Origin of the sequence: Martinezella paranaensis (genome assembly GCF_014200235.1) — a bacterium.
GTDB classification, from domain to species: domain Bacteria; phylum Pseudomonadota; class Alphaproteobacteria; order Rhizobiales; family Rhizobiaceae; genus Rhizobium; species Rhizobium paranaense.
This window is the reverse complement of record NZ_JACHBI010000024.1, coordinates 1-51,248: the sequence shown is the minus strand read 5'-3', so window position 1 is coordinate 51,248 and position 51,248 is coordinate 1. Positions and strand designations below refer to the sequence as shown.

The following is a 51,248-nucleotide window of genomic DNA, read 5'->3' as shown; positions in this document are numbered from 1 at the left end:
GCTACGCGCTACGACAAGCTCGCCACAAACTTCGCCGCAACATGCTATATCGCCGCAATCATCATTTGGTGGATCTGATTGCGTCTCGACCCTAGTGCGGGTTACACGCCTTACATTCACAGTTTATATTATGTGACCGAAAACGTTTTCGGTCCGGCGTTTTTGCCTTTGTCAAATCGCTAATGAGGGGCTATGTCTTGCATCAGGATGCCGACAGGAGAGTTGAGCGGCTATTTCTCAAAGCGCTTTGGATCGGCCAACCTATTCAATCGAGTGTGTTTTAGAGGAGCACCGAAATGACCATTCGCACCGTCGTTTGGGGGGAGAATATTCATGAGCAAACCAATAAGGTCGTAGCCGAAATCTATCCGGAAGGCATGCATACGACGATTGCCAAAGCGCTGAATACCGATGCCGGCATAGAGGCGACGACTGCGACGCTGCAGGAGCCGGAGCATGGTCTGAGCGAGGCACGGCTGAAGGACACGGATGTCCTCGTCTGGTGGGGTCATAAGGACCACGGTGCCGTGAAGGACGAAATTGTCGAGCGGGTCGCCAAGCGCGTCTGGGAAGGCATGGGCTTGCTCGTGCTGCATTCCGGCCATTTCTCGAAAATCTTCAAGCGGCTGATGGGCACGCCCTGCGCGTTGAAGTGGCGCGAAGCGGGCGAACGCGAGCGCCTTTGGGTCATCAATCCCCGCCATCCGATCGCCGCCGGTCTTGGCGAGCATTTCGAGCTGGAAAACGAGGAAATGTATGGCGAACAGTTCTCCGTTCCCGAGCCGCTGGAAACGGTGTTCATTTCCTGGTTCCAGGGCGGTGAAGTTTTCCGCTCCGGCATGACCTGGCGTCGCGGCGCGGGCAATATCTTCTATTTTCGTCCCGGCCACGAGACCTATCCGACCTATCACAATGAGACCGTGCAGAAGGTGCTGATCAACGCCGTCAAGTGGGCGCACAATCCGCTCGGCACGCAGACAAGCATTCATGATGCGCCGAATGTCCCGGTCGAAAAGGCGCTGGAGCCGATCGTCGAGCGTGGCCCAAGACTCCACCAGGCCGGCGAAGCCGGTTATCGCTGAGGTACGATATGCGTCTCATAGTTGTTGGCACGGGCGGCATGGCGAAGAACCATGTAGAGCATTTTGCCCGTATTCCAGGAGTCGAGATCGTGGGCGCCGTCGATACGGATGCGACGAGGCTCACGGCCTTCACCGATATGTTCGATATCAAGAAGCGCTTTTCGTCGCTGGACGAAGCGCTGGCCTGGGGCGAGTTCGACGCGGCGACCAATGTCACGCCGGACCGGGCGCATCATCCGACCACCTTGCCGCTGCTTGCTGCCGGCAAGCATGTTCTCTGCGAAAAGCCGCTTGCGGAGAATTACGAAAAGGCACTGGAAATGACGGAGGCGGCGGAGCGCGCCGGCGTCGTCAATATGGTCAACCTCACCTATCGCAATGTCGCGCCGCTGCAGAGGGCACGCGAGATGGTGATATCGGGTGAGATCGGCACAGTGAAGCATGTGGAGGCGTCCTATCTGCAGAGCTGGCTCGTCTCACGGGCTTGGGGCGATTGGCGCAGTGAATCCAAGTGGTTGTGGCGGCTATCGACCGGTCACGGTTCGAACGGCGTGCTCGGCGATATCGGAATCCATATCCTCGATTTCGCTGCCTATGGCGCGGCGACGGATATCGACCATGTCTTTGCCCGGCTGAAGACCTTCAACAAGGCGCCGGACGAGCGCATCGGCGAATATACGCTTGATGCGAACGACAGCTTCTCGATGACGGTCGATTTCGCCAACGGCGCGCTCGGTGTGGTGCATGCGAGCCGCTGGGCAACGGGGCATCTCAACGAGCTGAAGTTGCGCATCTATGGCGAGCGCGGCGGGCTGGAGATCTCCCATAGCCCGTCCGGCTCCGAATTGCGGGCTTGCCTCGGCGACGATACGGAAACGGCGACATGGAAGGTTCTCGAGGTTCCGCCGGTGCCGACCAACTATCAGCGCTTTGCCGAAGCGGTCATGACCGGCAGCCATCAGGACCCGACCTTCCGGCATGCCGCTAACCTGCAGCGGGTGCTCGATCTTGCGATGGTCACAGAGTTGGAAAGACGCGAACTGAAGGTTTAACGGCGCCTCTATTTTGTCTCTGAGGTTTATGCGGCCGCCTTTGGGCGGCCGTTTCTTTTGGAGACAGTAGTATTCCGGGGCATATTTCGCCGGATTTTGGTAAAACAATGATATTGTTGATGATTTTTTGTATATTAGACAAAATAGATATTTAAAATATTCTATAAAATATCGATAATACCAAAAATGTTTCTTGTATTATTTGGAAATCATATCAATAAACTGATTCGGACATAATACTTATGGGTGTTGTGGGTGAAGTGCTTGGATCGGTCGATGAGGCCGAGGTGAGGGGACAATGCGGTTTGATCTCCATGCGCTAGACCGGGCAACGGACGGATTCTTCGGCGCTGCGCTGGATCCGACGCTGTGGCCGGTCGTGCTGGAGAAGGTCTCGGCCGCGACCGGATCCTACGGCGTCAACATCGCGCCGATCGAAGGTCGGTTGCTGAACACCTTCATCGTCACGGAAAGTCTTATTCCCGCGATGGAGAATTATTTCGCGGAAGAGTGGTATAAGCAGGATTTTCGCAGACTGAACGTGCCGATCATGCGACGTGCGGGAGTGATGGTCGAGCAGGATTTTGCGGGGGAGGACGAGTTCAAAACGCTCGACTTCTACCAATCCCAAGAACGTTTCGGCCTGCGTTGGTCGGCAATAGTGGGTTTTTCGTCAGGTGACGATCTCCTGGCTTTTGCCTTGCAGCGGCGGATCAAGGACGGTCCCTACAGTCGAGAAGAAGCAAGAAATTTATATCGCATTCGTCAGAAACTTATGATCACGGCGAGAATTATGCGCGACATATCCGCAAGTGAAGTGAAGGGCATGGCGGCCGCCTTCGAAATGGCCAATGTCGCCTGCGTCTTTTTCGATCGGATGGGTCATGTGACCACCGTCAACGAGAAGATGCGCCGATTGCTCGGTCCTGATCTGCAAATCACCCAGGGGCAAATGCGGCCGGTCCGTAAGGACGACGCAAACGCGTTCGACCGGCAGCTCAAGGCTATATTGGGCGAAGAGAACCTACTGACGATGGCGGAGCCCGATATCTTGCTGCTCAGCCGCAAAGGAAGGCGGCCGCTGATCGTACGCATGCAGCGCCTCGATGGCGATATGCAGGATATCTTCTGTCATTCCTGCGCCTTTGCGACCATCGAGGATCCCGAAGAAAAAGTCCACCAGCGCCCGGCAACGCTAACCAAGCTTTTTGGACTGACCCGCGCCGAAGCGGAAATTGCCCTGATGCTGGCGCAAGGCATGACTTTGCACGACATTGCCGCCCAACGCACCGTCAGCTATCAGACGGCGCGCGCCCATCTGAAATCGATCTACCGCAAGACCGACACGAACCGGCAACCGGAACTGTCCCTGCTGCTGGCAGGAATCAGGATGGGGTGAGACGCGGTCGGGCGAAGCCTGACCGGCATGCGTTACGATTTCTAGCGATCCGTCTCGTACACGCGAATTGCAACCGCTTGACGGAGCGGGGGCGGGGGCGCAGCATTCTTCCATGATCGTGTGAATGCGAGGTCATGGGAGAAGGGGTCATGTCCACCGAAGAAAAGGTTGCAAGCCACTATACGCATGGATCGCTGGGATCGACGATCCTTGGCGCGCTCACGGCCAGCGGCAAGGATATCGATCATCTCAGCACTGACGATCTCGCTGGTGTCGATGAATTCCATCTCGGACGGCGCGAGGCGACGGTGGAGTTCGCAAAGGATCTCGATCTGCTGGATGGCATGCGGCTCATCGACGTCGGATCGGGGCTTGGCGGACCGGCGCGCTATATCGCCAGCGCCTATGGCTGCATCGTCACCGGAGTCGATCTGACCGATGAATTCGTCAATGTCGCCAATGACCTGACGGCGCGCTGCGGCATGGCCATGCAAGTATCCTTCCATCAGGGAAGTGCTCTGGCGCTGCCTCTGGCAGATGAAAGCTTCGATCGCGCCACGTTGATCCATGTCGGCATGAACATCGAGGACAAGGCGGCATTGTTTGCCGAAGTACGGCGGGTGCTGAAGCGTGGTGGCCGGTTCGGTCTCTACGAAATCATGCAGGTCCGCGACGGCACGTTGCCCTATCCGATGCCCTGGGCGATGACGCCGGAGACGAGTTTCGTGTGCAGCCCAATGACCTATCGTCAGTTGCTCAAAGAGGCCGGCTTCACGGTGGAGTTCGAACAGGACCGCAGCGCTCTGGCAATCCGGATGGCGCAGGAGATGCGCGCGAGCGCCGCAAATGGCGGGCAGGGGCTGAGCCTCGGCGCACTGATGGGGCCGAGGGCGGCGGAGCGGATGGGCAATATCAGCACGGCGGTCGGAGGCGGGTTAGTCGCACCGATCGAAATGGTGGCCAAGGCCGGCTGATGGAGTCTCGCCTACTTTGTCCGGATTGACAGGAGCGTTCGCCTGTCTGTATGGAGAATCCAACGGTAATGGATTCTGCCGGGCCATGGTGGCCGAACCGCTGCTCTGAATTTCCAGGGACGCTAATGACTCCTACTCAACACGTCCGATAGGGCGAAGGAGTAGAGTCATGTCTGCAATTCTGTTGTTACCCCTTTCTTGCTCAATGATCATTTTCCCCGAAAGATCCACCGCTGGTCTTCCGGGAGAGGCGAACTGATGTCCGCATCCTTATTTTTTCATCATCGTTTTCAGCAACTGCGCAGCATATTCAAATGGATCGTCCTAGTGGTGCCGATGGCCGCCGTGGTCGGATCGCTCTGCGCGCTGTTTCTCTGGAGCCTCGACCGGGCAACGGCGGCGCGTTTCGATCAGCCCTGGTTGATCTTTCTGATGCCGGTCGCGGGCTTCCTGATGGTGCTGACCTATCAGCGCTTCGGCCGGGGGGCGGAGGGTGGCAACAATCTGATCGTCGAGCAGATCCATGAGCCCGGCGGCGGCGTGCCGCTGCGTATGGCGCCGCTTATCCTCGTCTCGACTGTATTGACGCATCTGGTCGGTGGTTCGGCGGGGCGCGAGGGAACGGCAGTGCAGCTCGGCGGCAGTATTGCCAGCGCCTTTGCTAAGCTTTTCCGTCTCAGCCATGCCGAAGTTCGTATCCTGCTGATGGCCGGCGTTGCTGCCGGTTTCGGCGCGGTGTTCGGTACGCCGATTGCCGGCGCGGTCTTTGCGCTCGAGGTGCTGACCATCGGGCGCATGCAATATGAAGCGTTGATCCCCTCTCTTGCTGCAGCCATTGCGGCCGACTGGACCTGCCATGCCTGGGGCATCGAACATGTTCAGTATCACGTCGCCTATCTTGCCGGCACGCCCGCGAGCACGTTTCATCTCGACCCGCTGCTGCTGGCAAAAGTCGGCGTCGCCGGCGTGCTTTTCGGACTGATGGCACGCTGCTTCAGCGAAATTTCCCATAGGATGTCGGCTCTCTTCAAGAGCATCTGCGCCTACGCGCCGCTGAGGCCGGTCATCGCCAGCGCAGTCCTGATCGGCCTCGTCTATCTGCTCGGCACGCGCGAATATCTGGGCCTCGGTGTCTGGTCGCCCAATATCGGCGATGCGACGATTCCGGGTTTCTTCGATCCGGCGCGTATCGACTACTGGAGCTGGTTTTGGAAGGCTGTCTTCACGATCGTGACGCTCAGCGCCGGCTTCAAGGGTGGCGAGGTGACGCCGCTATTCTTCATCGGTGCCGCACTTGGCAATGCCATTGCCGCCGTTCTCGGCGCGCCGGTCGATCTGTTTGCGGCTCTCGGTTTTGTCGCGGTTTTCGCAGGTGCCACCAATACGCCGCTCGCGTGCATGATCATGGGCATCGAACTCTTCGGCGCAATGCATACGGTCTATCTCGCTGTCGCCTGCTTTCTTGCCTACATCTGCAGCGGTCACACCAGTATCTATCTGTCGCAGCGCATCGGCATCGTGAAGAGTGCTGCCGCTAGTCACATTCCCGTTGACGTCACTCTTCGTCACGTTCGCGATCTCAACGTCAATTCACTCGGGGATATGGTCGGCAAAGTTCGCCGGGCGCCATCACAAACCCAATGGGAAGGCTCGGAGCCATGATCCGTCACGATCTGCTCTGAAAGGCAACGCGACAGGTTGCTGGCCAGGCATTGGAATGCGGTCGTCGCGACAGGACGGCTGAAGGTTTTCTGAAAGCAGATATCGTTGTGTAATTTCTACTAGGGGAGTTCCATGAATTATCTGATCGTCTTCCTTGGCGCCGGATTGGGCGGCGCCTTTCGTCTTGGCGTCAATCAGGCGAGCATCCGCTTGTTTGGTCTCGGCTTTCCCTATGGGACTCTCGTGGTCAATGTCGTCGGCTCATTGATCATGGGCTTGCTGACCGAATATTTCGTTCTCCGCAGTGGCTTGTCGCAGGAGTTGCGGCTCTTTCTGACCACGGGCATCCTCGGCGGCTTCACGACATTCTCGACCTTTTCATTGGATGCCATCGCTCTCTGGGAGCGGGGCCAATGGGCGAGCTCGTTGATCTATATCATGTTTTCCGTTTTCCTGTCATTGGCCGCATTGGTCGCCGGGCTCATGATCATTCGGCTGCTCGGGCAAAGCCAGACGGCATAACTCTGCGCCCGGATGTAAGCTGGAGACGCTTGGCGCGGCTATCGAAAATGTGAAGCTGCCTGCGGCAAAAAGCATTGTTGTCGGCCGTATTTTTGCCGATTCCGCGGTGCAGCATTTCGGGAAATTCGTTGGAATTTCATCGCACAACAAGACGCCGCTCTTGCGAACGGTTCCCCTTGCGAAATTCGACTAACGAACTCATATAATCGCCTATTGTGATCATTGCATAACAGAGGAGTCGCGCGTCGATCAGGGATGAGCCAGGCAAGCGCTGAATTGTCGGACCGTCGCCTCTCCAAGATTTCTACGCAATTTCTCCCGAGACAAGATTTCCTCCCCCAATACAGCCCCTATTAGACAGACATGACGGAGAGCACTTTGAGCGTACCAGCTCCCACAACCACCGAGCCGCGTGCTCCGGAACAAACCTTCGGCACAGCCGGCATCGCACCGATGGACCGGCCCAGCGCAATGACACGCTTTTTCATGGGCATCGTCGCTTGGGCCGAAAGCCTCAACCTGAAATATGCCAAGCTCGGCAATCCGCCGGTCTATGACAATGCGACCTTTCCCTGGGCCGCCGAGATCGAGAAGGACTATCCCGCGATCCGTGCCGAGCTGGAAAAGGTGCTGCTGCGCCAGAGCGAGCTGCCGACCTTCCAGGACATTTCCACCGATGTGAAGACCATTTCGACGGATAGCCGCTGGAAGACCTTCTTCCTTCTCGGTTTCGGCGTGAAGTCCGAACAGAACATCAAAGCCTGCCCGAACACCTGGGCGGCCGTGCAGAAAATTCCGGGTCTGAAAACGGCGATGTTCTCGATCTTCGAGCCGGGTAAACACCTTCCGGCTCATCGCGGCCCCTATAACGGCGTGTTGCGCCTGCATGTGGGTCTCATCGTGCCGGAGCCGAACGATCAGCTCGCGATCCGCGTCGACAGGCAGGTCTGCCACTGGCAGGAAGGCAAGGCGCTGATTTTCGACGACGCCTATGAGCATGAGGCCTGGAACCACACCGACAAGACCCGCGTCGTGCTCTTCGTCGATTTCGTCAAGCCGCTGAAATTCCCGGCCCGCGTGGTCAACTGGGCGCTGATGAACCTGGCGATCTTCACGCCGTTCATCCGCGAAGGCCTCGACAATCACAAGGAATGGGAAAAGAAGTTTTATGCCGAAGCCGAGGCGCTGAGAAACCGCCCGAAGGCATGACGCGTACCGGCATGTAGATCATACGGAAAACCCCGGAATCTCTGAGATTCCGGGGTTTTGTTTTGGCTGAACTGACGTTGTTTACAGCTATTTGATCGTTCGCACGATGGCGGCGCCCGATGTCATGCCGCCGCCGAAGGCGACGAGGCCGAGATTGAGCGGCTCGGGGTGTTCTTTGGCAACGTGCATCATGGCAAGCGGGATGCTTGACGAGCTGGTGTTGCCGTAGGTTTCGATGACGCTGAGCGCCGGCCGGCCACTGCGCTTGGCAATGGTGTCGATGATGCGCTGGTTGGCCTGATGCGGCACCAGAAGATCGAGATTGGCGAGTTCAAGCCCGGCATCGACGCAAGCGTCCTCGATCGAGCGCGACATGGAATGCACGGCTTCGGTGAAGACCGAGCGGCCGTTCATCGAAATGACGCCTTCGTCCGGCAGCGGCACATAGAGAAGGTCACCCGGCTCCGGACGGCCGCTGATGACCGGACGGCTCGCGGCAAACAGCGGATTGCGCGCCATGTCGCGGCTGGTCACGAGACATGCCGTGGCGGCATCGCCGAACAGGATGGCCGTCGAGAAATCGTTCATGTCGAGCAGCGGCGATAGCACTTCCGAAGTGACAATCAGCACCTTGGCGTCGTTCTGCTGGGCGATGAAGTCGTAGGCCTGCTGCAGGGCGTAGAGATAGCCGGAGCAGGCGGCTCCCATGTCATAGGCGGCAAGCGAAGGCCGCACGCCATCTTCGGCAACGGCAACCGCAACACGGCTTGCAAGCGACGGCGTGGCAATATCGGGCGTGCCTGTCGCTGCGATGACGAGGTCCATGTCATGGATCGTCATATTGGTCTGGCGCAAGAGATCGCGGACAGCCTTGGTCGCGAGGCTCAACGTGCCTTCGTCGGGGCCAATCCAGAAGCGGCTCTTGATGCCGGTCAGCGCAAAAATTTCCTCGGCGCGCCGGTTCGGCCAGTTATGGATGATGTCTTCGTTGCTGACGCGGCGGGCGCCGGTCGCAAAACCCATGCCGCTGACGGCAATTTCGGAGAAGTTGCCGGAATGACGGCGGAGCGCCGGGATCGAATGGGATTTCAGCCGCCGGAGCACGAACTTATTATGGGCTTCCGAGGCAAGCGCGAAATTGCGTTCGCTGAGGTCACGGTCGGCGTCGACGGTCAAAAGCGCGCTGTCGGTGGCGATCTGATCGCCGATCTTGGCGAAAACTTCCTGAACAACGCCGCCGATATTGGCGCAGATTTCGACCGAAGCCTTGGTTGCTTCGACCACGGCGACGAGCTGGCCGACTTCGATCGTATCGCCGGGCTTGACCAGCATATCGGTCACCAGCACGCTTTCATCGGCAGGGCCGGAGCCGATGGCCTTGATGGCTGCAGTCGGGCCGGACTTGTCTTCCTCATGCCAGGTAACCTCGCATTCGAGAACCTCGGCCATCAGATCGACCAGCTTGCTGTAGGATGGCAGCGTTTCCAACTGATTGCGGAAATTAAACGGCACATGCGCATCCGAACGGGCGAGCCGGCGGACGACGACCGGTACGTCGGTCTTCTCGGTGACGGTCGCGACGATTTCGGCGCCCATGCCGACCGTGCGATTGTCCTCATGCACGACGATCAGGCGCCTGGTGCGCTTGGCGCTCGCAAGCACTTCCTTCTCGTCCCAGGGCGAGATCGAGCGGAGGTCGATGACTTCAACCGAAAATCCCTGGGCTTCGAAGGCACTCGCCGCCTTGGCACAGAGCGAAACGGTGTTGCCGTAGGTGACCAGCGTCAGGTCGCGGCCGCGGGCGACGTAACGTGAGAGGCCGGGGCGGACGAAATGCTTATCGAGATCGGTGGATGTGCGACCGTCGGAATTGTTGAGCACGGCCTTTGGGTAGAGGAAAACGGTCGGGCGGCGTGACTCGAAGGCTGCGTTGAGCAGGCCAGCGGCATCGCCGGCGCTGGAGGGCATGACGACGTCGATACCGGGCGTGTGCGCCAGCATGCTCTCGAAGCTTTGCGCATGGAACGGTCCGAGGCCCGGCTTGTAGCCGCCACAGCTCACCATGAGGATGACGGGTGATTCCCAGGCGCCCTGGGTGCGCCAGAACATGCTGCCCATTTCCGAGACGATCTGGTTATAGGCGAGCGGCAGGAAATCGGCGAATTGCAGGAAAGCAACCGGGCGCTGACCGGCAAGCGCACGGCCGACCGCGGTGCCGACAATGGTGGATTCGCTGAGCGCCGCATTGTGCACCCGTTCGGGATATTTCGTGCTGAGACCGCGGGTGACGCCGAAGACGTCGCCCTTGGGGTCTTCGATATCCTGGCCGAAAAGGACGACATCCGGATTGTCGGCAAGCTGCTTGTCGAGCACGCCGTTCAGCGCCTCGCGCATGGTCAGCGTGGCGGCACTCTTGCCGCCGCGATATTCAGTCGTCTTGTCGAACGAAGCCGGGTAGGGCGCCTTCGCTTCCGGCTCGACATGCGGCGCATCTTCCTTGCGGGCAAGGGCTGCTTCCGCCTGCACCTCGGCGGTCAGATCTTTCTCGATCTGTTCCAGTGCGGCAGCGTCGACACCCGCTTCCAGCAGAGCGGCACGCAGATTGACGAGCGGATCGCGGACGGAGCCGGTCTCGATCTCTTCCTGGGTGCGATAGGTCTTCTGGTCATCGGCATTGGTATGGTCGGATAGGCGCTCGACATTGACAATTACGAGGCTCGGCGTGCGGTTGTTGCGGCTGTGGCGGACAGCTTTACGGAAAGCTTCGCGCGACGCCTGCAGATCATCGCCATCGGCACGGATGATATCGAGACCGTAGAAAGAAGAGGCGGGTCCGTTTGGCAGATCGAAGAAGGTCTGCTTGGTGGTGCGCGTCGAGATGGAGAAACTATTGTCTTCGACGATGAAGACGACGGGATATTGGCTGCGCACGGCTTCAGCCACGGCTTCGACAAATTCGCCCTGCTGCGTAGTGCCGTCACCGAGGCAGCAAATGGCGATCGGCATGCCGGACTTGTGTTTCAGCGCCGCGCCGACGCCGACGGCATGCAGTGCATTGTTGCCGACGGGGCCGACGATCGAGGTGATGTTGAGAGCGCGGGAGGAAAGATGCGCGCTCATCTGTCGGCCGGCGGAATGAGAATTGGCTGTGGCGAGAAGACTGGAGAAAAACTCACGAATGGGCATGCCGCGCGCCAGCATCAAAGCTTTGTCGCGATAATGCAGATGCAACCAATCGTCATCATGGAGGAATTCGTTGAGCAGCGCCGTCGACTCATGTCCGGCACCGGAAACGTGAAAATGTGCTATGCCTTGCTTGATGAATTCTCGTTCAAGCCGGTCTATTTCACGCGATGTGAAAAATATTCTATGAAGTTGCTTGAGATGATCTGGGGTAAATCTCCCTTCCATTTCAATGATTTTCCTAATCTGTCATGACCATCAATTTGCGTCGGATAGGTACCCCCGTGTGGTATCTTTTTCAATACACGTTAAATGACAATATCTTCTCGGTTTGAAATAGGTTTCCGAGCACTGGTTGCATCCTGGAATTTTACGGCGACGGTTTCGACCAAAAAAGTCTACGCCTCCCGCCATCGCTGGCGCGGTGAGCATCGCGGCACTATTCGCCGTGGCTAACGCTTCGATGCCAACCAGCGGATGCTGGTCGTCATCCCTCAGCTCGTTTGCGGATCGGCTCGTCGGCCTGCTTGCGTAGAGCGGCCTTCCTTGCCGCCAGCTCTTCCTTGGCCACCAGTTCCTTCGGCTTTTTCCCAATGATCTGCCTGCGTCCCTTGGTGGAGAAGGGTTGCACGAGCTGCGCCAGGAAACCCTTAGCGACCTTGCCGGTGATGCCGATGTCCGTGGAGGAGGGGCGGGGCGGGTTATAGTAAGTACCGAGGATCTGGTCCCAGATCACGAGGTTTTCGCCGTAATTGGTGTTGCCCTCGGAAAGCAGTTTCGAGTGATGCCAGCGGTGCAGGCGTGGCGTCGAGAGGAACCAATCGAGCGGGCCGGTACGCACGTCGATGTTGCAATGGGTGAGGAGGCCGATAAACGCGGTTACCGCGCCAATCCACAGGAAAACCGGCAGCGGCGCACCGAGGAGATAGAGCGGGATCTGGCCGAGCGCGATCTTGAACAGCGAATCGATGATGTGGAAACGTCCGGTATTGATGACCCACAACCGCTCGACGCTGTGATGCAAGGCATGGAAACGCCAAAGTGTCAGGTACTCATGCGCAAGGCGATGGGCCGCATAGAGGCCGAATTCGGCGATGATCAACCCCAGCACGACCTGCAAGGCCATCGGCCATTGCTCCGGCCAAATATGCGCCTGATGGCTCAGAAAAGGTTGCGCTACAGTCGCCACAGCCATTGGAAATGACGTGGCGATGGCTGCCGCGATCTGCACGCTGCCCTTGCTCAAAAGGGTGTGTGCGATGTTGCTAAACGTCTCGCCGTCGCGCTCCAGCCAGGTCTCCTCGTAGGGCATAAGCCGCTCGAAAAGCGCAATCGTCGCCACGGCGGAGAGATAGACGACATTGAACCAAAAGAGCTGCATATGCGACTGAAACGCAAAATAAGAGCCTGTCAGTCCGGCGCAAAAGATTGCCGGCCACAACAAGGATGAAACAGCAGCGTAGAGACGCGAACTGTTTTGAAATGTCATGCCATTATCCTCGGATTCTAGTCGATCGGGTGAGCTTGCGCGTAAAATACGCGCGATATGTACCGCGAGGATTGTGGGCGAGGAAGCGAAATTTTAATCCGAGATGGAAGCGTTGTATCTCGCCGTGTTGCGGTTGGTCGGCACGGGCCGCCGATTACGGAGGTTGTCGAGACGATACGAGGCGCATTCCGAATGGTTTGAGGGGAACACATCATCGTGCTCCCCCTGTGCAAGGTCGATAAGCTTCGTTTCTACCCGAATGCCAGCTTGCTTTTCTGCTGCCCGGCCTCGTCAAAATTCTCAGGCGACAGCCATCTTTCGTAACCGGCCTTCAGGCGCGGCCAGTCGGCGTCGATCATGGCGAACCAGGCGGTGTCGCGATTCAGGCCTTTGGCGACCATGTGCTGGCGGAAGATGCCTTCGAAGGTGAAGCCGAAACGTTCGGCAGCGCGCTTCGACGGCTCGTTGAGATTGTTGCATTTCCATTCGAAACGGCGATAGCCGAGCGTATCGAAGACGTAGGAGGCGAAGAGATAGAGCGTTTCGGTGGTGATGCGGCTGCGGGCGATCGCCGGTCCCCAGAGGATGCTGCCGATCTCGATGACGCCATGCACGGGATCGATGCGCATCAGCGCCTGCCGGCCTTCGGCCTTGCCCGTCCGCTTGTCGATCGTCGCAAAGAACAGCGGATCGGTGCCGGCGGCAGCTTTTTCGAGCCAGGGCGTGAAGGCGGCGAGGTCGGCCGGTGCACTCTCGAACAGATAGCGGAAGCGATCGTCGGCTCCAGGCGCTTGGGCCGAGGCGTAGAGATCGGCGCCATGGCGGGCCGCGTCGAGCGGCTCCAGCCGGACATAGCAGCCTTCCAGGGTGATGCGTTCTGGGCGCGGCACACCGTTCCAATTTTCGAGGTTCATGTCGAAGTCCTTTGGTATCAAATGCGAAAAATAATCTATCGAATCCGGCCCGATTGTATCAGTGCCGCGAGCGGTTCGGGTAGCTCTATCCCTTCGGGCAATCCGGACGCCGCTTCCGCCGGGGCCAGATGGCTTTGCACCGGCAGAACGCCTGCCCAGACGGGGAAATCCGCCTCGTCGCTATCGCCTGGCGGGCCGTTGCGAACCTTGGCCGTCGCCTCGTCGATTTCCATCCTCAGTACTGACGTCGCTTTCACCTCCTGGCGCGTCATCGGCCGCAGACTGTCCCAGCGGCCGGGAAACAGATTTTCGATGAAGCGGCGGAGCGCGTCGGCCTTTTCCTCGACATCGTCGACAAGGCGGGCTGTGCCGAAAACCATGGCGGAGCGGTAGTTGACCGAGTGGTTGAAGGCGGAGCGGGCAAGGACGTAACCATCCATGAGGCTGCAGGTGAGGCAAACAGGCATATCCTCGGCCGCGCGCAAAAAGCGGCTCGCCGCTGAACCGTGCCAATAGACATGGTCGCCTTCGCGCCAATGCAGTGTCGGCGTCACATAGGGTGCGCCGTTGATGACATAGCCGACGTGACAGAGGGGCGCGGCATCCAGAATGGCATGGACATCGGCACGGGCATGGCTGCCGCGATGATGTTCGCGCCGCACGCGTGAGCGTTCGGTAGTCGGATAGTCTTCTGTCTGCGGCGGGTAAAGGTCAGCCATGATGTCCTCATCGGTATCATTTCTGTTTATGCGCCAAAGAGGTAGGTTATAAACGGCCAGTTTTTCTATTTCTTGCAGACCAGTTGGAGATGTCATGACAGCCGTCGCACAATGGCCGACGCTCGATCGAGTGGCGGGCGATTTGGAAGGCCAGGTGTATCGCGTGATGCGCGATCGCATTCTCCAGGGGCAGATGCCGCCGAGCCAGCGGCTGCCGTCGACACGAACGCTGGCGATTTCGCTCGGCGTCGCACGCTCCACCGTGGTCAACGCCTATGAGCGGCTGAAGGCGGAGGGCTATCTGCAATCGACGACGGGTGCTGCGACCCGCGTCGCCGCATTCACGACACCACCTCTGCATGGGCAAGCTGCGTCGACGCCGCTCAGTCCGATGCCGGTGGCCGAGGGTGCCGCGGGCGGCCTGTTCGAGCCGGGCGTGCCAGATGTCTCAGCTTTTCCGCACGCTGCCTGGGCACGTTGCCTCGGCGCTCGCGGCCGTTCGCTGCGGGTGCATGATCTCGGCTATGGCGCTCACAGCGGTATTCGCGAGCTGCGTGAGGCGATCCTTGATCACATCTCCGCCACACGCGGCGTGATTGCCCGCCCCGAACAACTGCTCATCGTTCCCTCCACCGTGGCAGCGATCGATCTGCTGGCGCGCCTCCTGCTGCGGCCCGATCGTCCGCATGGCACAGTCGCCTGGATGGAAGAGCCGGGTTATGAGACAGCACAGGCCTTGCTGCGGATGGCGGGCGCGGATCTCGTGCCGGTGCCATGCGATCAGGCGGGTATCGATGTCGGCAGAGCGGTCGGTCCGCCGCCGCGGCTGATTTATGTCACGCCCTCGCATCAATATCCGACCGGCGTCACGATGAGCCTGCCACGCCGCCTGGCGCTACTGGAATTCGCCCGCGCCAATGGTTCGGTCGTGCTGGAAGACGATTATGATAGCGAATTCCAGTATGCCTCCCGCCCGATCGCCGCGCTGCAGGGCATCGATCGCGGCGAAGTGGTTGCCTATCTCGGCACTTTCTCGAAGACGCTGGCACCCGGCCTGCGCGTCGCCTACGCGGTCGTGCCATCCTGGCTCGTATCCGAGGCTGCGGCCGCGCAGCGGCTGAGAGGGGCTGTCGTGCCGATCCATATCCAGGCGGCGCTTGCCGATTTCATCCGCGAAGGCCGCTTTCGTGCGCATCTGAGGCACATGAATGCGGTCTATGCCGAGCGGATGGCAGCGGCTGTTTCGGCACTGAACCGTCATTGCGGAGATCGGCTCGAGATCGGCGGGGGCACTGGCGGGCTGCAACTGGCCAGTTGGTTCCGGGACCCTGGCATCGATGATCAGGCGGCCATACGGGAGATCAATGCCCATGGCTTCGCACTTCGCTCCATGTCTGCCCTGCATCTTGGTCCGCCGCGGCAGGGCCTGCTGTTCGGTATAGCGCGCATGGCGCCCGAGGCGGCGGATGCGGCGGCGGCAAAGATTGCCAAGCTGGTCAAACCTCATTCCAGCGGCGGATGACCGGTTCGCTCAGGTCGTGTTCATAGCCGAGGATGCTGATGCTGGTGGTGTCGAGCACGAAATGTGCGCCACCTTGCGGCGGCAGACTGAGCCAGCGGGCGGCGAAGACCCTCAGAAAATGCGCGCTGGAGAAGATCAGGACGTTGCCGGTTACCTCCCGAAGCTCGCTGATGATCCGATCTGCTCTCGCGCCGACATCGGCCGCAGTCTCGCCGTCAGGGCATCCGTCACGAAAGAGTTGCCAGCCGGGTCGCTGAGCCAGGATTTCCTTGGTGGTGACGCCTTCATAGGCACCATAATTCCACTCCGCCAGATCGTCCTTGACGACACGCGCATCGCCGAAGCCGGCGAGCGTGCTGGTGCTTTTGGCGCGCTGGGACGGGCTTGACCAGACGGCGGCGAAATCGATGGCGGGCAGGCGGCTCGCGACCTTGCGGGCGGCTTCTTCACCGGCGGCGGTGAGGGGAATATCGGTTCGCCCGGTATGCCGACCGGACAGGCTCCATTCCGTCTGTCCGTGCCGAACCAGATAGATTTCCGGATACGCGCTGCTCATCTGAACGCCTCTCGATCGCGCTGAAACTCCCGTAATTCTTCGCATCCGCGAGACGCTCTGTCGAGGGAGGATATCAGCGCTTGCAGAGGGATTTCAACTCATCGTTTCACGGCGCGGCGGACGCTGTGCATCAGAATGGCGAGGCAGCCCAGCAGCAAAAGAAGCCCCCCGATCAATGGTGGCAGGCCGAGAAGCTTGACCGCGACGGCGACGATGATCACCAGGATCAGGGAAAAAGCCGCGAGGCTGCCATCGTCGATGAACATGCCGATGAGTTCGGATATGGCGATGCGGATGACGTTCATTGGGCTGCCTTTACTGTGGATTTGCCGACGGAGCCGCGCAGGCCGCGGATGATGGCGAAGGACGCCAGGGCAACGATTGCGAAGATGGCGATAAGCGCAAGATCGGCGCCCGGCCAATCAGCGCCAATTCCTTCGCCGGTCCAGAAGATGCCGAAGCTGGTCAACATCAGCCCGACCACGAATTTGAGCGTGTTTTCCGGCACGGTGGCGAGGGGGCGATGCACCAGCAGGCCGATCAGCATGACCAAGATGAAGGCGGCGAGGGCGCCGATGCCGGCATAGAGCGTCAGGCCATGGGCACCGCCGACGGCGATGACGATGAAGACCACCTCGACGCCTTCCAACAGCACCGCCTTGAAGGAGGCAAGGCCGGCGAGATAGTCGGCGCGCCGGTCTTCGGATTGTTGGCGGAGCGCTGCCGTTTCCTTGGAGAAGGCTGCTTCCTCATCGTGCAGAGCGATAACGCCGAGCGAGCGCAGAATGGCCTTTCGCAGCCAGCGCATGCCGAACAGGATCAGCAGAACGCCGACGACGAATTGCAGCGTGGTGATCGGTACCAGCGCGAGCAGCGGCCCGAAGATCAGGACGAGGGCCGCAAGCACCGCAAGCGCGAGAGCGGCACCCGTCAGCGCCGGGCGCCAGCTTCGCGTGACCCCAACGGCAAGGACGATGGTGAAGGCTTCCACGACTTCGACGAAGGAGCCGAGGAAGGAGGCCGTTATGGTGGAAAGAATGGGTGTGAGACTGTTCATGCAGTGAATCCTGGATAACGGATAGCTGTTGATTTTGCGTGATCTTATCCGAAAGCCGCTCGAATTTTTCGAGTAAGACCATGCCGAAAGTCACATTCATGATCACGTTTCGGTGCTTCCCGCGCAGATATGTAACAAAATCCGCATTGGCGCCGTATATTTTGCGGGACAGGTGATCGTCCCTTCTACGGGAGGTTCCAGGAATGTTGAACAGACGACTTCTTCTCATCGCTGCCGGCCTCGGGGCGGTTGCGGCTCGATTTGGTTTGGCATCAAGCCCAGCCGTTGCGGCCGGGAAATTTCCCGTTACCCACACCGACGAAGAATGGCACAAGCTGCTGACGTCGGACCAATATTCCGTACTGCGCGAGGAGGGGACGGAATATCCGTTTTCCAGCCCGCTGTTGCACGAGGAGCGCAAAGGCAATTTCGCCTGTGCCGGCTGCCAGCAGGATGTTTTCTCCTCAAGCACGAAGTTCGATAGCGGCACCGGCTGGCCGAGCTTTTGGGCGCCGATCGATGGCGCAGTCGGTACGACAGAGGATCATTCCTTCGGCATGACGCGTACCGCGGTGCATTGCAGCCGCTGCGGCGGCCATCTCGGCCATGTCTTTCCCGACGGACCAAAGCCGACAGGTCTGCGCTACTGCATGAACGGCGTTGCCATGTCATTCCACGCGATTTCGGCCTGATTGCCGAAAATGAGCACCGTGATCCTTTTTCTGGATATCAGGCGTCGCCTAATGCTGCCCGTACCGCGGGGATCACTTTCTGGGCATAAAGTTCGATGCAGCGCATCAGTTTGCTGTGGCTGAGCGTGCCGGCGCTGTATTTCAACTGGAAGCGGCTGATGCCGAGCGTCTTGATGACAGGCGCGAGCTTGGCGGCGACCGTTTCGGGCGAGCCGACATAGAGCGAGCCGTTTTCGATCTCGCTTTCGAATTCGTCGCGCGTTATCGGCGGCCAGCCGCGTTCGCGGCCGATGCGATCGCGCATCGCCTTGTAGTTCGGCCAGAGCTCCTCGCGGGCCTGATCGTCCGTATTGGCAATATAGCCCGGCGAATGGATGCCGATCAGCTGAACAGGGCGGCCCAATTGCGCGAATGCCCTGTGATAGAGATCGATATACGGCCGAAAGCGATAGGGGCTGCCGCCAATGATCGCCAGCATCAGCGGCAGATTATATTGCGCGGCGCGGACGACCGAAGCCGGACTGCCGCCAACACCGATCCATGTTTTCAGGTGACCCTTCTCGATCGTCGGGAAGACGCGTTGATTGCTGAGCGGCGGGCGCGTCGTTCCCTTCCAGGTGACCGGCTCATTGGAAAGCAGAGCCGCGAAAAGATCGAGCTTTTCCTCGAACAGCTTTTCATACTGCGACAGCTCAAAGCCGAAGAGCGGGAAGGATTCTGTGAACGAACCGCGGCCGAGGATCACCTCCGCGCGCCCGCTTGAGGCGGCGTCCAGGCTGGAAAAGCGCTGGAAGACACGGATGGGATCATCGGAACTCAGAACCGTCACGGCCGAGCCGAGGTGAATCCGCGACGTGCGGCCGGCAATGGCGGCAAGCACCGTTTCCGGCGAGGAAATCGCGAAATCCTGGCGATGATGCTCGCCGATGCCGAAGAAATCGATCCCGAGCTGGTCTGCGAGCACGCCTTCCTCGATCACATCGCGGATGACCTGTGCATGAGATTCCGGGGCCTCGTTTTCGTCCTGCGTCACGTCACCGAAAGTATCGAGCCCGAATTCGACAGTGTTTGCCGTCATGATGTTTCCGTTGCCTATCGCAATTGCGTTGTGGGCATTTACGCGCGTTCCCGCAGGCGAACCATCCGCAAAGTTTCGGAGGTTTCCTTCGAAGAATTCGATATGGCCGTGATGGTAGCGGGAGGTGTGCCCCAAATGCCGGGACCGTTGCGTTTGGCGGAGCCGCCGTCGATAGTGTCCCTGGGCACCCGATCGTCGGAGGAAGAGGCGCATGTCAGAGCTGAAGAAAATCAATCTCACGAAGGCCTTTGCGGGGTTCAATGAGCCCTGGGTCCCGCGGATCTGCGGGGACATCAACGACTTTCAGATCAAGCTAGTCAAACTCGAAGGCGCCTTTCATTGGCACCATCACGAAGAGGAGGACGAGTTGTTCCTCGTTGTCAAAGGCACGCTTCGCATGAAGCTGCGCGAGGAAAATGGCGGCGATATCGTCCTCGGCCCCGGCGAATACATCATCGTGCCGCACGGCGTCGAACATTGCCCGACCGCGGAGCCGACATGCGAGGTCCCGCTGCTGGAGAGGAATACGACGCTCAACACCGGCAATGTCGAGAATGAGCGCACGGTGCGTCAGCCGGCGCGGCTTTGAAGGATGTGGGACGAATTGCGGCTTCGGTTTAGCGAGACCGCAATTCGGATTCGGGGCTGACAGCCATCAATTCAATTGTGCCAGCTTGTTCGGCGGACGGCATTCGGCGAACACATCGAGGCTGCGGTCGTAGACCTTCGTCGCAATATCCATCAGGCCGAGGACGCTGTGGAAGATGTTGTCGTGAGAATGGGTGCCGTCAGCGGCGCGTTTTGCCAGGCAGGTCATGTCATAGCCGCCGGTCTTCGCCAGATCGTCGGCCAGCCAGACCAAGAATGGCACATGGGTCTGTTGCGCAGGTGCGATGATGTATGGTGTACCGTGCAGGTAAATCCCGTTCTCGCCAAGCGACTCGCCGTGATCGGAGAAGTAGACGACCGCGCCGGACAGCGAGTTTGAGCGCTGCTTCAATTTATCGATCACCGCCGAAACGATATGATCGGTGTAGAGGATCGTATTGTCATAGGCGTTGGTGATCTCCTCCGGCGTGCAACTGCCGAAATCGTTGGCGCGGCAGTCGGGGGTAAAGCGGCGGAACTCGTCGGGATAGCGCTGGTAGTAGGCTGGGCCATGGCTGCCGAGCTGGTGCAGCACGAGGACGCTGTCTCCTTTGATATGGTCCAGCCAGTTATCGACCTTGTCCACCAGGATCGCATCCAGGCATTCGCCATCCTTGCAGAAGCGGGGATCGGCCGATGTCGGCAGATAGGTGTAGGGCACGCGGTCGGTGACGTGATAGCTGCCAGTATCATTGTCCAGCCAGGAGACATCGACCTTGGCATGGGTCAGCACATCAAGCAGGTTCTGCGTCTCGAGGCCCTTCAGGTGGGTATATTGCTCCCGCGTATAGACCGAGAACAGGCAAGGGATCGAGGTTGCTGTCGCCGTCCCGCAACTGCTGGTGTTGGGGAAATAGACGACATTCTGTTTCGCCAGCTCCGGATTGGTCATCTTGCCATAGCCGCCGAGGGAAAAGTTTTGGGCTCGCGCCGTTTCGCCGGCGACGATGATGGTCACACGCGGCTTGCCGTTGTCGTTCGTGCCAACCCTGTGGGCGTCCGTGCCCAGAGGCTGCGCGACGATGCTTGAATCCTTGCGCGAATTGATGGCGTAGCGCACGGCGCTGGTGATCGGCATGACTGGATTGAGCATATCCACGAGATCGGGGTGCGCACGGCCGACACCTGCGAACGTCTTGTAGAAGCTGGTGCCTGCGATCACGAAGACGGCGAGGCAGGAGAGGATGACAGCGGTATTATGAGCAAGCTTCTTGAGAAGGGGACGATGCGCAATGCGCACCCACGCAATCACCAGAGAGGGTAAAACGCCCGTCAGCAGCACATGTGTCGCAAAGCGCAGCGTGATCAGATGGCCGGCCTCGGCACCCGTCGATACCGCCGCATTGCGAATCATCTCCTTGTCGATGATGACCCCGAACTGATCGTTGAACCAGGAGGACACCGCCGCCACGAGAACGAAGAAAATCAGGATCGGCTTCGTGAGGTATTTGGCGGAGAAAAACGTGAAGAGCGCCATGATGGCCGCGGCGATGCCAATGGCGAAGGCGGCAAAGGCGGTGGGTTCCGCAATAAAATAACCGTAGGCCTTGGTCCAAAACGTCTGGTTCGTCACAAGAAGGATATAAATCGTGGTTAAAAGGCAAAGAGTGACGCTGCCGATTGCTGGCCGGACGCTTTGCCGGCCAGGCTGGATGTTTTTATCGTTCAATGTTTTTCTCCAAGGCGTTTCCTGAAAAGCGGGTCGGGAAACCGTAAACCGCAGCGCATAGGACGCGACTTTGACTATTTTAAAGCGCGGGACCGTGCCCACCGTTGCTGACATTTACCTGAACGATATTCGTTTGTGCACTACTGATTGGCGATCGCTGTCCCTTATCTACTCTTTTCCGCCTGCGGGCAGGCGAATTTCAGGTCGCCGTCAGAAATCCCGATCATAGCTTCATCTCTTGCATAAGGGAGAAGTCGTGCGGATTTTGCTGGTCGAAGACGATGCCACCATCGGCAATGCAGTGCAGGATCATTTGCTTGCCGAAGGCTGGGCAGTTGATTGGTCGATGGACCTGCGGTCCGCGATGGCGGCGGTTTCGGCCGGAGCTTATAACGTTGTTCTTCTCGACCTTCGCCTGCCGGACGGAAGTGGCCTGGAATTGCTAAGATATATGGGGCCGAAGGTCTCTTCGATGCCGGTGATCATCATGTCCGCTTATGATCAGCTATCGGATCAGATGGCCGGAATGAGCATCGGTGCGGTCGATTATCTCATAAAGCCGTTCGGGCTCGGCGAACTCGCGGCCCGCATCCGCAAGGCAACGACGCCTTCAAGCAAAGGAAAACCGGGAAATTGCCGCTCGCACGTTCTTCCGAAAGTCGGCTGAACGGCGCAGCCACAATCCTCTCCTCAATGCTGCTGCGATCTGGAGTTGAAGAACTCGAAAACGCTCAGCATGGCTGCGAACATGACCAGCGACAAAAGCCAACCGAGGACTGCGTCGGACAGATAGTGCGCGCCGGTCAGCACACGCATCGTCGGCATCATAATCGATGTCACGGCGAGGGGCACCCCTAGAGGAAGACGCCAGCGTGGCGGCAGCAGCAGGGCGAGACAGAGAAGCCATCCGGCCGATGACGACTCTCCGGAAACGAAGGAACAATTCCTGAGGCACTTGCCGGCAAACGAGCCCGCCTGAACGAAATCCAACGCTCCACCGAAGAGATCGGTATCGCGGGGGCGCGGCCGGCCGGAGAAGGCTTTCAGGATCAAGTTGACGATGAGGCCACAGCCAATCGCAAGCGACAACAGCGCCGCCATGCACTGATCGATTTTCGGCGTGCGCCAGTTGGGTCCGAGTTTCTTCCAGGAGAGGAAGGGAACTGCAAGCAGCACGATCACCGCGATATAGGGTAAAACGAGCGTGATCGAGCGCAGGATGACGAAGGGCCGATCCTTGTCGTAGGCAAACATGCCGCAGATGTCGTCGGCCGAATCGGTCCACGGACAAGGCTTACTCGTAAAGACGCTGCGGGCGACGGAAATATCGATCTCGGGAAATCTGTTGAAGAGAAGAAGGAGCAAACACCACAGTGCCGACAGCGCCAGGAAAGAGGCAAGCGGCTTGCCGAACGGCGCAGCACTTTTGGGGTAAGCAGCATAATTGTCGTACATCAGGAAAGGCCGTTTTCCGTCATCGCATATAGGAATAGGGCGAGATTCGGCTCTCGCGAAACGCGCTAACGATCTTCGCCCAGCTTTCCCTACGGTAGAAGCCTGACAGCAGCCTGAAACATCAGATGCTTAGGAAGTGCGGTTCGTCTTCTCGACGGGCAGCATTGTTATCTTGCTTTGCGCGCCCGTCACTCGCCGGTCTGGAAATAGGCTTCGAGACGATAGCCGTCGGGATCGATGACGAAGGCTGCGTAATAGAATTGGCTGTAGTCAGGCCGGATGCCCGGTTTGCCGTTGTCTTCGCCGCCATTGGCAAGCCCGGCGGCGTAAAAGGCGTCGACGGCCTCCTGGCTTGGTGCGACGAAGCAGAAATGCAGGCCGGAGCCGCGATCCGCCGGAACGGGGTGCTCCACCTCCATGACCCAGAACTGTGCCCGTTCAGCGCCATATCCGACCGTGCCGTCGAAATTCGACAGCCGCTCATAGCCGAGCGGCGCTAGCGTCGCATCATAGAATTGCCGTGCTCTTTCCAGGCTTTTGACGCCAATCGAGACATGATCGAACATAAATGCAGGCTCCTATTATCCGCTTCCTCGGCCTCATGATTGCCAAGGCTAAGGGTACGACATCCCTTCAAAATCCAATGGCTTCGGATGTTGGATCCAACCATCTTTCAACGACCGTTTGAAGTCAATGAAGAGTGGCAGGCGCCCATTTGGGATCTTGTGCACGAGACGCGCTCGATTCTCTGCATTGGGCAGATTGCCTGCACACAACTAGAATTGATAGGGTGGCGGTGCTGATGGATTTCGACGAATTGCAGGCTTTCGTGGGGCGTTTGATCAATCCGCTTGACTCACAATCAAGACTTGGCAACTCAGCCGCACATTTTTTTCAAATCGTCTGTCGATTTCCGAAGGGTTGCTTCGTCGTCGTATTGAGCGAGACAATTTCGCGGCAATGGCGCCAGCGGCTCGGCTCGAGAGGAATGGTCAAATGCGTTTCATGTCTATCATCACTTCTGCTCAAATGGGCATGCCGACGCCGGAGCTCATGGAAGCCATCGGCAAGCTCGCCGATCGCGAGATCAAGGCCGGCCGCATGATCGATACCGCCGGACTTATGCCGATGGAAACCGGAGCCCGCGTCAGCATCAAAGACGGAAAGCTCGTCATCGTCGACGGCCCGTTCGTCGAGGCCAAGGAAGTGGTCGGCGGCTATGCGATCTTCGAATTTCAGAACAAGGAGGAGGCTCTGGCGCTGACGGTCGAATTCATGCAGCTCCACATAGATCACATGCCGGGCTGGGAAGGCACCTGCGAGGTTCGTCCGTTCTTCACGCCGGATATGAACCCATGCAGCGCACACTCGGTCGCGGTCGCGGTCGCTTGAGGCGAATGGCTGAAAGAAGGGACGGGCGGCCGTGACGGCCGCCGACGCCCACCGCACGATCCTGGCTGTATGGCGGATCGAGCAGCCCAGGCTGATCACCAGCTTGGCAAGGATGCTGCGCGACGTGCCGTTGGCGGAGGACCTCACTCAAGAAGCGCTGTTGGCGGCGCTGGAACGGTGGCCCGAGACCGGCGTTCCGGAAAGGCCGGGTGCATGGCTGATGGCGACCGCCAAGCGGCGGGCGCTGGATCATCTGCGCCGCCGCCCGATGCTTGAGCGCAAGCATGAGATGATTGCCCTGGATATGGACGAGGAGCAGCAGGCCATGCCCGATGTAGACGCTGCCCTCGACGATGACATAGGCGACGAATTGCTCCGTCTCGTCTTCACCGCCTGCCATCCGCTGCTATCGCGGGAAGCCCGCGTCGCATTGGCGCTGCGGATGATTTGTGGCTTGACGACAGAGGAGATTGCCAGAGCTTTTCTGCTGCCGGAGGCGACGATTGCCCAGCGCATTGTCCGCGCCAAACGAACCCTTTCGGAGTCGGGGCTGGCCTATGAGACCCCCGGCGGCGAGGAACTCGCGCAACGGCTTGCCTCCGTATTGGAGGTCGTCTATCTGATTTTCAACGAGGGCTATACGGCGGCGCGCGGCGAGGACTGGCTGCGGCCGCAGCTCTGCAACGAAGCGTTGCGCATGGGCCGCATCCTCACCTCCATTGCACCGAATGAGCCCGAAGCGCATGCGCTGCTGGCGCTGATGGAACTGAATGCCTCACGCACCGCCGCGCGCACAGATGCCGTCGGTGAGCCGATCCTTCTGCTGGAACAGAACCGCGCCCTTTGGGATCAGCTACAGATCCGGCGGGGACTGCGGGCACTTGCACGGGCGCGGGACCTCGGCGGCGCGGGCGGCGCTTATGCACTGCAGGCGGCAATCGTCGCCTGCCACGCGGAGGCTCGAACGGCCGATGCGACGGATTGGTTACGTATTGCTAGGCTCTATGGGGAGCTGGCGGCGCTTATGCCTTCGCCGGTCATCGAACTCAATCGCGCGGTCGCGGTGGGCATGGCGGAAGGGCCGGAGGCGGGGCTGGCGATCGTGGATCATCTCGCAGATGAGCCGGCGCTCAGGGGATATCACCTGCTGCCGAGCGTTCGCGGTGATCTGCTCCAAAAACTCGCCCGCTACGGGGAGGCTAAAGCCGCTTTCGAGGCGGCCGCTGCTCTGGCCGGAAACCAGCGGGAACGCGACCTCTTGATGCGGCGTGCCGCCGAGGCGGCATCGCTGTTGTCATAATGGCATCCTCCGACAATCCGCTTCGGGACGATCGGAGCTGGGCTGATGACGAGTACCCGCACCCGAGGTGATGCGGGTACTCGCGACGCCGACTATTCCGCCGCCTGATAGACATTCGAACGCGATGTCGATGTCCTCGGGCCGACCGCCGCCAGCAATGTCACCGTAGCGGCCAATATCGCGACGAAGGCGGTGCCGGCGATATAGGGATTCCAGCCGAAGCTTGGTGCCGCGCCGAAGATGGCGGATGCGGCTGCCAACACGATGCCGCCGCCGATCTGGAAGGAGGCGAACAGCAGCCCGGAGGCCAGGCCCGACTTATCGTCTTCGACATCGGACAGTGCCGCCACCTGCACCGACGGATAGGTCATGGCATAGCCGACGCCAAGCAATAGCTGAGAGACGGCGACGAGCAGGATCGGATTGATATTTCCGACCGAGAGGACCCAAAAGACATAGCTGATAGCCTGCAGTCCGACACCAAGCGTCATCAGGCCGGTCGTGCCGCGATTTTGCCCGATCGCCGCAAATCGCGGTGCGAGGAACATCACGCAGACGCCGCCGAAGGCGAAGGAGAAGCCGGTGGCGAAAGCCGACCAGCCGACGACGTCCTGATAGTAGAGCGTCGCGATGAACTGGAAGCCGACATAGACGCCCTGGAAGAGCGCGGCGATGGCGTTGGCATGGCTGAGCTTTGCCCGCCGGAAGATGGCAAGCGGCACCATCGGATCCCTGTGCCGCGCTTCGACCAGCAGGAAGAGCAGGATGAGGACCAGCGCCGCGACCAATGCTCCCCAGGTGGGAAATGCCTGCCAGCCGGCGGCAGCGGCGTTGGTGATGCCGAAGACGAACAGCAGCAATCCGGGCGTGATCGTCAGCGCACCGGCCCAGTCGAAGTGAGGCCGCGGCCCGGTCCGCTGATGATCGGCAGGCAGGACGAAGGGCGCAAGCACCAGAGCGAGGATGGCAACGGGCGCTCCCATGACCAGCGTCGCCCGCCAGCTAATGATGGTTGCGGCTCCGCCAAGCACCATGCCGAGCACAAAGCCGGCGGCGCCAGTAGAGGAGAACACCCCGAGCGCCTTGGCGCGGGCGCTTCCTTCTCCAAACACGGACAGCAGTAGGGCGAGCGCGGCCGGCGCGGTGAAGGCTGCGGCAATGCCTTTGATCAGGCGTGCAGCGATCAAGGTCGGCGCGCTGTCGACGAACCCGCCGGCGATGCTGGCGGCGGCGAAGACGCCAAGCGACCAGAGGAAGACGCGGCGGTGGCCGAAAAGATCGGCAACGCGGCCGCCGAGCAGCAGAAAGCCGCCATAACCGAGCACATAGGCGCTGACGGCCCATTGCAGCGATGTCGCCTGTATGCCGAGCTCGGTTTGGATTGCGGGCAGGGCCACGCCGATGGTGGAGACATCCATGGCGTCCAGGAAGTTGGCGGCGCAAAGCAGCAGCAATGCCAGCCCGGCCCCACTTCGTGATTTGGAATAAGTCATCGGAATCGTTCCTTCCTATGCTGCCGTCTCTCGGGAGGTTGGCGGGCGGCAGGGAACGAGAAAATGTACAGCTTCTAACCCTATTGCAAATTGATAGTAACCATGCCAGGTATTACTGGTGATGATGAATGATGCTACGCTTCGAAAAATCGATCTCAATCTGTTGCTCGCCTTTTCCGTGCTCATGCAGGAACGGAATGTGAGCCGCGCTGCCGAGCGCCTGCTGCTTGGCCAGCCCGGCCTGTCGGCTGCGCTGCGTCGATTGCGCGAGACGCTCGATGACGAATTGTTCGTGCGTGTCGGGCGGGGTCTACAGCCGACGCCGCGCGCACTCGCCATTGCGCCAGCCATCGAGGATGCACTTTCGGGCATCGAACGCGCCATCCGCCCGCCAACGGCCTTCGACCCGGCAAGCTGGCAGGGCGAGTTCCGCGTCGGCATGTGCGACAATCTCGAATCCGCTTTCTTCGGCCCGCTGGTGGCGCGGTTGCGGCTGCAGGCGCCAGGGGCGCGTTTGATCGGCGTGGCTTTCGACAAGCGTGACGCCGGGCGTTTGCTGGACGAGGGCGCCTATGATTTCAGCGTCTCGGTGCATGACGAGCCGGCATCCTGGCATATTCGCGCGCCGCTGTTCGAGCAGGCATCGGTTTGTATCTACGACCCTCACCAGCTAAGGCTGACCGCGCCGCTGAGCTTCAAGGATTTTGTCGCCGCCGCTCACGTCACCGTGTCCTTTGAAGGCAATACATCGAGCAACGTCGATATTGCTCTCGCCCGCACCGGCGATCGCCGGCAGGTGGTGGCGACGGTGCCGCGCTTTTCGGCTCTGCCGACGGTTTTGCGGGCAATGCCGGCCATTGCCACGATCCCGGAATCCATTGCCCGCTGCATGGCCCAGCTTCATGGCCTCACCATTTCGGAGCCGCCGCTTGATCTGCCGGCCGAGCCGGTGACGATGCTCTACCGTCGCGTTGACCGGACGGACAGCCGGGCAGTTTGGTTCCGCCGGCTGTTCGTGGAAATCGCGGCAGAGTCATTGCAAGCATCCGGGTGCCGCATGGGCGTTTCCACGGCTGCCTGCTGCTTCGACCAGGTTCCTTTGGCTGAGGCAGTGTGAAGCTTCAAGAGAGCGGCCCCATGCCATCACCTTTGGTCAGACACACGAAACGCCTGCTGCTGCGCATGCCCGCGGAGGCGGATCTCGATTTCGTGACGGACCTCTTTGCCCGGCCGGAACTCGTTGCGCATCGGCCCGATCCCACACCGGATACGCGGGACGCAAGTGCTCAACGTCTCTCTCGTGACATGGAGCATTGGCGTAATCACGGATTCGGTCGCTGGGCTGTCGAGGCGGATGGCAGGCTGATCGGCTTCGGCGGCGTGACGGTGTCGAAGGAATTCGACGGTCTCAACCTGTCCTATCACCTGCATCCGGATAGCTGGGGACAGGGCTATGCGACCGAATTGGTAGATGATGTTTTATCTTTCTCGTTCAACAGCTTGCATGCCGAACGGATGATCGGTCTCGTCCGCTCGGCCAATGCCGCTTCCAGACATGTGCTGGAAAAATGCGGCTTCACTTTCGAGCGTGAAGTCATGCTGCACGGTGCGCCGACCAATCTCTTTGCGCTCACGGCTTGCGGCCAAATGGGATGACCGCCAAACGGCTGTCATCCCGCCCATATGGGCGTAGACGAATTGCAGGCTCTTCTTTTTGCCCGTCCCATTCCACAATGGGGTTCGACAATCCGCGCCATGCGCGAGAGTGCAAGGGGGAGACCGCGATGACGGAAACTCGTCTGACAGGGGAAGACGCGTCCAACGCGAGCATGAGTCAAAACGTGCTCTCCGGTGTCGGTGCAGGACATCTGGCGCTGGTTCCGACATGGATGCCGTTGGATCTTGCATCGAACCAGAACGTCAATTCCGCAGGAAGCGGCGGCGACGGAATCGCGACCGGCCTTATCAGCAGCAATCCCCTCGCGATCTTCATCCCATCCAACACGGCGGTAGCCGGCCCTCATTCGACAGTAGACGCCTTTCAGGGCAATGGTGCGCTTATCAATCAACACTCTACCGAAATGGCCGGCCTAGGCGGCGATGGCGGCAGCGGCAATGTCGCGCTCGGCGGTATCGGCAGCACCTCCGTCAACCATGCCGGAACTGGCGGCAACGGCCTGTTTTTCGGCGGTATCGTGAGCTCCGATGTTGCCGTCTTCGCTCCGGTGAATACCGCCGTCGCTGGCGGTGAGGGATCCGTCGCGCATTCGGAACAGACGAACAACGCAGCGTTTCTGCAAGGTGCAACCCAGATCGGCGGCGTCGGCGGCTCGGGCGGCGACCATAATCTGGCTGCCGGCGGGGGGCCGGAGAGCGGCGGTTCAAACGCCGGAAATACACTCATTTTCAACGGTGACAACTATGCGGGCCATGGTGGCGATGGCCACTTCATCGGCAGTATGATCGATGTGAACGTCGCCATTTTTTCGCCAATCAACATCGCGATCGGCGCTGCTGGCGGCTCGGCGGAAGCCCACCAGACGAACGATGTGGTTTTCGACCAGGGCGGTATCCAGATGGCGGGTATCGGCGGCAATGGCGGTAGTTTCAACTTGTCGTCGGACACGATCTTCACCGGACACAGCGTGGGTGGCGGCGGCGGATCGGGATCTTCGACCGGCAGTTTGGTCGATGTCAGCCTCGGATATTTCCATCCGATCAACATTGCTGTTCCGGCCGGCGGCACGGCCGACGCCCAGCAGATCGACCATGTCCTCACCGATCAGCATACGCTGCAACTGGCGGGCATAGGCGGTCACGGCGGTGAGGGTAACCTGACGGATGCCCATTCGGCTCTCGTCGATGACATCCTCAATTTCATGCACACCTAGATCGGCTGAGCCTTTCAGAGACTGCTTTATCTTTTGTTTTTTCGCAGTTGCGGATGGAAAAGCCGCTCAGCACTTTTGTAGAAATTGCGTCAGAAGCGCGTGTTCGCAGGAACACGCGCAGATCATTTCAGTTCCGCGTTCCAACTCTCAACGGAAGCGTTCGTAGAGAGCATGCCCCCTTTTTGCGAGCCCCGTGCCTGCTGTTATTTCGGCATAACCATTTGGGATACATCCTCTTTCCCGGCCATACCCCACCCAAAGGGACATCTCCGAATATCCGGCTGGTTCACCGGTTGAATTGCGAGCACTGTCTGCAAGCGGTTTTCTTGCCAGGTAATGACGTACCGGCATCGGGCCGTGGGAGACTTTCGGACCGAATAGGAGAGGAGCTACACTATGCCTATTCCACAGATAACTGACACGATCAATCTCACCGATCCGTCTGCAGGCAACGCAAATGCCGGCAATGGCGGCGATGGATACGGCAATGGTAATATCCATTATGATCCCAGTGCCTATGTCAATAACTACCAGGACGTCTACGGCGCCTCAACTGATCTCCATAATGGCGATCACGTTCATCAGACGGCTGACTGGGATGCCGGCGGTGGCGGAGCTGGCGGATTGGCCCAAGCTTATAACGCCGCGTTTTCAGCACTCACCAGCACCGGTGGAGCTGGCGGGAGCGCCACTTCGAACGGTAGCCAAGGCTCTGTGAGCGGCGGCGACGTAGCAGCGGTTTCTGCAGCCACGACAGCTACGCAAACCACCCAGTCGTTTGTCGACCAGCATGCCACTATCGTGTCCGGCGCCGGTGGTAATGGCGGTAACGGCAACCTGGCCGAGGGCGGCAGCATCTCGACGGCATTGGTTCATACGGACACCCTCAGCACGGCCGTATCGAATGCTTTCGATCATTTTGACAATTCTTTCGGCGGCAGCATCGACGTGCACCACCTCGGTACGTGATCGATTTATGCCAACCGGCCCGTTAATTCGGGTCCTGAGGATCGCAGGTTCAGGCCAGCGATCCTCGTATTTATGACAGTTCGACCAAGCATTCGCCTTGTCATAATCCGGAGCTGCGAGATCTGATGACGCCAACAAATCTTGCACAACCCCAGCGCCAGCAAACTCAACTGGTCATGGCACTACGGGCCTGCGCCGGGGCCTTCGGCTTGGTCTTTCTCTATAGCAGCGGCTATAATCTCTTTCTTCTCGCCCCTTCCATCTATCTTTTGCAAATATACGACCGGGTAATGTCGAGCCGCAGCGTCGATACGCTGGTGATGCTGACACTCATCGTCGCCGTTGCGGTGGTGGTCGGATCCACCCTTGATATCGTCCGCAGAGCAGCGCTTTCACGCATCGGCAGTTGGCTGGACCATCGTCTGCGTCCGGACGTCCTGAACGCTTCATTCGAATACGCGTCCCGTGCGGATACCAGTGTTGCGGCCGATTGTTATCGCGACCTTGCCTCGCTGCGTCAGTTCCTCGATTCACCGGCAAGTGCACTTCTTTTCGATATTCCCTGGGCTCCGGTATTCCTGCTGCTGCTCTTTCTCGTTCATCCTCTGCTGGGCGTGATCGGCCTTCTGAGCGCAGTCGCTCTCCTGTCGCTCGCCCTCCTGACGGAACTGGCGACGCAGCAGCCGATCGCACAGGCGAATCTTGCGCTGTCGCGGAGCTACATGCGGCTTGCGACGGCTCTTCGATATATTCAGGTGATCCGTGCCATGGGAATGCAGGACGGTGCGGCGCAGATCGTCTACCGCGATGCCGAGAGGGCCAGAAAAGCCCAGGACACCGCGATGCACCGCACCGAGATCATTCTGGGGTTCTCGAAATCCATCAGGACACTAACCCAGATTCTGGTCATGGGAGCGGCCACCTGGCTGGTGCTCGCGGATAACAGCAGCCCCGGTATCATCTTTGTCTCAAGCCTGTTGCTCGGCCGCGGTCTTGCACCCGTCGAGGGCGCGATCGGCGCATGGCGCTCGTTTGCGTTTGCGCGCAACTCCTTCAATCGTCTCAACAAGATGCTGATCCTTGTGTCTACGCAGGAGGATCCCAGAACGATCCCTGTTCCCGATCCGAGTGGCCTCATCCTGGACAATGTCGGCTACGCCTTGCAGTTTGCTGATCGGCCCATAGTGAAGGGCGTCACGCTGCACCTGTTGCCGGGTGATTGCATGGCGCTCATCGGCCCGTCAGGATCCGGCAAGTCGACGCTCGGCCGCATCATGGCCGGCGTCCTGCATCCGACAAGCGGATGCACCCTTCTGGGCGGCGTCGACATTTCCGCGCTGCGCCTTTGCGGCGATACTCGTCATGTCGGCTATCTGCCACAGGATATCGAACTTTTCGGCGGAGCCATCAAGGACGTCATCGGGCGCCTGGACGGCGCGGACCCCACCAGGGCCATCGAAGCGGCCAAGCTTGTCGGACTGCACGAAACGATCATGCGGCTGCCGCAGGGCTACGAGACCGACATCGGCGAGGGTGGGAACTTGCTGCTGCGCGCTCAGCGGCAGCAGCTCGGATTGGCACGCGCCGCTTACGGAAATCCCTCGCTCGTGGTGCTCGACGATCCGAATTCCAGTCTGGACTATGAGGGCGAACGCATCCTGTACAACGCGATCGAACGCATGAGATCCAGACGAATGATCGTCGTCATCATTACCCATCGGATGGGAGTTCTGCCCATCACCAACAAGATCGCGATCATGCGCAATGGCATGGTCAATGCGTTTGGGGAGAGCGAGCATATATACGACACCTATCTTCGCCCGCCGTCGCCGGCGCCGGCGCAGACACTGGAAGGAAAGGCTGCGTCATGACCACCGTCCTTCCTTCCGGCGCTTCAGCCAAATTCATAAACGCGTCAAACCCAAGCAGCCGGTCTGCACAGCGATTGGAAGCGGCCAAGAAGTTCCTGAGCTATGCCCCTGTCGTCGATACCGATTTCATGAGGCTGGCACCGCCGTCGCCGATGCCGGTACTACGGTCAGTGAAGCGGACGGGCAATCTGCTGATTTGCGTGTTCATTCTGGGTTTCGGGATTTGGTCGCTCCTGGCTCCGCTGAAGAGCGCGGCGGTGGCGTCGGGTGTCGTGGAGCCGGAGTTCAGCCGCAAGACCATCCAGCATCTGGAGGGCGGAATCATACGACAGATTCTCGTCAAGAACGGTGACGCCGTCACTTCGGGGCAGGTGCTCATCGAACTTGACGATACGAAGTCGCGGTCGGAACGGGATAGCGTTCAAGGGCAGCTCTGGGACGCCGAGGGCATGCATGCGCGCCTGGTTGCCGAAGAGAGTGGCACCGACCAGATCACCTTCCCACAGGACCTTATAGCGTTGATGAACGACACTCCGTCGGTCAAAGCCATCATGGTGGGGCAGCAAAGGATATTCGAGACGCGCCGCCAGGTGATGCAATCCGAGATCGGGATCACGCAGGAGAAGATGCGGCAGGTTCAGCAGGAGATCATGGGTCTCGGCGCGCAGAAGGCATCGCTTGCCGACAGGGCCGAGATCTCCCGGCAGGAGATGGAGTCGGCCACCAGCCTCGTTTCCAAAGGGGCGGAGAGAAAGAGCAGGATTTTCAATCTCGGGCGTGAGAAGGCCGACATCGATGGTCAGGCTGGTGAGGTGGACGCCCAGATATCGCGTGCCTATCAGGTGATCAGCGAGGCGCAGGCCAATCTGGTGAAGCTGCAGAGCGATCGGTTGAATGAGGTCGCTCAGGGTCTGCGCGACACGGAAAGTCAGATTCTGCAGTTGAGCGAACGTTTGCGGGCGATCGACGATCAGCTTGCCAGAACCGAAATCCGGGCGCCCGAGGACGGGGTGATCATGGACCTGCATTTTCATACGGCAGGCGGCGTGGTCGGCGCGGGTGAACCACTTGTCGATCTGGTACCGCGCGAAGCCCATCTCGTGATATCGGCCCATGTCCGGCCGGAGGATATTAATTTGGTGCGACCGGGGTTGGATGCACAAGTTCATCTTCTACCTTATAATCAGCGGCGGGTTCCGCTGCTGAAAGGTATCGTGGACTATGTCTCCGCGGATCGCCTTGTCGATAAGCAGACCGGTCAGGCCTACTATGCAGCGACGATCCGCGTGACAGACGAACGATTGGCGAAGATGCACGATGTCGCGATGGTTCCGGGCATGCCCGCCCAAACATTGATCGAAACGGGCAAGAGCAGTGTCGCGTTTTATGCAATCAGACCGCTTCTGGATAGCTTCAACAGAGCGTTTCGTGAGGATTGAAGTGAGCTCCGAAGCAGAAGACTCGGAAATGCGACGCGAATATGGATTGGTACTCCCACCATTCCTTCCTGGCGCCTCTGAATTTCTAGCATGTCGCCGTCGAAGGGACGCAGTGATGGGTAAGAGAAAATTCAATGATGACAGGATCATGGACATTCTGAAGGAGCATCAGGGTGGCATGACAGTGACGGACGTGTGCAGCAAATACGGGATCAGCGAGCCGACCTTCTATCGGTGGCAATCCCTGCAGCTCAAGAATGTCGGCTTCGACGTCAAAAGGCTCAAGGCCCTGGAGGAGGAGAACCGGAAGCTCAAGAAGCTATTGGCTGAGACCATGCTGGCTGCGGCAACGTTAAGCGAAATGCTTGAAAAGACGTCCAAGGAAAGCGCTTAATTTACGATGCCGCCACATCATGTCCGTTGGTTAGCCTATAACCTAGACGGGCAACGACTTCGGTCCGGTTCTGGACCTGCAACTTGCGCATAATGTGCTGCACGTGCATTTTCACCGTGTGGCCTGACAGGTTGAGCTTTCCCGCAATGACCTTATTCGAACAGCCGCGCTGCAATTCTGCAAGCACATCCGCTTCGCGCGGCGTGAAGTCGGCAAGATCGGGACTATGCGCCCGCGCCTCTATCATCCTGTGACCATCCTCATGAGAGTCGATGTGCCTGGTTGGGCCGGTCGTCAGCGTATCCAGCGGCTGCGGACAGAATATGCCGCCTGCGAGAACGAGCCGTAGCCCGGCAAGGGCAATCTCTATGGGAATGGACGTGGTGAAGAAGCCTCGAATGCCCATTTTCAGCGCCTGAGAGGCCAGCGAGGCGTCATCCGTACTCGACAGCAGCGCGATCGGTGCTTCGGAAAAACGTTCGGCAATCGCCGTAAGATCGTCAAGCAGACCGGCGCTCTCTACGCTCCTGCCCTCCAAACCCAAAGCAATCAGACGCACGTCCATTCCAAGAGCCCTATCAAGACTCTCAGTAGAGACCATATCAACAAATTCCCAGCCGGCGAGTTCGTGCTCAAGAAGTTTCACGATGGTCGTACGGGCAAGTGTATGGTGGTCTATTATGATGACCGTCGGTGCATTGCGACCGATCCGGCGTTTCGTTCTGGAACTGATGGACACGTGTCGCCCCCCAAGGATAAATGCGTTCCATCTCGGCGCGAATATTATACCGCTTGGTGTTTCATGTCATGATAAAATGGGGATTAATCCCCCTGCGACTCAATGTGACGTAATGTAAGCATCATCTAATCACAACTCTAAGGCGCGGTTTTGCAGGCCACCTAATTGATTGAGGGCGTGCCCGTAAAGCCTTTCCAGGTGCGGTTTTCTCGATTATCGGCGGTCCGAAAAGTGAGACCGCAATCGCGCGACAATGTCCGCAGTCGTTCGGTTTGAGGACGGTAGCTATTGAAAAATAAGGACTGTTCGGATCGCGCGGTGTAATCCTGGGGAGCGGGCTCTCTCAAGAGCGATGAGATCACTCTGTCTTCTATCGGCGCCCAGCCAGAAAGCCTCGGCTGGCGGAGGCTGGAATTCAACCGATGGATGGAAGGTTATGAGAGCCGGCTATCTTGCTCCTGTTATCGGCATATCGCCTCGGAGAGCGTGAGTGTGCAACGCAATGTAAGATCTGCACCTATCCTATCAACAAACTTGCTAGAATTTGATTGGTATCCGATCATTTATGGGCCGACACCGTGAAGATCGTTCTGTCACGATGCCGCGCATTCAGAAGATTAGCCTCTCCTGGCTACGGTGCAGGATCGTTTTCGCTCAATACCTTACGGCTGGCTTGACGCACATTGCTGTCTCGCCGCCGCAGGCGGATAGCGCCGGACGTGACCTCTCATTTCCTGCTTTTTCTGCCGATCCGCTCAGGTGATACGCGCACCTTTATTATCATAGGGCCATTTCCATCCGCTGATCTCCGGCATGTCCTCGCCATGCTGGCGGACGTAACGATGATGCTCTTCGAGTTTGTCGCGGAAAAGCTTGACCGCATCGGTGGCCTTTTCCTTCAGTCCCGGCACGCGCTCGATTGCCCCAATGGCGAGGTGGTAGCGGTCAAGTTCGTTGAGAACGGTCATGTCGAACGGCGTTGTTGTCGTTCCTTCCTCGATGAAGCCGCGAACATGAATGTTGCCATGGTTGGTTCGCCGATAGGTGAGGCGATGGATCAGATAGGGATAGCCGTGATAGGCGAAGATGACAGGCCGATCCGGCGTGAACAGCTTGTCAAAGATCTCATCAGTGAGACCATGCGGATGCTGCTCGTTGGATTGCAGCGCCATCAGGTCGACGACGTTGACGACGCGGATCGACAGTTCCGGAATGTTCTGGCGGAGGAGATCGACCGCGGCAAGCGTCTCCATGGTCGGCACGTCGCCGGCGCAGGCCATGACGACATCGGGCTCCACGGCGCTCTGTTCGTTGCTTGCCCAATGCCAGATACCGATGCCGGCCTCGCAATGCTGGACGGCTTCGTCCATCGGCAGCCACTGCAGTTCCGGTTGCTTGCCGGCGACGATGACGTTGATGCGATTATAGGTCTTCAGGCAATGATCTGATGTCCACAGCAGCGTATTGGCGTCCGGCGGCAGATAGATGCGCACGATGTCTGATTTTTTGTTGGCAACGAGATCGACAAAGCCAGGGTCCTGGTGGCTGAAGCCGTTATGGTCCTGCCGCCAGACATGCGACGTCAGCAGGTAGTTCAGCGAAGAAACCGGTTTGCGCCACGGCAGTTCGCGCGACACCTTCAGCCACTTGGCATGCTGGTTGAACATCGAATCCACGATATGGATGAAAGCTTCGTAGCAGGAAAACAGGCCATGACGTCCAGTCAGCAGGTAACCTTCCAGCCAGCCCTGGCAAAGGTGTTCGCTTAGGACCTCCATCACCCTGCCGTCACGGGCTAGACCGACGTCATAGGGCTTGATTTCTTCCATCCAGACACGGTCTGTCACTTCGAAGACGCTGCCGAGACGATTGGATTCCGTCTCGTCGGGACCGAAGATGCGGAAATTGGCGTTGTCTGCGTTGAGGGTCAGGATATCGCGCAGATAGCGACCAAGGATTTCCGTCGATTGCGCCACCGTTCTGCCGCGCTCTTCCTTGACGGCAACCGCGTAATCACCGATCGCAGGCGTTATGAGTTCGCGGCGCAGAAGGCCGCCATTGGCATGGGGATTGGCACCCATGCGCCGTTTGCCTGCCGGTGCAAGTGCACGCAAATCGCCCTTCAGGCGTCCGTCGGTGTCGAAGAGATCCTGCGGATCGTAGCTTCGCATCCAGTCTTCCAGGATTTTCCGATGGGCGGCATCTTCGCGGCAATTGGAAACCGGCACCTGATGGGCCCGCCAGAAACCTTCGACCTTCTTACCATCGACTTCCTTGGGGCCCGTCCAGCCCTTCGGGCTTCTGAATACGATCATCGGCCAACGCGGGCAGGAATTGCCGGGCGCGCCGTTGCGGGCCTCCTGTTGGATGGCGCGAATGCGATCAAAGGCCTGTTCGAAGGTCGCGGCCATGGCCTGATGCATCTGGTGAGGGTCAGAACCCTCGACAAAGAAAGGCTCATAGCCATAGCCGGTGAAGAGCTGGCGGAGATCCTCATCGCCGGCGCGGCCGAGAAGGGTGGGGTTGGCGATCTTATAGCCGTTCAGATGCAGGATCGGCAGCACGGCGCCGTCGCGGGCGGGGTTGATGAACTTGTTGGAATGCCAGCTTGCTGCCAGAGGGCCGGTTTCGGCCTCGCCATCGCCGACCACGCAGGCAGCGATCAGATCGGGATTGTCGAAGACGGCGCCATAGGCGTGGACAAGGGCATAACCAAGTTCGCCGCCCTCATGGATCGAGCCGGGCGTCTCCGGCGCCGCATGGCTCGGAATGCCGCCGGGAAAGGAAAACTGACGGAAGAGTTTGCGCATGCCGTCGGTATCCGCGGAGATATCCGGATAGATTTCGCTGTAGGTGCCTTCGAGATAGGTATTGGCGACCATGCCGGGACCACCGTGGCCGGGGCCGCAGATATAGATGATATCGAGATCGCGATTGCGGATGATGCGATTGAGATGGGCGTAGATGAAATTGAGGCCGGGGGTTGTGCCCCAGTGGCCGAGCAGGCGGGGCTTGATATGGTCGGCCGTCAGCGGCTCGCGCAGCAGGGGATTGTCGAGAAGATAGATCTGGCCGACCGAGAGATAGTTGGCGGCGCGCCAATAGCGGTCGATAAGGTCGAGTTCGGTGGTGCCAAGCACGGTGGCGGAGGGTGCGGTTACCTGCTCTTTCATGTGATTGCTCCAATTCAATGGGGTTGAATACGAAACTATCGCCGATAGAGCGGGGCACTTATGATCTGGATCATTCGCCCGCAAAAATCGACAGGGCTTCATCGGCAATAATCTGCTCTTCGTCCGTCGGGATGACGAAAGCCGTAGCAGAACTTGATGATGTGCTAATGATAGGCGCATTGGCTGCGTTCGCATGCCTGTCGATCTCAAGCCCCAGCCAGTGCAGGCGGTCGCAGATGTCAGCGCGAATTTCCGGCTGATGCTCGCCGACGCCGGCAGTGAAGACGATGCTGTCCAGACCCCCGAGCGTTGCCGCCATTCGGCCGACTTCGCCGCCGATGCGCAGACAAAACAGGGCGATCGCCTCTCGCGCCTCCGACCTCTGGCTCTTCAGCAGATCCCGCGTGTCGGCGCTGATGCCGGAGACACCGAGCAGGCCGGATTTGTGGTAGAGCATGTCTTCGAGCTCTTCCAGCGTCCCGCCTTTCGGCCCGAGCAGATGCAGCAGCACACCGGGATCGAGATTGCCGCAGCGTGTCGCCATGGGAATGCCATCCAGCGTCGAGAAGCCCATGCTGCAATCCCGGCTTTCGCCCCTATCGAGGGCGCAGAGGCTGGCCCCGCTGCCAAGATGGGCGACGACGACCTTGCCAGCAGCCGCCTTGGGTGCCCGCCGCCGCATCTCGGCGGCGATGAAGGCATAGGAAAGGCCGTGAAAGCCGTACCGTTTGATCCCCTGATCGTGCAGCGCGCGCGGCAGAGCTAAGCGGCGAACGAGATCGCTCTGTGTCGCGTGGAAGGCCGTGTCGAAGGAGGCGGTTTGTGCAAGCGTCGGTCGCAAATGCTTGACGGCGCGGATCAGGCGCAGCGCCTGCGGCTGGTGCAGCGGTGCAAGCACGGTCAGGCCGTCGATATCGCGGATACGGTCTTCATCGAGGCGCACGGGACCGGTGAACAAATCGCCTCCATGGACGACGCGATGGCCGACGGCGTAGACCGCCGACATATCGAAATGCTCGCCAAGGATGCCGAAAGTTTCGTCCACGACCTCATGCAATTGCTCATCCGCATCGGTTTGCAGGGAACGATCGAAGGCGGCAGGCCCCTCCGTCAAATGGAAGGTAAGGGGGCGGCGGCGAAAGTCGATCAGGCCCTTGCCGATGCGGTCGGCTTTGCCTGCCCGGATCTCAAACACGCCGATTTTGACGGTCGAGGACCCGGCATTGAAAGTCAGAAGCAGGTTTCCGTTCGTCATGATACCGGCATCCTCGGAGGAGTAGGGAACGCAGACTCGCCGCTATGTGCAAAGCGAAGACTGGAGCGCCGTCAAACTGCAGGATTTACGGCGGCAAAAGGCAATTCGGCGGCTGTTTGTTCCATTGAGCCGAACCGTCAGGCCAAGCGCGACGAAAGGATCGCGCCCGGCGAAATCTGCAAGATCGAGCTTAGGGAGCCTGCTTCGGCAATCCCTGCTTCTTTGCATCGTCGTCAACGATTTCGTACCACATTGCATTGAGGACAGCGAAGGCGGCGGCGAGGGGGAAGCCGAGGAGCCAGGCGAAATACCACATGTTCTTTCTCCTTTTCGAGATCAGTAGGCGTGGCCGCTCTTGTCGTTGACCGTATTGGTGTCGATCTTGCCCCAGAGCACTCGGTAAACCCAGGCCGTATAGAGGAAGATGATCGGCAGGAAGATCAGCGCCACGACCAGCATGATGAACAGCGTCATATGGCTGGACGATGCATCCCAGACCGTGAGGCTGGAGCGCGGGTCGAGTGAGGATGGCAGGATGAAGGGGAACATCGAGAGGCCGACCGTCGAAATGATGCCGATGATGGCGAGCTGGCTGAAGAGCAGCGGCGCCAGTTCACGACGGGCAAGCATCGACACAAGTGCCGCGATAGCGCCGAGAAAGCCCATGGTCGGCGCAATCATCATCCAGGGGTGGCTGTGATAATTGCTGAGCCAGGCATCGGCAGCATGATCGACGGTCTTCAAAAGCGGATTGGACGGCCCGATCGTGTTGATCTCACTGGTGATGCGGTAGCCGTCGATGCCGTACCACAGGGCGAGGCCGCCGAGGGCAAATAGCACGATCGTCGCGAGCGCCGCCATGATGCCATAACTGCGGGCCCGCTCCGCTACGATGCCATTCGTCTTCAACTGCAGCCAGGCCGCGCCATGCATGGTGAGCATGGCGACGGAGAGCAGGCCACAAAGCAGGGCGTAGGGATTAAGCAGCTCGAAGAAAGAACCCTCGTAATAGATCCGCATGTCGTCGGCAAAGCGGAACGGCACACCTTGCAGCACATTGCCGACGGCGACACCGAAGATCAGCGAAGGAACGAAGCCGCCGATGAAAAGCGCCCAGTCCCAGCCGGCCTTCCAGCGGGCGCTGTCCCGCTTGGAGCGGTATTTGAACGCCACCGGCCTCAGGATCAGCGCGAAGAGGATCGCGAACATCGCCAGATAGAAGCCGGAGAAGGAGACTGCATAAAGCGGCGGCCAGGCGGCGAAGATGGCACCGCCGCCGAGGATCAGCCAGACCTGATTGCCTTCCCAGGTCGCGCCGATCGAATTGATGGCGATACGCCGCTCGGTATCCGTCCTCGCGACGAAGGGCAGGAGGGCGCCGATACCGAGATCGAAGCCGTCGGTCACCGCAAAGGCGATCAGCAGAACGCCGAGCAGCAGCCACCAGATAATGCGCAGGGTTTCGTAGTCGATCAATTCATGCAGGATCATGGTGGTTACTCCGCAGCGGGAACGAGAGTTTCGGAGATGAGGTCGGCTTCCGGCTCGTCGTCCGGTTCCGGGCCTTTGCGGATGGCCTTCAGCATGAGGCTCATCTCGATGACGATCAGCACCGTGTAGATCGCGGCGAAGCCGAGCAGGGTGAGAAGCACGCTACCGGCTCCGAGATTGGAAACAGCGGCGGCGGTTGGTAGCACGCCTTCGATAATCCAGGGCTGGCGGCCGAACTCGGCGACGACCCAGCCGACCTCGATGGCAACCCAAGGCAGCGGGATGGCGAATACGGCGATCCTGAGCAACAGACGGGAACGGTTAAGCTGGCGGCGGGCCGAGAGCCAAAAGAAGGTTGCCGTCAGCAGAATGAAGAACATGCCGAGACTGACCATGATGCGGAAGGACCAGAAGAGGGTCGGCACGTTCGGGATGGTATCGCGGGCGGCCTGATCGATCTGGGCGTCGGTCGCCTGACGGGGATCATCGACATAGCGCTTCAGAAGCAGGGCGTAGCCGAGCTCATGGCCGATATCTTCGAAGGAGGCGCGTGCCTGCTGGATGGAGGTGTCCTGGGCCGTGGCGCCGGCGGCGGCCGGTTGAGCGGCGCGGATCTTCAACAGCGCGTCGTAGGCCTTGATGCCGTCGCGGATGCGGGTCTTCGCCTGCTCCTCAAGTTGGTTGATGCCGGGGATTTCGGTGGTCAGCGAGCGCGTGCCGATCAGGCCCATGACCCACGGTATGTGCACGGCATAATGAGTCTCGCGCGCCTGCTGATCCGGAAAGCCGAAGGCCGTGAAGGCTGCGGGCGCCGGTTCAGTTTCCCACATGGCCTCGATTGCCGCGAGCTTCATCTTCTGATGCTCGGTAGACAGATAGCCGCTCTCGTCGCCGAGGACGACGACCGAAAGGGCCGAAGCCAGGCCGAAGGAGGCGGCGACCGTCATCGAGCGCTTGGCGATCTCGATGTGGCGACCCTTCAACATGTACCAGGCGGAAACGCCGAGCACGAAGATGGAGGCGCAGACGTAGCCGGCCGATACCGTGTGAACGAACTTTGCCTGGGCGACAGGGTTGAAGACGACATCGAAAAAGCTGGTGATCTCCATACGCATTGTCTGCGGATTGAGTGCCGAACCGATGGGATTCTGCATCCAGCCATTGGCAATGAGAATCCAGAGTGCCGAGAAGTTGGAGCCGAGCGCGACGGCCCAGGTGGCAATGAGATGCCCGACCTTGGAGAGCCTGTCCCAACCGAAGAAGAACAGGCCGACGAAGGTCGCCTCCAGAAAGAAGGCCATCAGCCCTTCGATTGCCAACGGCGCACCGAAGATATCGCCGACGTAGTAGCTGTAATAGCTCCAGTTCATGCCGAACTGGAATTCCATGACGATGCCGGTGGCGACGCCAAGCACGAAGTTGATGCCGAACAGCGTGCCCCAGAATTTGGTCATCTGGCGCCAGATCTGCCGTCCCGTCATGACATAGGTCGTCTCCATAATGGCAAGCAACACGGAGAGGCCGAGCGTCAGCGGTACGAACAGGAAGTGATAAAGCGCCGTCATCGCGAACTGCAGGCGCGATAGCGCCACGATGTCGAGTTCCATAGTCTTTCTCCCACGGTCCAACGGGGTTTGGTCGCGCGGCGCTATTCGGGGCGCCGTAATTGTACTTTCAGTTTGCCGCCTCAGTCCGGCCGCAGCCGGTTCAGGATGGCGTCGAATTCTGGTTCGCCGCGCCGCGCCGTTGCCGTGACGCGGCCGTGTTCGAGCATGACGATGCGATCGGCGATCGCGGCTTCGCGGCGTATGTGCGTGGCGATGACGAGGCTGCCGCCGGTGGCGTTGCCGGCGATCTCGCGTAAAACGGCGCGCGCGGTTTCGCTGTCGAGCCCTTCGGTCGGTTCATCGAGCAGCCAGAGCGGCGTGTCGCGCAGGAAAAGCCGGGCAAGTGCCAGCCGGCGCGATTGGCCGCCGGACAGGCCGATGCCGCCTTCGCCGAGGCGAGCCGAAAGCCCTTTCGGCAATGCCTTGATGTCAGCAAGGAGGCCTGCAGCCTCCAGTACTTGGTGAAGCCTTTCGTCGCTTGCACGCGGGTTGGCGAGCAACAGGTTGCCGCGGATCGTATCGTCGAAGAGTTCAGTGCGTTGCGTCAGCGTGGTCGCCTGGAGAGAGGCGACCGTGCCGGACGCCGGAGCGATTTCGCCGGCAAGCAAAGCCAATATCGTGGATTTTCCGGCGCCGCTGGCCCCGACAAGAGCAAGTGGTTCGCCGACGGCTAGCGACAGGGAAAGGGTCTCGATTGCCGGATGCCGGGCGCTCTCGTAACGAGCGCTGACGACGTCCAACTGGAACGCATAACCTTTATGCGGTCGTGCGATCTCAGAGGCTACGTTTCTAGGGGCGAGGCGCGGGGCAATACGCCTGGCGGCAAGCAGCGTGCGGCCGAGCTCCAGCGCGCCACGACGCAGTGCTGCGAAAGGCTCCGTGGCGGCAAAGGCGATCAGCAAGCCGAAGGCGGCTGCCGGAGCGCCGATGACGCCCTCTTTTGCCAGAATGGCGACAGTCAACAGCGTGGCTGTCAGCAGAAGGGTGGAGGCGAGCGAGAAGCCGATGCCAACGACGTTTTCGATCCTGTTCAATGCGTGGTCCGCTTCCGCGAGACGCCGGTCAGCCTCGCCGATGGTGACGCGTTGCGCCCGCAGGCGGCCGGTCATGGCGAGATCTGTCTGGCCGGCGACCAGATCGATGATGCGCGCGCGGAGCGCTTCCATCGCGTGGGCACGGCGACGTCCGGGTTTCATTGCCATTCGGCCGGCGATCAAGGGGATGGCGAGGCCGGTGGTGATGAGCCAAAGGCCGATCACAATCCCAAAGAGCGGCTGCATCAGGCCCAGCGCTACACCGACGGCAAGCGCCGACAGCAGGGCGACGCCTGCAGGCAGCAGCACCCGCAGGTAAAGCGAATCCAGCGCGTCGATGTCGGCTGTGAGCCGGAACAGTAGCTTGGCCGGGCGACGCATCATGGCTGCGGCGCTACCGGGCGTTGCCCAGCCGCGAAAGAGCCTTTCGCGCAAGGCCGCGAGAACGCGCAAGGTTACGTCATGGGTTACCAACCGCTCGCCATAGCGTGCTGCCGTGCGGCCGATGGCGAGCAGGCGGATGCCGGCCGATGGCGCGAAGACGTCGAAGACGATGGCGGTCGTTGCCGAGGCACCGGCGAGCGCCGTCGCGGTGATGAACCAGCCGGAAAGGCCGAGCAATCCGGCGCCAGCCAACACGGCCACCGCCGATAGCACCGCGCCGAGGCAGAGACCGCGTCCGCGCTCGGCATGGAACAGGCGGATGACCGGGAGAAGCGTTGCGAGGCTCCGTCTCACGCGGCAATCTCCTTGCGGTCCGCTTCGAGCCGAATGACGCGGTCGAGGCGCGATGCAAGCATCGGGTCGTGCGTCGCGACGATCAGGGTGCGGCCCTTCGCCAATGCCAACAAAGCTTCGGTCACCTCGGCCGCGGTGGCGGCGTCGAGATGACCGGTCGGCTCGTCGGCGAGGATGATGCTGGCCTCCCGGTTGGCGGCTACACGGGCCAGTGCCAACCGCAGCGCTTCTCCGCCGGAAAGGCCAAGGCCGTTTTCGCCGACTGCGGCGATCTCGTTCGCAGCAATCACGCCGTCCAAACGCACGCTGCGAAGTGCATCGTCGATGGCGCGGTCATCGATATCGGCGCGTCCGAGGCCGACATTTCTCTTCAGGCTGCCGGAGAAAATATGCGGCCGTTGTCCGATCCAGGCCATGCGACGGCGAAGGGAGGCGGCGTTATTGTCAGCCAGCGGGATGCCGCCGATCCTGATCACACCGGCTTCCCGTGGCGCGAGCCCTGCGATCAGCGAGAGGATCGTGGTCTTGCCGGAGCCGCTGGCGCCCCAAAGCGCTACATGTTCTCCGGCCGCAACGTCGAGACAGAGATTGTCGATGACCGCCGGAAGGTCCGGCGCGTAGCGGAAGGCAAGCCGGTCGATCTCAACGGAGGGAGCGGCAGGCAGCATCTGGCCATCGCCGATATCTCGTTCATCGCCACCAAGAATTGTAGGTCCTTGCGAGGATAGGGCGTTCAATGCCGCAAGCGCCGCTTCGCCATTGGCGCGATCGTGCCAAACGGCTGAAAGTTCGCGCAAGGGTTCGAAAAAGGTCGGGGCGAGCAGAAGGATGAAAAGCCCTTGCGTCAGTGTGAGCCGGCCATGCCATGTACCGATATCGATCGAGCCCAACAGGCTGAAGCCGATGTAAACGGCGGTTGCGGCAACGCCGAGGGCGGCGAAAAGCTCGAGAACGGCAGAGGACAGAAAGGCGATCTTCAACACCGCCATCGTACGCTGCCGCAGCGAATCCGCATCGGCGCGCAGCCGTGTGGCCGTGACATCGACGGCGCCGAGCGCGCGGATCGTCGTTAGCCCACGCAGGCGGTCGAGCAGAAAGGCGTTGAGGCCGCCGGTTTCGGCCAGTTGCTTTTCACTGGCAGCTTTGGCGCGCCAGCCGATCAAAGCCATGAAAATCGGGATGAGCGGTGCCGAGATAAGCAGGATGAGACCCGCAATCCAGGAAACGGGAAAGACGCAGGCAAGGATGACGAGCGGCACCGCGCTTGCCTTCATACGTACCGGCTGGAAACGGGCGAGATAGGGGACGATCGCCTCGGCCTGTTCGCCGACGACACTCGCGGCGAGACCGGAGGCCGGCTTGCCGATATCGAGCGGTGAGCGGGCCGCAAGCGCTGCAACGGCGCGATTGCGCCGCGATGTCAGTTCGCATCTCGCCGTACGGAAGGCGGTGCGTCCGCCGGCGGCATCGAGAGCGGCGCGAACGATGCCGAGCGCCAGTATTGCAAGCGCTGTAAAGGCCACATCCATCGTGCTGTCGCCATCGTTTATGACGCCAACGCTGAAGGCGAGGAGGGCTGCCTGCGGAATCCAGACCAGAGCTGCCGCGGTCTGCAGGGCTGCGGCAAGCAAGAGCCCTGCCGGCTTTCGTGGTCGGACTGGCCGATTTCGCTTTGCCGCCGGCCCGGCATCGGGCGCTACCGTCTGCGTTTCTTCCGGGCTGAGGTCGGGATCGAAGAAAGCCGTCGTCATCGTTCAATCCTCTTTCGCCGTTTTGGAACGGCGGCGGCCGAGCGAGACGACACGGTCCTTGGCCTCCAGCAGCTTCGTCACCTTCGAGCCGAGCAGCAGCAGAGTGGCGAGCCGCTCGGTCTCCAACTGCTTGACGTCCTCGTACCAATTGGTCAGGCGCTCGATCAGGCCGTACATCTCGCTCATCCGCGCCTGCGCATGGCGTTCGGCATCGCTGGCCGGCTGTTGCATCAGGATTTCGCGCAGCATCGAAAGGGTGGGGTCGACCTCGCGTTTCTTGCGCTCTTCGGCGAGCGTGCGCAGGATCTGCCAGACATCATCCGGCGTTGTGAAGAAGTCGCGGCGGTCGTCGGGCTTGTGTTTGAGCAGCACGAGGTTCCAGGCCTGCAACTCGCGCAGGCTCATGGAGACGTTCGAGCGGGAAATGCCGAGGGCTTCGACGATCTCTTCCGCGCAGACGGGTGTCGGGGAGACGAAGAGCAGGGCATAGATCTGCCCGACCGTGCGGTTGATGCCCCAGCGCGAACCCATTTCCCCAAAATGAAGCACGAAGGATTGTACGAGAGGCGGAAGATTCATGGTTGCACCCCATTGTCAGTGATTTCAGAAATTTCTGAAATCACTGTATTTGCAAGCCGACCCGCCTTGCAATCGCTATGTCATCCATGCGTCAATCTGCGCGGGAAAGCCCCGCTCGCCCTTGAAATGCGTCATGAGATCATCCGCTTAGGCCTCCAGCGATGTCGAGCCTTCTATCTGGCCGATCTCGTGCAGATGCGCTTCCAATGCCAGCCGGTCGACCGATGTAATCGGCAGGTTGACCAGGAGCATGATCCGATTTTTCAGGTAGCGGGCAGCCTGTGCAAAGGCGCGGCCCTTGTCCAGTTCGGAACCTTCGACGGTGGAGGGGTCCTCGATGCCCCAATGCGCGGAAGCGGGATGGCCGGGCCATACCGGGCAGGCTTCCCCTGCTGCGTCGTCGCAGACGGTAATGATAAAATCCATCTGCGGTGCGCCCGGCTCGGCAAAGACATCCCAGCGTTTCGAGCTGAAGCCGGAAGAGGGATAGCCGAGAGCATCCAGTGTCCTGACGGCCCAGGGATTTATCTTGCCCTTGGGCGTGCTGCCGGCCGAAAAGGCGCGGAAGCGGCCTTTGCCTTCGGTGTTCAAGATCGATTCAGCCAGGATAGAACGGGCGGAATTGCCCGTGCAGAGAAATAGAACATTGTAGACGCGATCATCGCTCATTGCGCTTTTTCCCCCATGTATCGTGTCACGCAAATGACGGTCACAGCAGCGGATTTCCGAATGGCCGGCGCCGCAACCCTTTTTCAGGAGGCGCGCCAACCGCCGGAAGCATCGCAACCACAATTATACACTACAGGGCGAGAGATGCGTCACTCTTGAAGAAAACGGCTGCGATCAGATGCCGGTATCCGATCGCAGCATGCCGACGCGAATGGCAAATCTTTCGCCAGGCCCGTGAACCGCGGCAAACAGCAGCCCGGCAAAGAAGGTTAAGTGATCGATGAAAAAACCGAATTCCGCCTGAGCGCCGGTCCAGCGGTTGGGTCCATGGAAGCTGAAGGCCAGAAAGATGACATAGATGCCGGCAAGCAGCGCGGCTTCGGAGAAGAAAGCGCCGGTCAGCAGGCAGATCGCCAGCGCGCTTTCGAAGAAGGCGGCTATCCAGGCGAGGGGTAGCGACAGCGGAAAACCGGCCGAGGCGATATAGTCGGCTGTCGATTGCATGCCCGCGAATTTGAAGGCGGCCGCCATCACGAAGACGCCGCCGAAGATCAATCTGGCCAGGCAGATTGCGATTGTCTTACCCATGTCGATATCCTCCGTTGTTCGACTGTTCGGCGATGCAGATTATGGTATCGCCGATCTTGCCCAAGGACGGAAGACGGGCCGCATTCCCGACATGATGCGCTAAATGTTTTTGCATTGGCGGTCAGATTGCGTGATCCGGACTCTCATGATGCCCGGTCCCGCGTTGCGATTGCCAGATCACTTGGACGACGAATGCATCGGGGTTCCGGTATAGGGGTTCGGATCATATTGCTTTACGTCGCCAAAGGTATAGCCCCGTTGCCTCAATTGCCGGATGAGTGTCTGGAGTTTTGCCTTGCCGTCAAAACGATCCTGAAACATCTCATCATGCATCAAGAGGATCATCTCGTTGCGTTTCATGAACCGGCCATAGGCGAAGAGATGATCGATTTCGCTGAGCAGGAGATCGACGGATTGCACCGGTTTGCCATCTCCCGAATGCGCCCATTCGAAGTCCCAGCCATAGATCAGGAACTTCATCGCCGCCACATAGTCGTAGTCGACCACTTCGCGCTCGTAATGGGCGGGGTCCATTGAAAGATCGTCCTTGGAATAGTCGATCAGGCGAAAGACGTCGCGCCCGGGCAAACGGGCATAGACCCAGGGCGTCAGGCCAAGCACGCTATTGGCTTTGAGCATATCTGCAACGACGGCGTCGGTGTTGGAGTAAAAGTCCCTGTAGCGATTGTTGGCGTGGCTGTAGCTGTGGTTTCCGACAGTTACTAAGGGCAGCGCCTTGGCGCGCATCAGCAGCGCTTTTTGCTCAACGCTGGAATCGACATGCAGCCCGACCATGAACATCGCCGCCGGCACCTGCTCTTCGGCCAGCACATCCAGAACATTCGCCGTCCCCGACAGCGGGCCGTCATCGAAGGTCAGATAGATAACCCGCCCGGCCGCCCCGGCCGACAAGGCGCTGCAAAGCAATGCGAGCGCGGCGAGTATCGTGCGAAGGTAATTCCCAATGGACATGGATAGTGGCCCTCGTTTCCCGGCTCGTTATCGCATGTCTATAGCGGCTGTTCCATTAAGACCGGCTTATACTCTCCCCATCGGCCGGCGGACCGGCGCTTGCTTTCGAGGCAGGTTCGAAGGAGGCGCCGGCGCGAAGATATCAAAGCTCGAGCCGGCGAAGGTGATGCATGCGCAATTCGGCTTAAGAATTCCGATCGCGCGAAACCGTATGGGGAGCATTCGCCTGCGCGGCGTCCATGCTGTTGAAGAGTTCCTGAACGAGTTGCGTTATCCGCTCCGGGGATGTCCCCTTGGCCCGCTCTTCTTCAATCCGGCGTCTGACGAGCATTTCCAAATTCGACATGTCTATCATCTCCGTTATCCGGCGCGATAGAAGTGTCATCCCGTAGGGGCGGGGAGGCAAGTTACGGTTTGTTCATGGATGTTTGGGGGGAAGGGGGTGGAAGAGGTGGTGCCGGTTGCTGTCGAGTCCAGCCCGGACCGGACATTCTAGCTTAAGCCAAGAAGCGCCGTTCTGAGGACGGAGTTTCCGTTTCAGAGGTGGTTTTCTCGGCGGATAGCGAGCTGAGGAACCACAGAAATAAGAGCGACCTCGCCCATGCTGGGCGGCTTATGTGGTTTATAACGGCGCGTGACCTGCGGGGCTATGGCTCACAGCCTCGTTGTCTTGCGGCTGGTCCTTAACGATCCGAGAAAGACTTGTTTAGTTGGCAAGGACAATTGCTTACACGAGACCGAAATTCGCGTCATTGTTAGCATCTCGCTGGGTTTTGCGGATAGTAGCAGCTTGATTCAGCGGCAACAGGCACCGTTCTTTTTCCCACTCAGTTGCGCCGCCGACCGGATTTGGAACCCCCACAAATGGTTTGATCAAAATCATATCAGCAGATTTGTCCGGATTCATCGCATCCTCTGTGTAGGCAATATAACAAGTTACAGAGGTAAAGCTTTCAATGCCGAGTATTCTTGCGGTCGCTAAGGCGGAAAGATACATCCCATTGAACTGCAGCAGGACTTTCGCCCACGTACCTTGAGTGAGTTTACTTTTCATTTCGACAATATGAAGTCTGCAGCCATCAGCATCAAAGGTGACAAATGCACCTTCTGCGCATTTACGATTATTTAGGGCCCAGAGTAGCGGCGCTTGATTCGTCGCTCTCATCACAACGCAAGGCGCGTTAGAAGAAAAATAAGCTTTACCAGCTCCAGCGACATTCTTTTCTTCAAAGTGAAAATTCGCGTGATGGTCAGGGTAGTAAACAAAGCTTTTTGAAAGGTGCAGCATCCCCGTCTTGCATGCTTCAGTTATCATCGGCATCTCGTAATTGAAGCGTTTCCGTCGCGAGGGCCATCAGAGTTTCATTCAGGCTTGGCACGACGAATCCGTCTTGGGTCCTCTCGAGTTCAACAACCTCCGTGCCGGTTTTCGATGCGCGAAATTCGTACGCTCGGGCAACCATCGGATTGATTAAGTCTGCTTCATCATAACCGAGCGCTGGCATTAACTCCTCTTTGTTCGACAACTGATGAAGCTTCATTAAGTTATTTATTTCTTGAACAAACGTGTCGCTATGGGTGGTCAACGTGACAAGCCAACCACTACCAACCAAACGTGCGATGAAGCGAGCCATCTCACGTTGTGCTTCCAAATGCAGATGAGCTTCCGGCTCCTCAAATACGATATGGCGCGAGCTGAAGCTTCTTTCCAAAGCTATCAGGAGCGGAGCTAGTTCCGTAATCATCGACGAAGTCGCATGAAAAGGAAGCTCTAATGGAAGGCCGCTGGGGATATACCGATAATCGCCAGTTCGTCCACTTTTTGAAGCAATCGTCCCGGTGAGAATGCGCTCCGAGAGCCACTCCGCGATATTGGGGCTATTTTCAAAATTGGGTCGAGCACGCAACATCAGTCTCACAAAGCTCCTTAGGAACTGTTGATAAATAAAGGAATCGCAGCTTTGGATTTTTTGCGGCGCCGGGATTCCCTTTTGGTTTGAAGCCTATAGAATCGCGGTGTG

47 protein-coding genes are annotated in these 51,248 nt (G+C 59.5%); 20 read left to right on the top strand and 27 right to left on the bottom strand.

All coding sequences use genetic code 11. From position 1 onward, the window contains the following. Positions 1-296: 296 nt before the first annotated feature. The 7 genes from GGD50_RS31040 (at position 297) to olsC (ending at position 7,900) form a co-directional block, all read left to right on the top strand. A complete protein-coding gene (locus GGD50_RS31040) occupies positions 297-1,082 on the top strand; it encodes a ThuA domain-containing protein (protein ID WP_107108909.1) in 786 nt (261 codons plus the stop codon). An 8-nt stretch (positions 1,083-1,090) separates the two neighbouring features. Then, positions 1,091-2,134, top strand: coding sequence for a Gfo/Idh/MocA family protein (locus GGD50_RS31035; protein WP_107108908.1), 1,044 nt, complete (start codon positions 1,091-1,093; stop codon positions 2,132-2,134). 298 nt (positions 2,135-2,432) lie between these two features. Further along, positions 2,433-3,533 (top strand): helix-turn-helix transcriptional regulator, encoded by a 1,101-nt coding sequence (locus GGD50_RS31030; RefSeq protein ID WP_107108907.1) that lies wholly within the window; start codon positions 2,433-2,435, stop codon positions 3,531-3,533. Between the two features lie 149 nt (positions 3,534-3,682). Beyond that, the gene (locus tag GGD50_RS31025) at positions 3,683-4,507 is read left to right on the top strand and encodes a class I SAM-dependent methyltransferase (RefSeq protein ID WP_107108906.1); all 825 of its coding nucleotides are present in this window, start codon (positions 3,683-3,685) and stop codon (positions 4,505-4,507) included. 258 nt (positions 4,508-4,765) lie between these two features. Then, on the top strand, positions 4,766-6,169 hold the full coding sequence (locus GGD50_RS31020; protein WP_107108905.1) for a voltage-gated chloride channel family protein: 1,404 nt from the start codon (positions 4,766-4,768) through the stop codon (positions 6,167-6,169). Positions 6,170-6,301: 132 nt separating this feature from the next. After that, on the top strand, positions 6,302-6,691 hold the full coding sequence (gene crcB / locus GGD50_RS31015) for a fluoride efflux transporter CrcB (RefSeq protein WP_107108904.1): 390 nt from the start codon (positions 6,302-6,304) through the stop codon (positions 6,689-6,691). Positions 6,692-7,054: 363 nt separating this feature from the next. Continuing rightward, on the top strand, positions 7,055-7,900 hold the full coding sequence (gene olsC, locus GGD50_RS31010; protein WP_107108903.1) for an ornithine lipid ester-linked acyl 2-hydroxylase OlsC: 846 nt from the start codon (positions 7,055-7,057) through the stop codon (positions 7,898-7,900). An 87-nt stretch (positions 7,901-7,987) separates the two neighbouring features. On the opposite strand, the gene GGD50_RS31005 is transcribed toward olsC, so the two are convergent. The 4 genes from GGD50_RS31005 to GGD50_RS30990 all read right to left on the bottom strand — a co-directional run bounded on the left by GGD50_RS31005 (position 7,988) and on the right by GGD50_RS30990 (position 14,205). Beyond that, the gene (locus tag GGD50_RS31005; protein WP_107108902.1) at positions 7,988-11,311 is read right to left on the bottom strand and encodes a thiamine pyrophosphate-dependent enzyme; all 3,324 of its coding nucleotides are present in this window, start codon (positions 11,309-11,311) and stop codon (positions 7,988-7,990) included. A gap of 259 nt (positions 11,312-11,570) precedes the next feature. Next, complete coding sequence (olsE, locus tag GGD50_RS31000; RefSeq protein WP_107108901.1) at positions 11,571-12,572, bottom strand: ornithine lipid hydroxylase OlsE; 1,002 nt, start codon at positions 12,570-12,572, stop codon at positions 11,571-11,573. 251 nt (positions 12,573-12,823) lie between these two features. Further along, the gene (locus tag GGD50_RS30995) at positions 12,824-13,486 is read right to left on the bottom strand and encodes a GNAT family N-acetyltransferase (RefSeq protein WP_107108900.1); all 663 of its coding nucleotides are present in this window, start codon (positions 13,484-13,486) and stop codon (positions 12,824-12,826) included. A gap of 35 nt (positions 13,487-13,521) precedes the next feature. Then, the gene (locus tag GGD50_RS30990) at positions 13,522-14,205 is read right to left on the bottom strand and encodes a pyridoxamine 5'-phosphate oxidase family protein (protein ID WP_107108899.1); all 684 of its coding nucleotides are present in this window, start codon (positions 14,203-14,205) and stop codon (positions 13,522-13,524) included. Between the two features lie 94 nt (positions 14,206-14,299). On the opposite strand from GGD50_RS30990, the gene pdxR reads away from it, so the two are divergent. Further along, on the top strand, positions 14,300-15,727 hold the full coding sequence (gene pdxR / locus GGD50_RS30985; RefSeq protein WP_107108898.1) for a MocR-like pyridoxine biosynthesis transcription factor PdxR: 1,428 nt from the start codon (positions 14,300-14,302) through the stop codon (positions 15,725-15,727). Here the strand turns inward: pdxR and GGD50_RS30980 are convergent. The 3 genes from GGD50_RS30980 to GGD50_RS30970 all read right to left on the bottom strand — a co-directional run bounded on the left by GGD50_RS30980 (position 15,702) and on the right by GGD50_RS30970 (position 17,340). Beyond that, the gene (locus GGD50_RS30980) at positions 15,702-16,283 is read right to left on the bottom strand and encodes a histidine phosphatase family protein (RefSeq protein WP_107108897.1); all 582 of its coding nucleotides are present in this window, start codon (positions 16,281-16,283) and stop codon (positions 15,702-15,704) included. The two genes, pdxR and GGD50_RS30980, sit on opposite strands and share 26 nt — an antisense overlap. Before the next feature lie 98 nt (positions 16,284-16,381). Further along, positions 16,382-16,588: a hypothetical protein gene (locus GGD50_RS30975; RefSeq protein WP_107108896.1), complete on the bottom strand. Its 207-nt coding sequence runs from the start codon at positions 16,586-16,588 to the stop codon at positions 16,382-16,384. Next, complete coding sequence (locus tag GGD50_RS30970) at positions 16,585-17,340, bottom strand: COG4280 domain-containing protein (protein WP_107108895.1); 756 nt, start codon at positions 17,338-17,340, stop codon at positions 16,585-16,587. Before GGD50_RS30970 ends, GGD50_RS30975 begins: the two co-directional genes overlap by 4 nt. A gap of 203 nt (positions 17,341-17,543) precedes the next feature. On the opposite strand from GGD50_RS30970, the gene msrB reads away from it, so the two are divergent. Beyond that, positions 17,544-18,032, top strand: coding sequence for a peptide-methionine (R)-S-oxide reductase MsrB (msrB, locus tag GGD50_RS30965; RefSeq protein ID WP_107108894.1), 489 nt, complete (start codon positions 17,544-17,546; stop codon positions 18,030-18,032). 37 nt (positions 18,033-18,069) lie between these two features. On the opposite strand, the gene GGD50_RS30960 is transcribed toward msrB, so the two are convergent. Next, on the bottom strand, positions 18,070-19,110 hold the full coding sequence (locus GGD50_RS30960) for an LLM class flavin-dependent oxidoreductase (RefSeq protein ID WP_107108893.1): 1,041 nt from the start codon (positions 19,108-19,110) through the stop codon (positions 18,070-18,072). Positions 19,111-19,321: 211 nt separating this feature from the next. Between GGD50_RS30960 and GGD50_RS30955 the strand changes: the two genes are divergently transcribed. Further along, positions 19,322-19,699: a cupin domain-containing protein gene (locus GGD50_RS30955; protein ID WP_107108892.1), complete on the top strand. Its 378-nt coding sequence runs from the start codon at positions 19,322-19,324 to the stop codon at positions 19,697-19,699. A 66-nt stretch (positions 19,700-19,765) separates the two neighbouring features. On the opposite strand, the gene GGD50_RS30950 is transcribed toward GGD50_RS30955, so the two are convergent. Further along, complete coding sequence (locus tag GGD50_RS30950) at positions 19,766-21,427, bottom strand: phosphoethanolamine transferase (protein WP_107108891.1); 1,662 nt, start codon at positions 21,425-21,427, stop codon at positions 19,766-19,768. A 256-nt stretch (positions 21,428-21,683) separates the two neighbouring features. Here GGD50_RS30950 and GGD50_RS30945 point away from each other — a divergent pair, with 256 nt between their 5' ends. Beyond that, entirely contained in the window at positions 21,684-22,094 is a 411-nt protein-coding gene (locus GGD50_RS30945) for a response regulator (protein WP_107108890.1), read from the top strand. A gap of 23 nt (positions 22,095-22,117) precedes the next feature. Here GGD50_RS30945 and GGD50_RS30940 read toward each other — a convergent pair whose 3' ends face one another. Both GGD50_RS30940 and GGD50_RS30935 read right to left on the bottom strand, forming a co-directional pair. After that, positions 22,118-22,882 carry a phosphatase PAP2 family protein gene (locus GGD50_RS30940; protein ID WP_107108889.1) on the bottom strand — a complete coding sequence of 255 codons (765 nt, stop codon included), beginning with the start codon at positions 22,880-22,882 and terminating at the stop codon, positions 22,118-22,120. 188 nt (positions 22,883-23,070) lie between these two features. Continuing rightward, the gene (locus GGD50_RS30935) at positions 23,071-23,448 is read right to left on the bottom strand and encodes a VOC family protein (protein ID WP_107108888.1); all 378 of its coding nucleotides are present in this window, start codon (positions 23,446-23,448) and stop codon (positions 23,071-23,073) included. A 430-nt stretch (positions 23,449-23,878) separates the two neighbouring features. Here GGD50_RS30935 and GGD50_RS30930 point away from each other — a divergent pair, with 430 nt between their 5' ends. After that, on the top strand, positions 23,879-24,274 hold the full coding sequence (locus tag GGD50_RS30930; RefSeq protein WP_107108887.1) for a YciI family protein: 396 nt from the start codon (positions 23,879-23,881) through the stop codon (positions 24,272-24,274). Positions 24,275-24,305: 31 nt separating this feature from the next. Beyond that, complete coding sequence (locus GGD50_RS30925) at positions 24,306-25,574, top strand: RNA polymerase sigma factor (RefSeq protein WP_107108886.1); 1,269 nt, start codon at positions 24,306-24,308, stop codon at positions 25,572-25,574. A gap of 92 nt (positions 25,575-25,666) precedes the next feature. Here GGD50_RS30925 and GGD50_RS30920 read toward each other — a convergent pair whose 3' ends face one another. After that, positions 25,667-27,067, bottom strand: a complete 1,401-nt coding sequence (locus GGD50_RS30920; protein WP_107108885.1) for an MFS transporter — start codon at positions 27,065-27,067, stop codon at positions 25,667-25,669. A 121-nt stretch (positions 27,068-27,188) separates the two neighbouring features. On the opposite strand from GGD50_RS30920, the gene GGD50_RS30915 reads away from it, so the two are divergent. The 7 genes from GGD50_RS30915 (at position 27,189) to GGD50_RS30885 (ending at position 34,631) form a co-directional block, all read left to right on the top strand. Continuing rightward, on the top strand, positions 27,189-28,184 hold the full coding sequence (locus tag GGD50_RS30915; RefSeq protein ID WP_107108884.1) for a LysR family transcriptional regulator: 996 nt from the start codon (positions 27,189-27,191) through the stop codon (positions 28,182-28,184). 20 nt (positions 28,185-28,204) lie between these two features. Further along, positions 28,205-28,723: a GNAT family N-acetyltransferase gene (locus GGD50_RS30910; protein ID WP_107108883.1), complete on the top strand. Its 519-nt coding sequence runs from the start codon at positions 28,205-28,207 to the stop codon at positions 28,721-28,723. A gap of 128 nt (positions 28,724-28,851) precedes the next feature. Next, positions 28,852-29,958, top strand: coding sequence for a hypothetical protein (locus GGD50_RS30905; protein WP_107108882.1), 1,107 nt, complete (start codon positions 28,852-28,854; stop codon positions 29,956-29,958). Positions 29,959-30,354: 396 nt separating this feature from the next. Further along, positions 30,355-30,927, top strand: coding sequence for a PE-PGRS family protein (locus tag GGD50_RS30900; protein WP_107108881.1), 573 nt, complete (start codon positions 30,355-30,357; stop codon positions 30,925-30,927). Positions 30,928-31,052: 125 nt separating this feature from the next. After that, positions 31,053-32,798: a type I secretion system permease/ATPase gene (locus tag GGD50_RS30895; RefSeq protein ID WP_107108880.1), complete on the top strand. Its 1,746-nt coding sequence runs from the start codon at positions 31,053-31,055 to the stop codon at positions 32,796-32,798. Further along, complete coding sequence (locus GGD50_RS30890) at positions 32,795-34,237, top strand: HlyD family type I secretion periplasmic adaptor subunit (protein WP_107108879.1); 1,443 nt, start codon at positions 32,795-32,797, stop codon at positions 34,235-34,237. The genes GGD50_RS30895 and GGD50_RS30890 overlap by 4 nt, the downstream gene beginning before the upstream one ends. Positions 34,238-34,352: 115 nt before the next feature. Then, positions 34,353-34,631 carry a transposase gene (locus GGD50_RS30885; protein ID WP_028751823.1) on the top strand — a complete coding sequence of 93 codons (279 nt, stop codon included), beginning with the start codon at positions 34,353-34,355 and terminating at the stop codon, positions 34,629-34,631. A gap of 1 nt (position 34,632) precedes the next feature. On the opposite strand, the gene GGD50_RS30880 is transcribed toward GGD50_RS30885, so the two are convergent. The 15 genes from GGD50_RS30880 to GGD50_RS30810 form a co-directional block, all read right to left on the bottom strand. Next, positions 34,633-35,370, bottom strand: a complete 738-nt coding sequence (locus GGD50_RS30880; RefSeq protein ID WP_107108877.1) for a LuxR C-terminal-related transcriptional regulator — start codon at positions 35,368-35,370, stop codon at positions 34,633-34,635. Positions 35,371-36,125: 755 nt separating this feature from the next. After that, the gene (locus tag GGD50_RS30875) at positions 36,126-38,543 is read right to left on the bottom strand and encodes a phosphoketolase family protein (RefSeq protein ID WP_107108876.1); all 2,418 of its coding nucleotides are present in this window, start codon (positions 38,541-38,543) and stop codon (positions 36,126-36,128) included. A gap of 70 nt (positions 38,544-38,613) precedes the next feature. Continuing rightward, complete coding sequence (locus GGD50_RS30870; RefSeq protein ID WP_107108875.1) at positions 38,614-39,798, bottom strand: acetate/propionate family kinase; 1,185 nt, start codon at positions 39,796-39,798, stop codon at positions 38,614-38,616. A 190-nt stretch (positions 39,799-39,988) separates the two neighbouring features. Beyond that, complete coding sequence (gene cydX, locus GGD50_RS30865; protein WP_107108874.1) at positions 39,989-40,114, bottom strand: cytochrome bd-I oxidase subunit CydX; 126 nt, start codon at positions 40,112-40,114, stop codon at positions 39,989-39,991. Between the two features lie 20 nt (positions 40,115-40,134). Continuing rightward, the gene (cydB, locus tag GGD50_RS30860) at positions 40,135-41,289 is read right to left on the bottom strand and encodes a cytochrome d ubiquinol oxidase subunit II (RefSeq protein WP_107108873.1); all 1,155 of its coding nucleotides are present in this window, start codon (positions 41,287-41,289) and stop codon (positions 40,135-40,137) included. Positions 41,290-41,294: 5 nt separating this feature from the next. Beyond that, positions 41,295-42,896: a cytochrome ubiquinol oxidase subunit I gene (locus tag GGD50_RS30855; RefSeq protein WP_107108872.1), complete on the bottom strand. Its 1,602-nt coding sequence runs from the start codon at positions 42,894-42,896 to the stop codon at positions 41,295-41,297. Positions 42,897-42,976: 80 nt separating this feature from the next. After that, positions 42,977-44,668 (bottom strand): thiol reductant ABC exporter subunit CydC, encoded by a 1,692-nt coding sequence (cydC, locus tag GGD50_RS30850; protein ID WP_107108871.1) that lies wholly within the window; start codon positions 44,666-44,668, stop codon positions 42,977-42,979. After that, positions 44,665-46,419, bottom strand: a complete 1,755-nt coding sequence (cydD, locus tag GGD50_RS30845) for a thiol reductant ABC exporter subunit CydD (protein ID WP_107108870.1) — start codon at positions 46,417-46,419, stop codon at positions 44,665-44,667. The genes cydC and cydD overlap by 4 nt, the downstream gene beginning before the upstream one ends. 3 nt (positions 46,420-46,422) lie before the next feature. Beyond that, positions 46,423-46,998: a GbsR/MarR family transcriptional regulator gene (locus tag GGD50_RS30840; protein WP_107108869.1), complete on the bottom strand. Its 576-nt coding sequence runs from the start codon at positions 46,996-46,998 to the stop codon at positions 46,423-46,425. A 147-nt stretch (positions 46,999-47,145) separates the two neighbouring features. Further along, positions 47,146-47,667 (bottom strand): arsenate reductase ArsC, encoded by a 522-nt coding sequence (locus GGD50_RS30835; RefSeq protein WP_107108868.1) that lies wholly within the window; start codon positions 47,665-47,667, stop codon positions 47,146-47,148. A gap of 174 nt (positions 47,668-47,841) precedes the next feature. Continuing rightward, on the bottom strand, positions 47,842-48,255 hold the full coding sequence (locus GGD50_RS30830) for a DoxX family protein (protein ID WP_107108867.1): 414 nt from the start codon (positions 48,253-48,255) through the stop codon (positions 47,842-47,844). Positions 48,256-48,432: 177 nt separating this feature from the next. Further along, positions 48,433-49,227, bottom strand: a complete 795-nt coding sequence (locus GGD50_RS30825) for a polysaccharide deacetylase family protein (protein ID WP_107108866.1) — start codon at positions 49,225-49,227, stop codon at positions 48,433-48,435. A gap of 184 nt (positions 49,228-49,411) precedes the next feature. Next, entirely contained in the window at positions 49,412-49,573 is a 162-nt protein-coding gene (locus GGD50_RS30820; protein ID WP_181316086.1) for a hypothetical protein, read from the bottom strand. Between the two features lie 381 nt (positions 49,574-49,954). Beyond that, on the bottom strand, positions 49,955-50,542 hold the full coding sequence (locus GGD50_RS30815; RefSeq protein WP_107108865.1) for a hypothetical protein: 588 nt from the start codon (positions 50,540-50,542) through the stop codon (positions 49,955-49,957). Next, positions 50,532-51,137: an AAA family ATPase gene (locus GGD50_RS30810; RefSeq protein ID WP_107108864.1), complete on the bottom strand. Its 606-nt coding sequence runs from the start codon at positions 51,135-51,137 to the stop codon at positions 50,532-50,534. The genes GGD50_RS30815 and GGD50_RS30810 overlap by 11 nt, the downstream gene beginning before the upstream one ends. Positions 51,138-51,248 lie beyond the last annotated feature (111 nt).

Bases quoted from the DNA above. Each gene is read 5' to 3' on its own strand.
- GGD50_RS31040 (WP_107108909.1), top strand. From the start codon at position 297: ATGACCATTCGCACCGTCGTTTGGGGGGAGAATATTCATGAGCAAACC.
- GGD50_RS31035 (WP_107108908.1), top strand. From the start codon at position 1,091: ATGCGTCTCATAGTTGTTGGCACGGGCGGCATGGCGAAGAACCATGTA.
- GGD50_RS31030 (WP_107108907.1), top strand. From the start codon at position 2,433: ATGCGGTTTGATCTCCATGCGCTAGACCGGGCAACGGACGGATTCTTC.
- GGD50_RS31025 (WP_107108906.1), top strand. From the start codon at position 3,683: ATGTCCACCGAAGAAAAGGTTGCAAGCCACTATACGCATGGATCGCTG.
- GGD50_RS31020 (WP_107108905.1), top strand. From the start codon at position 4,766: ATGTCCGCATCCTTATTTTTTCATCATCGTTTTCAGCAACTGCGCAGC.
- crcB (WP_107108904.1), top strand. From the start codon at position 6,302: ATGAATTATCTGATCGTCTTCCTTGGCGCCGGATTGGGCGGCGCCTTT.
- olsC (WP_107108903.1), top strand. From the start codon at position 7,055: ATGACGGAGAGCACTTTGAGCGTACCAGCTCCCACAACCACCGAGCCG.
- GGD50_RS31005 (WP_107108902.1), bottom strand. From the start codon at position 11,311: ATGGAAGGGAGATTTACCCCAGATCATCTCAAGCAACTTCATAGAATA.
- olsE (WP_107108901.1), bottom strand. From the start codon at position 12,572: ATGACATTTCAAAACAGTTCGCGTCTCTACGCTGCTGTTTCATCCTTG.
- GGD50_RS30995 (WP_107108900.1), bottom strand. From the start codon at position 13,486: ATGAACCTCGAAAATTGGAACGGTGTGCCGCGCCCAGAACGCATCACC.
- GGD50_RS30990 (WP_107108899.1), bottom strand. From the start codon at position 14,205: ATGGCTGACCTTTACCCGCCGCAGACAGAAGACTATCCGACTACCGAA.
- pdxR (WP_107108898.1), top strand. From the start codon at position 14,300: ATGACAGCCGTCGCACAATGGCCGACGCTCGATCGAGTGGCGGGCGAT.
- GGD50_RS30980 (WP_107108897.1), bottom strand. From the start codon at position 16,283: ATGAGCAGCGCGTATCCGGAAATCTATCTGGTTCGGCACGGACAGACG.
- GGD50_RS30975 (WP_107108896.1), bottom strand. From the start codon at position 16,588: ATGAACGTCATCCGCATCGCCATATCCGAACTCATCGGCATGTTCATC.
- GGD50_RS30970 (WP_107108895.1), bottom strand. From the start codon at position 17,340: ATGAACAGTCTCACACCCATTCTTTCCACCATAACGGCCTCCTTCCTC.
- msrB (WP_107108894.1), top strand. From the start codon at position 17,544: ATGTTGAACAGACGACTTCTTCTCATCGCTGCCGGCCTCGGGGCGGTT.
- GGD50_RS30960 (WP_107108893.1), bottom strand. From the start codon at position 19,110: ATGACGGCAAACACTGTCGAATTCGGGCTCGATACTTTCGGTGACGTG.
- GGD50_RS30955 (WP_107108892.1), top strand. From the start codon at position 19,322: ATGTCAGAGCTGAAGAAAATCAATCTCACGAAGGCCTTTGCGGGGTTC.
- GGD50_RS30940 (WP_107108889.1), bottom strand. From the start codon at position 22,882: ATGTACGACAATTATGCTGCTTACCCCAAAAGTGCTGCGCCGTTCGGC.
- GGD50_RS30935 (WP_107108888.1), bottom strand. From the start codon at position 23,448: ATGTTCGATCATGTCTCGATTGGCGTCAAAAGCCTGGAAAGAGCACGG.
- GGD50_RS30930 (WP_107108887.1), top strand. From the start codon at position 23,879: ATGCGTTTCATGTCTATCATCACTTCTGCTCAAATGGGCATGCCGACG.
- GGD50_RS30920 (WP_107108885.1), bottom strand. From the start codon at position 27,067: ATGACTTATTCCAAATCACGAAGTGGGGCCGGGCTGGCATTGCTGCTG.
- GGD50_RS30915 (WP_107108884.1), top strand. From the start codon at position 27,189: ATGATGAATGATGCTACGCTTCGAAAAATCGATCTCAATCTGTTGCTC.
- GGD50_RS30910 (WP_107108883.1), top strand. From the start codon at position 28,205: ATGCCATCACCTTTGGTCAGACACACGAAACGCCTGCTGCTGCGCATG.
- GGD50_RS30905 (WP_107108882.1), top strand. From the start codon at position 28,852: ATGACGGAAACTCGTCTGACAGGGGAAGACGCGTCCAACGCGAGCATG.
- GGD50_RS30900 (WP_107108881.1), top strand. From the start codon at position 30,355: ATGCCTATTCCACAGATAACTGACACGATCAATCTCACCGATCCGTCT.
- GGD50_RS30895 (WP_107108880.1), top strand. From the start codon at position 31,053: ATGACGCCAACAAATCTTGCACAACCCCAGCGCCAGCAAACTCAACTG.
- GGD50_RS30890 (WP_107108879.1), top strand. From the start codon at position 32,795: ATGACCACCGTCCTTCCTTCCGGCGCTTCAGCCAAATTCATAAACGCG.
- GGD50_RS30885 (WP_028751823.1), top strand. From the start codon at position 34,353: ATGGGTAAGAGAAAATTCAATGATGACAGGATCATGGACATTCTGAAG.
- GGD50_RS30875 (WP_107108876.1), bottom strand. From the start codon at position 38,543: ATGAAAGAGCAGGTAACCGCACCCTCCGCCACCGTGCTTGGCACCACC.
- GGD50_RS30870 (WP_107108875.1), bottom strand. From the start codon at position 39,798: ATGACGAACGGAAACCTGCTTCTGACTTTCAATGCCGGGTCCTCGACC.
- cydX (WP_107108874.1), bottom strand. From the start codon at position 40,114: ATGTGGTATTTCGCCTGGCTCCTCGGCTTCCCCCTCGCCGCCGCCTTC.
- cydB (WP_107108873.1), bottom strand. From the start codon at position 41,289: ATGATCCTGCATGAATTGATCGACTACGAAACCCTGCGCATTATCTGG.
- GGD50_RS30855 (WP_107108872.1), bottom strand. From the start codon at position 42,896: ATGGAACTCGACATCGTGGCGCTATCGCGCCTGCAGTTCGCGATGACG.
- cydD (WP_107108870.1), bottom strand. From the start codon at position 46,419: ATGACGACGGCTTTCTTCGATCCCGACCTCAGCCCGGAAGAAACGCAG.
- GGD50_RS30840 (WP_107108869.1), bottom strand. From the start codon at position 46,998: ATGAATCTTCCGCCTCTCGTACAATCCTTCGTGCTTCATTTTGGGGAA.
- GGD50_RS30835 (WP_107108868.1), bottom strand. From the start codon at position 47,667: ATGAGCGATGATCGCGTCTACAATGTTCTATTTCTCTGCACGGGCAAT.
- GGD50_RS30830 (WP_107108867.1), bottom strand. From the start codon at position 48,255: ATGGGTAAGACAATCGCAATCTGCCTGGCCAGATTGATCTTCGGCGGC.
- GGD50_RS30825 (WP_107108866.1), bottom strand. From the start codon at position 49,227: ATGTCCATTGGGAATTACCTTCGCACGATACTCGCCGCGCTCGCATTG.
- GGD50_RS30820 (WP_181316086.1), bottom strand. From the start codon at position 49,573: ATGTCGAATTTGGAAATGCTCGTCAGACGCCGGATTGAAGAAGAGCGG.
- GGD50_RS30815 (WP_107108865.1), bottom strand. From the start codon at position 50,542: ATGATAACTGAAGCATGCAAGACGGGGATGCTGCACCTTTCAAAAAGC.
- GGD50_RS30810 (WP_107108864.1), bottom strand. From the start codon at position 51,137: ATGTTGCGTGCTCGACCCAATTTTGAAAATAGCCCCAATATCGCGGAG.